At 65.8% G+C, this 55,670-nt stretch carries 54 protein-coding genes, 2 tRNA genes and 1 pseudogene (1 of these 57 only partly in view); 25 read left to right on the forward strand and 32 right to left on the reverse strand.

The window, feature by feature from the left end:
* From trpB to cmk, 7 genes are all read right to left on the reverse strand, one after another.
* Window positions 1-694 carry the 5' portion of a tryptophan synthase subunit beta gene (gene trpB, locus D4Q52_RS07685; protein WP_119855962.1) on the reverse strand. The gene continues 521 nt to the left of window position 1, outside the view, so only the first 694 of its 1,215 coding nucleotides appear in the window; the start codon lies at window positions 692-694; the stop codon falls past the left edge of the window.
* 1 nt (window position 695) lies between these two features.
* Window positions 696-1,352, reverse strand: coding sequence for a phosphoribosylanthranilate isomerase (locus D4Q52_RS07690; RefSeq protein ID WP_119855963.1), 657 nt, complete (start codon window positions 1,350-1,352; stop codon window positions 696-698).
* A gap of 54 nt (window positions 1,353-1,406) precedes the next feature.
* Entirely contained in the window at window positions 1,407-1,793 is a 387-nt protein-coding gene (locus tag D4Q52_RS07695; RefSeq protein ID WP_119856052.1) for a LapA family protein, read from the reverse strand.
* A gap of 52 nt (window positions 1,794-1,845) precedes the next feature.
* Complete coding sequence (locus tag D4Q52_RS07700) at window positions 1,846-2,181, reverse strand: integration host factor subunit beta (protein ID WP_119855964.1); 336 nt, start codon at window positions 2,179-2,181, stop codon at window positions 1,846-1,848.
* A gap of 160 nt (window positions 2,182-2,341) precedes the next feature.
* Window positions 2,342-3,310, reverse strand: a complete 969-nt coding sequence (sppA, locus tag D4Q52_RS07705; RefSeq protein WP_119855965.1) for a signal peptide peptidase SppA — start codon at window positions 3,308-3,310, stop codon at window positions 2,342-2,344.
* 360 nt (window positions 3,311-3,670) lie between these two features.
* Complete coding sequence (gene rpsA, locus D4Q52_RS07715; protein WP_119855967.1) at window positions 3,671-5,371, reverse strand: 30S ribosomal protein S1; 1,701 nt, start codon at window positions 5,369-5,371, stop codon at window positions 3,671-3,673.
* A gap of 318 nt (window positions 5,372-5,689) precedes the next feature.
* A complete protein-coding gene (gene cmk, locus D4Q52_RS07720; RefSeq protein ID WP_119856053.1) occupies window positions 5,690-6,328 on the reverse strand; it encodes a (d)CMP kinase in 639 nt (212 codons plus the stop codon).
* Window positions 6,329-6,504: 176 nt separating this feature from the next.
* Between cmk and D4Q52_RS07725 the strand changes: the two genes are divergently transcribed.
* Window positions 6,505-7,179 (forward strand): lysophospholipid acyltransferase family protein, encoded by a 675-nt coding sequence (locus D4Q52_RS07725; RefSeq protein ID WP_119855968.1) that lies wholly within the window; start codon window positions 6,505-6,507, stop codon window positions 7,177-7,179.
* Window positions 7,180-7,183: 4 nt separating this feature from the next.
* Here the strand turns inward: D4Q52_RS07725 and aroA are convergent, their stop codons facing one another.
* On the reverse strand, window positions 7,184-8,521 hold the full coding sequence (gene aroA, locus D4Q52_RS07730) for a 3-phosphoshikimate 1-carboxyvinyltransferase (protein WP_182915265.1): 1,338 nt from the start codon (window positions 8,519-8,521) through the stop codon (window positions 7,184-7,186).
* Between the two features lie 146 nt (window positions 8,522-8,667).
* Here aroA and D4Q52_RS07735 point away from each other — a divergent pair, with 146 nt between their 5' ends.
* From D4Q52_RS07735 to D4Q52_RS07780, 10 genes and pseudogenes are all read left to right on the forward strand, one after another.
* The gene (locus D4Q52_RS07735; RefSeq protein ID WP_119855970.1) at window positions 8,668-9,072 is read left to right on the forward strand and encodes a TIGR02300 family protein; all 405 of its coding nucleotides are present in this window, start codon (window positions 8,668-8,670) and stop codon (window positions 9,070-9,072) included.
* Window positions 9,073-9,139: 67 nt separating this feature from the next.
* Window positions 9,140-9,215 (forward strand) — tRNA-Ala (locus D4Q52_RS07740).
* A 350-nt stretch (window positions 9,216-9,565) separates the two neighbouring features.
* Window positions 9,566-9,801: pseudogene (locus D4Q52_RS07745) on the forward strand (GIY-YIG nuclease family protein).
* 46 nt (window positions 9,802-9,847) lie between these two features.
* Window positions 9,848-11,053, forward strand: coding sequence for a CaiB/BaiF CoA transferase family protein (locus tag D4Q52_RS07750; RefSeq protein ID WP_119855971.1), 1,206 nt, complete (start codon window positions 9,848-9,850; stop codon window positions 11,051-11,053).
* Window positions 11,054-11,291: 238 nt separating this feature from the next.
* Window positions 11,292-12,614: a sn-glycerol-3-phosphate ABC transporter substrate-binding protein UgpB gene (gene ugpB / locus D4Q52_RS07755; RefSeq protein WP_425328462.1), complete on the forward strand. Its 1,323-nt coding sequence runs from the start codon at window positions 11,292-11,294 to the stop codon at window positions 12,612-12,614.
* A 128-nt stretch (window positions 12,615-12,742) separates the two neighbouring features.
* Window positions 12,743-13,624: a sn-glycerol-3-phosphate ABC transporter permease UgpA gene (gene ugpA, locus D4Q52_RS07760; RefSeq protein ID WP_119855973.1), complete on the forward strand. Its 882-nt coding sequence runs from the start codon at window positions 12,743-12,745 to the stop codon at window positions 13,622-13,624.
* The gene (gene ugpE / locus D4Q52_RS07765; protein ID WP_119855974.1) at window positions 13,624-14,472 is read left to right on the forward strand and encodes a sn-glycerol-3-phosphate ABC transporter permease UgpE; all 849 of its coding nucleotides are present in this window, start codon (window positions 13,624-13,626) and stop codon (window positions 14,470-14,472) included. The genes ugpA and ugpE overlap by 1 nt, the downstream gene beginning before the upstream one ends.
* A 2-nt stretch (window positions 14,473-14,474) precedes the next feature.
* Window positions 14,475-15,563, forward strand: a complete 1,089-nt coding sequence (locus tag D4Q52_RS07770) for a sn-glycerol-3-phosphate import ATP-binding protein UgpC (RefSeq protein WP_119855975.1) — start codon at window positions 14,475-14,477, stop codon at window positions 15,561-15,563.
* A 144-nt stretch (window positions 15,564-15,707) separates the two neighbouring features.
* Window positions 15,708-16,133, forward strand: a complete 426-nt coding sequence (locus tag D4Q52_RS07775; RefSeq protein WP_119855976.1) for an Hsp20 family protein — start codon at window positions 15,708-15,710, stop codon at window positions 16,131-16,133.
* 50 nt (window positions 16,134-16,183) lie between these two features.
* Window positions 16,184-16,453, forward strand: a complete 270-nt coding sequence (locus tag D4Q52_RS07780; protein ID WP_119855977.1) for a DUF1150 family protein — start codon at window positions 16,184-16,186, stop codon at window positions 16,451-16,453.
* Between the two features lie 152 nt (window positions 16,454-16,605).
* Here the strand turns inward: D4Q52_RS07780 and ptsN are convergent, their stop codons facing one another.
* The 8 genes from ptsN to D4Q52_RS07820 form a co-directional block, all read right to left on the reverse strand.
* A complete protein-coding gene (gene ptsN / locus D4Q52_RS07785; RefSeq protein WP_054163323.1) occupies window positions 16,606-17,067 on the reverse strand; it encodes a PTS IIA-like nitrogen regulatory protein PtsN in 462 nt (153 codons plus the stop codon).
* 269 nt (window positions 17,068-17,336) lie between these two features.
* Complete coding sequence (hpf, locus tag D4Q52_RS07790; protein ID WP_119855978.1) at window positions 17,337-17,945, reverse strand: ribosome hibernation-promoting factor, HPF/YfiA family; 609 nt, start codon at window positions 17,943-17,945, stop codon at window positions 17,337-17,339.
* 53 nt (window positions 17,946-17,998) lie between these two features.
* Window positions 17,999-19,624, reverse strand: a complete 1,626-nt coding sequence (rpoN, locus tag D4Q52_RS07795) for an RNA polymerase factor sigma-54 (protein WP_119855979.1) — start codon at window positions 19,622-19,624, stop codon at window positions 17,999-18,001.
* Window positions 19,625-19,790: 166 nt separating this feature from the next.
* Entirely contained in the window at window positions 19,791-20,741 is a 951-nt protein-coding gene (lptB, locus tag D4Q52_RS07800; RefSeq protein WP_119855980.1) for an LPS export ABC transporter ATP-binding protein, read from the reverse strand.
* Between the two features lie 57 nt (window positions 20,742-20,798).
* Window positions 20,799-21,464, reverse strand: coding sequence for an LptA/OstA family protein (locus D4Q52_RS07805; RefSeq protein WP_119855981.1), 666 nt, complete (start codon window positions 21,462-21,464; stop codon window positions 20,799-20,801).
* Complete coding sequence (gene lptC / locus D4Q52_RS07810; protein ID WP_119855982.1) at window positions 21,461-22,219, reverse strand: LPS export ABC transporter periplasmic protein LptC; 759 nt, start codon at window positions 22,217-22,219, stop codon at window positions 21,461-21,463. The genes D4Q52_RS07805 and lptC overlap by 4 nt, the downstream gene beginning before the upstream one ends.
* A 237-nt stretch (window positions 22,220-22,456) precedes the next feature.
* Entirely contained in the window at window positions 22,457-23,071 is a 615-nt protein-coding gene (locus D4Q52_RS07815) for a ribonuclease D (protein WP_119855983.1), read from the reverse strand.
* A 139-nt stretch (window positions 23,072-23,210) separates the two neighbouring features.
* Window positions 23,211-23,295 (reverse strand) — tRNA-Leu (locus tag D4Q52_RS07820).
* 160 nt (window positions 23,296-23,455) lie between these two features.
* On the opposite strand from D4Q52_RS07820, the gene D4Q52_RS07825 reads away from it, so the two are divergent.
* The gene (locus D4Q52_RS07825) at window positions 23,456-24,421 is read left to right on the forward strand and encodes a complex I NDUFA9 subunit family protein (RefSeq protein WP_119855984.1); all 966 of its coding nucleotides are present in this window, start codon (window positions 23,456-23,458) and stop codon (window positions 24,419-24,421) included.
* A gap of 46 nt (window positions 24,422-24,467) precedes the next feature.
* Here the strand turns inward: D4Q52_RS07825 and D4Q52_RS07830 are convergent, their stop codons facing one another.
* Window positions 24,468-25,274 (reverse strand): undecaprenyl-diphosphate phosphatase, encoded by an 807-nt coding sequence (locus tag D4Q52_RS07830; RefSeq protein WP_119855985.1) that lies wholly within the window; start codon window positions 25,272-25,274, stop codon window positions 24,468-24,470.
* A gap of 224 nt (window positions 25,275-25,498) precedes the next feature.
* Between D4Q52_RS07830 and D4Q52_RS07835 the strand changes: the two genes are divergently transcribed.
* Together D4Q52_RS07835 and queG are read left to right on the forward strand one after the other, a co-directional pair.
* Window positions 25,499-26,191: a glutathione S-transferase family protein gene (locus D4Q52_RS07835; protein WP_119855986.1), complete on the forward strand. Its 693-nt coding sequence runs from the start codon at window positions 25,499-25,501 to the stop codon at window positions 26,189-26,191.
* Window positions 26,140-27,393 carry a tRNA epoxyqueuosine(34) reductase QueG gene (gene queG, locus D4Q52_RS07840; RefSeq protein WP_119855987.1) on the forward strand — a complete coding sequence of 418 codons (1,254 nt, stop codon included), beginning with the start codon at window positions 26,140-26,142 and terminating at the stop codon, window positions 27,391-27,393. The genes D4Q52_RS07835 and queG overlap by 52 nt, the downstream gene beginning before the upstream one ends.
* 90 nt (window positions 27,394-27,483) lie before the next feature.
* Here the strand turns inward: queG and D4Q52_RS07845 are convergent, their stop codons facing one another.
* Window positions 27,484-28,269, reverse strand: a complete 786-nt coding sequence (locus D4Q52_RS07845; RefSeq protein WP_119855988.1) for an alpha/beta hydrolase — start codon at window positions 28,267-28,269, stop codon at window positions 27,484-27,486.
* A 335-nt stretch (window positions 28,270-28,604) separates the two neighbouring features.
* Between D4Q52_RS07845 and infC the strand changes: the two genes are divergently transcribed.
* Complete coding sequence (gene infC, locus D4Q52_RS07850; RefSeq protein ID WP_119855989.1) at window positions 28,605-29,144, forward strand: translation initiation factor IF-3; 540 nt, start codon at window positions 28,605-28,607, stop codon at window positions 29,142-29,144.
* A gap of 260 nt (window positions 29,145-29,404) precedes the next feature.
* On the opposite strand, the gene D4Q52_RS07855 is transcribed toward infC, so the two are convergent.
* Window positions 29,405-29,815: a hypothetical protein gene (locus tag D4Q52_RS07855; RefSeq protein WP_119855990.1), complete on the reverse strand. Its 411-nt coding sequence runs from the start codon at window positions 29,813-29,815 to the stop codon at window positions 29,405-29,407.
* Between the two features lie 350 nt (window positions 29,816-30,165).
* Between D4Q52_RS07855 and rpmI the strand changes: the two genes are divergently transcribed.
* The 5 genes from rpmI to pheT all read left to right on the forward strand — a co-directional run bounded on the left by rpmI (window position 30,166) and on the right by pheT (window position 35,387).
* Window positions 30,166-30,366 carry a 50S ribosomal protein L35 gene (gene rpmI, locus D4Q52_RS07860; RefSeq protein ID WP_119855991.1) on the forward strand — a complete coding sequence of 67 codons (201 nt, stop codon included), beginning with the start codon at window positions 30,166-30,168 and terminating at the stop codon, window positions 30,364-30,366.
* 90 nt (window positions 30,367-30,456) lie between these two features.
* Window positions 30,457-30,816 (forward strand): 50S ribosomal protein L20, encoded by a 360-nt coding sequence (gene rplT / locus D4Q52_RS07865; RefSeq protein WP_011438946.1) that lies wholly within the window; start codon window positions 30,457-30,459, stop codon window positions 30,814-30,816.
* A 210-nt stretch (window positions 30,817-31,026) separates the two neighbouring features.
* Entirely contained in the window at window positions 31,027-32,109 is a 1,083-nt protein-coding gene (gene pheS, locus D4Q52_RS07870; RefSeq protein ID WP_119855992.1) for a phenylalanine--tRNA ligase subunit alpha, read from the forward strand.
* 353 nt (window positions 32,110-32,462) lie between these two features.
* Window positions 32,463-32,831 carry an endonuclease domain-containing protein gene (locus D4Q52_RS07875; protein WP_234831117.1) on the forward strand — a complete coding sequence of 123 codons (369 nt, stop codon included), beginning with the start codon at window positions 32,463-32,465 and terminating at the stop codon, window positions 32,829-32,831.
* Window positions 32,832-32,975: 144 nt separating this feature from the next.
* Window positions 32,976-35,387, forward strand: coding sequence for a phenylalanine--tRNA ligase subunit beta (gene pheT / locus D4Q52_RS07880; protein ID WP_119855994.1), 2,412 nt, complete (start codon window positions 32,976-32,978; stop codon window positions 35,385-35,387).
* Window positions 35,388-35,603: 216 nt separating this feature from the next.
* Here the strand turns inward: pheT and map are convergent, their stop codons facing one another.
* Together map and D4Q52_RS07890 are read right to left on the reverse strand one after the other, a co-directional pair.
* Entirely contained in the window at window positions 35,604-36,428 is an 825-nt protein-coding gene (gene map / locus D4Q52_RS07885; protein ID WP_119855995.1) for a type I methionyl aminopeptidase, read from the reverse strand.
* Between the two features lie 97 nt (window positions 36,429-36,525).
* Window positions 36,526-37,839 (reverse strand): mechanosensitive ion channel family protein, encoded by a 1,314-nt coding sequence (locus tag D4Q52_RS07890; protein WP_119855996.1) that lies wholly within the window; start codon window positions 37,837-37,839, stop codon window positions 36,526-36,528.
* A gap of 300 nt (window positions 37,840-38,139) precedes the next feature.
* On the opposite strand from D4Q52_RS07890, the gene D4Q52_RS07895 reads away from it, so the two are divergent.
* Window positions 38,140-39,933: a potassium/proton antiporter gene (locus tag D4Q52_RS07895; protein ID WP_119855997.1), complete on the forward strand. Its 1,794-nt coding sequence runs from the start codon at window positions 38,140-38,142 to the stop codon at window positions 39,931-39,933.
* Between the two features lies 1 nt (window position 39,934).
* Here D4Q52_RS07895 and mepA read toward each other — a convergent pair whose 3' ends face one another.
* Together mepA and D4Q52_RS26890 are read right to left on the reverse strand one after the other, a co-directional pair.
* Entirely contained in the window at window positions 39,935-40,888 is a 954-nt protein-coding gene (mepA, locus tag D4Q52_RS07900; protein ID WP_119855998.1) for a penicillin-insensitive murein endopeptidase, read from the reverse strand.
* A gap of 166 nt (window positions 40,889-41,054) precedes the next feature.
* Window positions 41,055-41,177 carry a hypothetical protein gene (locus D4Q52_RS26890; RefSeq protein WP_283805660.1) on the reverse strand — a complete coding sequence of 41 codons (123 nt, stop codon included), beginning with the start codon at window positions 41,175-41,177 and terminating at the stop codon, window positions 41,055-41,057.
* A 60-nt stretch (window positions 41,178-41,237) separates the two neighbouring features.
* On the opposite strand from D4Q52_RS26890, the gene D4Q52_RS07905 reads away from it, so the two are divergent.
* Window positions 41,238-43,460, forward strand: a complete 2,223-nt coding sequence (locus D4Q52_RS07905; RefSeq protein WP_119855999.1) for a putative bifunctional diguanylate cyclase/phosphodiesterase — start codon at window positions 41,238-41,240, stop codon at window positions 43,458-43,460.
* Between the two features lie 44 nt (window positions 43,461-43,504).
* Here D4Q52_RS07905 and D4Q52_RS07910 read toward each other — a convergent pair whose 3' ends face one another.
* A complete protein-coding gene (locus D4Q52_RS07910) occupies window positions 43,505-44,359 on the reverse strand; it encodes a YiiX/YebB-like N1pC/P60 family cysteine hydrolase (RefSeq protein WP_234831118.1) in 855 nt (284 codons plus the stop codon).
* A 96-nt stretch (window positions 44,360-44,455) separates the two neighbouring features.
* Window positions 44,456-44,635 (reverse strand): hypothetical protein, encoded by a 180-nt coding sequence (locus D4Q52_RS07915; RefSeq protein ID WP_119856000.1) that lies wholly within the window; start codon window positions 44,633-44,635, stop codon window positions 44,456-44,458.
* A gap of 3 nt (window positions 44,636-44,638) precedes the next feature.
* Between D4Q52_RS07915 and D4Q52_RS07920 the strand changes: the two genes are divergently transcribed.
* The gene (locus D4Q52_RS07920) at window positions 44,639-46,084 is read left to right on the forward strand and encodes a flavin monoamine oxidase family protein (RefSeq protein WP_119856001.1); all 1,446 of its coding nucleotides are present in this window, start codon (window positions 44,639-44,641) and stop codon (window positions 46,082-46,084) included.
* Window positions 46,085-46,316: 232 nt separating this feature from the next.
* Here D4Q52_RS07920 and D4Q52_RS07925 read toward each other — a convergent pair whose 3' ends face one another.
* Window positions 46,317-47,315: a Ku protein gene (locus tag D4Q52_RS07925; protein WP_119856002.1), complete on the reverse strand. Its 999-nt coding sequence runs from the start codon at window positions 47,313-47,315 to the stop codon at window positions 46,317-46,319.
* A 141-nt stretch (window positions 47,316-47,456) separates the two neighbouring features.
* Here D4Q52_RS07925 and D4Q52_RS07930 point away from each other — a divergent pair, with 141 nt between their 5' ends.
* On the forward strand, window positions 47,457-47,708 hold the full coding sequence (locus D4Q52_RS07930; RefSeq protein ID WP_119856003.1) for a hypothetical protein: 252 nt from the start codon (window positions 47,457-47,459) through the stop codon (window positions 47,706-47,708).
* Window positions 47,709-47,790: 82 nt separating this feature from the next.
* On the forward strand, window positions 47,791-48,510 hold the full coding sequence (gene radC / locus D4Q52_RS07935) for a RadC family protein (RefSeq protein WP_119856004.1): 720 nt from the start codon (window positions 47,791-47,793) through the stop codon (window positions 48,508-48,510).
* Between the two features lie 122 nt (window positions 48,511-48,632).
* Here radC and D4Q52_RS07940 read toward each other — a convergent pair whose 3' ends face one another.
* The 6 genes from D4Q52_RS07940 to D4Q52_RS07965 all read right to left on the reverse strand — a co-directional run bounded on the left by D4Q52_RS07940 (window position 48,633) and on the right by D4Q52_RS07965 (window position 55,604).
* Window positions 48,633-49,415: a crotonase/enoyl-CoA hydratase family protein gene (locus D4Q52_RS07940; protein WP_119856005.1), complete on the reverse strand. Its 783-nt coding sequence runs from the start codon at window positions 49,413-49,415 to the stop codon at window positions 48,633-48,635.
* 247 nt (window positions 49,416-49,662) lie between these two features.
* Entirely contained in the window at window positions 49,663-50,580 is a 918-nt protein-coding gene (locus tag D4Q52_RS07945; RefSeq protein ID WP_119856006.1) for a phosphoribosylaminoimidazolesuccinocarboxamide synthase, read from the reverse strand.
* A 63-nt stretch (window positions 50,581-50,643) separates the two neighbouring features.
* On the reverse strand, window positions 50,644-51,561 hold the full coding sequence (locus D4Q52_RS07950) for a pirin family protein (protein ID WP_119856007.1): 918 nt from the start codon (window positions 51,559-51,561) through the stop codon (window positions 50,644-50,646).
* A gap of 194 nt (window positions 51,562-51,755) precedes the next feature.
* Entirely contained in the window at window positions 51,756-53,174 is a 1,419-nt protein-coding gene (locus tag D4Q52_RS07955) for a malonyl-CoA decarboxylase (RefSeq protein WP_119856008.1), read from the reverse strand.
* A 156-nt stretch (window positions 53,175-53,330) separates the two neighbouring features.
* Window positions 53,331-54,893 (reverse strand): class I adenylate-forming enzyme family protein, encoded by a 1,563-nt coding sequence (locus D4Q52_RS07960; protein ID WP_119856009.1) that lies wholly within the window; start codon window positions 54,891-54,893, stop codon window positions 53,331-53,333.
* A gap of 105 nt (window positions 54,894-54,998) precedes the next feature.
* Complete coding sequence (locus D4Q52_RS07965) at window positions 54,999-55,604, reverse strand: PAS domain-containing protein (protein ID WP_119856010.1); 606 nt, start codon at window positions 55,602-55,604, stop codon at window positions 54,999-55,001.
* Between the last annotated feature and the right edge of the window lie 66 nt (window positions 55,605-55,670).

The following is a 55,670-nucleotide window of genomic DNA, read 5'->3' on the forward strand; positions in this document are numbered from 1 at the left end:
CTTCGATCTCCTGAATCTGTTCGCGCACTTCCTGGCCGATCACCGCCTGGAAGTCGCGCACCATCATCGGATAGGGATGCGGACCCGCGACGGTGCCGATGCAGTAGAACGTGTCGTGCACGTTGGTGACCCAGTCGCGCAGCGCCTCGTTCATGGCGTCCTTCAGCGTGTTGGCGCCGGAGGTGACGGGGCGCACTTCGGCGCCGAGCGCCTTCATCCGCAGCACGTTCGGCTCCTGCCGCGAGACGTCGACGGCGCCCATATAGACCACGCATTGCAGGCCGAATTTGGCGCACATCGTGGCGGTGGCGACGCCGTGCATGCCGGCACCGGTCTCGGCGATGATCCGCGGCTTGCCCATCCGCTTGGCCAGCATGATCTGGCCGAGCACGTTGTTCACCTTGTGGGCGCCGGTGTGGTTGAGGTCTTCACGCTTGAAGTAGATCTTGGCGCCGCCGAAATGCTCGGTCAGCCGCTCCGCGTAGTACAGCGGCGAGGGCCGGCCGACATAGTGCTTGAGATAACCGTCCATCTCGGCGCGGAATTGCGGATCGTCCTTAGCTTCGGCGTAGGCCTTCTCCAGATCGAGGATCAGCGGCATCAGCGTTTCGGCAACGAAGCGTCCGCCGAACAGGCCGAAGTGACCGCGCTCGTCGGGTCCGGATCGAAACGAGTTGGGCAGGATCGGATTCATATCAGGTCATCAACTCTTCGCTGGCGCGCGCGGCGCGGATGAAGCTGCGGATCATGTCGGGGTCCTTGGCGCCGGGAGCACGTTCGACGCCCGAAGAGACATCGACGCCGCCCGCGCGGGTGACGCGCAGCGCCTCGGCGACATTGGCGGCATGAATGCCGCCCGATACCATGAACGGCTGCGCGAGATCGAGGTTGCGCAGCAGCTCCCAATCGAACGGCGTGCCGAGACCGCCCGGGCGCGTCGCGTCCTTCGGCGGGCGGGCATCGAACAGGATGCGGTCGGCCACCGCCGCGTAGCCCGGTAGCACCGCGAGATCGGTGGCGGTCGCGACCGGGATCGCCTTCATCACCGGCAGGCCGAACGTCTGCTTCAGCGCGCGGACCCGCTCGGGGCTTTCGTGTCCATGCAGCTGCAAAATATCGGGCTGCAGGATCTCGACGATGTCGCGGATCAGCGCGTCGCCGGCGTCGACCGTCAGCGCCACCTTGGCGGCGCGGCCGGCGACCTGCTTGCCGAGATCGGCCGCGACATCAAGGCCGACGTGCCGCGGCGATGCCGGGAAGAACACGAAGCCGACCATGTCGGCGCCCGCCGCGACCGCCGCTTCGAGCGTGTCGCAGGTCGACAGGCCGCAGATTTTAACGACGACGGGCATCAGGGTGCGATCAGGTTTGGCTGGCGCTCCGGGCGCCGGCAAGACGCCGGTGTTCTACACCGCCGCGTCGGCCTTGTCGCGCCTGCCGGTTGCGGAACTCTGGCCCAGCAGCAGGCGGCGCGGTTCGCTCGAGGCCGGCGTCATGACGCTGGCGCGCATGTTGGCGAGCTCGGCTTTCGCCTCGATTGCCTCGGCCTGGTGCCGGCGTGCGGCGCGTCGCCACTTCGATTGGCGGAACCAGGTGGCGATGCCGCCGGCAATGACGCCAAGGATGGCGACGCCGATGATCAGCACGAACAGCGGCAATTGCACGGTACCCATCGGGTCGTTCGGCTCCAGAGGATCGAACGAGACGGTAACAAGATGGCGGTTAGCAACCGCGAAAACGATGAAAATCAGTCCGAGCGGGATCAGCACCACCGCCGTCAGAAACTTCTGCATGTCGTTCTCGCTCGTCTTGCCCAGCACACTCGCCCAGCAAACGGGCGTTACATCATGTGTCGGAGTCTGAATGGTCGGAGTCAGAATCGTCGGAGTCGTTATCCTCAGAGCCGCGGTTCAACCGCTCGCGCATTTCCTTGCCGGTCTTGAAGAACGGCACGCTCTTCTGGTCGACCGGAACATGTTCGCCGGTCCGCGGATTGCGGCCGGCGCGGGCGGGCCGGTGCTTCACCGAGAACGCGCCGAAGCCGCGCAACTCCACCCGATCGCCCCGCGCGAGCGCTTCGACGATCTCGTCAAGGATCGCATTGACGATATTCTCGACGTCCCGCTGGTAAAGGTGCGGGTTGTGCTCGGCGATGCGCTGAACGAGTTCGGATTTAATCATCGAGGATGTGGTCCGTGCGTGCGGACCGCCATTTCCTTGAAAATAGCGTGAACTGTCAAGACGCTAAATCAAATGAGGCAGGCTGGAGAACGGCGCGTGGCAGCACGCCGACGTGGCACAACGAGCTCTCGATCATCGCGCTACGGGCGATACGCGTCGCTCAGCGCGTAGTTCCCGGTGCCCACAGCGCCAGCATGCCGTCGAGACCGAGTCGTTCGACACCCGACTGCTCGATCTGTCGCGCGACGCTGCCGAGGCCGACCGCATCGAGCGTCAGGCTCGCCGCCGCGCGCAGGAAGGTGAGATCGCCGAATTGCGGTGCGAGCTTGAAGTCGCGTACTGGAAGACCGCTCTTCACCTTCTTTTCGGTTTCGAGCCACGCCACGGCGTTCTTCTCGTCGCCCAGCTCGTCGATCAGTTTGAGGCCCACCGCCTGACGGCCGGTGAAGACGCGGCCGTCGGCGACGACGTTGAGCTGTCCTTCGTCCATCGTTCGGCGGCTCTTCACCAGATCGCGAAACCACGCATAGGAATCCCGCACCAGCGATTCCAGCGCAGCGCGCGCCTCGGGGCTGGTCGGCTCGAAGCCGTTCGGCGCGGCCTTCAGCGGCGACGACTTCACTTCCTCGACCTTCACGCCGACGGTCTTCATCAGTTCGGAGACGTTGGGATATTGAAACAGCACGCCGATCGACCCGACCAGCGAGCTCTGCTGCGCGATGATATGATCGGAGGCGAGCGCCGCGATGTAGCCGCCCGACGCGGCCAGGCCCTCGACTACCACCACCATAGGCTTCTTGGCCTTCAGCCGCATCAGCGCGCTGTAGAGCTCTTCCGAGCCGGCGGTGGTGCCGCCCGGCGAATTGATGTGCACGATCACTGCGGCGTGCGACGATTTCTCCAGCCGCTCCAGCGCTTCGATCCGTTCGGAGTTGCTACGGATCAGTCCGTCGATCTTGATCCGCGCGATCGAGCTGGAGCTGGACAATGTGCCGCGCCCGGCCGGCGACAGCGCCATCCCGACCGCCACCACCGCGACGATCGCCACCAGCACCGCTGCGACGCGCCAGAACGTCAGCTTGCGGCGAATGCGACGGCGATCGACGATCACATCGGAATCAAGCGACATGGACATTCTCCGGCTAATCAGCTGCTCACGGTTGTCGAAGCGGATCGTTGAACTTCCGTGAGCGGATTACATCAATTGCAATCCAATATGAAGAAAACAAGGTTGGTGCCTCCATCCGCGGCGTCATTGCGAGGAGCGTAGCGACGAAGCAATCCAGGGCTCCGTGCACTGAGCTGGATTGCTTCGCTTCGCTCGCAATGACGGCGTTGAGCGCCACACGCCTTCCCGGCACACCCTCTCCGTCGTCATGGCCGGGCTTGTCCCGGCCTTCCACGCCTTTGAGGCAATTCCAAATAGCGGCAAACAAAAAGGGCCCCGGCAATGCCGGAGCCCTGATGTTGGTCAGCAGTAAGCCGAGGCTTACTTGTCGCGCTGCTTGAGCGCGGTGCCGAGGATGTCGCCCAGCGTCGCGCCCGAATCGGACGAGCCGTACTGCGCGATGGCTTCCTTCTCTTCGGCCACTTCCAGCGCCTTGATCGACACCTGGACCTTGCGGGCCTTCTTGTCGAACTGGATGACGCGGGCGTCGACCTTTTCACCGACCGCGAAGCGGTCGCTGCGCTGATCGTTGCGGTCGCGCGCCAGCTCGGAGCGCTTGATGAAGGTGGCGAAGTCGGTGCCGACGATCTGCACGTCGATGCCGGAGTCCTTCACGTCGAGCACTTCGCAGGTCACGATCGCGCCCTTCTTGACGTCGCCCGGCTCGGCGAAGGGGTCGCCTTCGAGCTGCTTGACGCCGAGCGAGATACGCTCCTTCTCGACATCGACGTCGAGGACGATGGCCTTGACCATGTCGCCCTTCTTGAAGTTGTCGATCACCTGCTCGCCCGGCTGCTTCCAGTCGAGGTCCGACAGATGCACCATGCCGTCGACGTCGCCGTCGAGACCCAGGAACAGACCGAACTCGGTCTTGTTCTTGACCTCGCCTTCGACGGTCGAACCGACCGGATACTTCTCGACGAACACTTCCCACGGGTTGCGCATCGTCTGCTTGAGGCCGAGCGAGATACGGCGCTTGACCGAATCCACCTCGAGCACCTGCACTTCGACTTCCTGCGAGGTCGACACGATCTTGCCGGGGTGCATGTTCTTCTTGGTCCACGACATCTCGGAGACGTGGATCAGGCCTTCGATGCCCGGCTCGAGCTCGACGAACGCACCGTAGTCGGTGATGTTGGTGACGCGTCCGGTGAACCGCGCATTGAGCGGGTACTTCGCCTCGATGCCCTGCCACGGATCGTCCAGCAGCTGCTTCATGCCGAGCGAGATGCGGTGGGTCTCGTGGTTGATCTTGATAATCTTGACCTTGACGGTCTGGCCGATCGTCAGCACCTCGGTCGGGTGGTTGACGCGGCGCCAGGCGATGTCGGTCACGTGCAGCAGGCCGTCGATGCCGCCGAGGTCGACGAACGCACCGTAATCGGTGATGTTCTTGACGACGCCGTCGATCACCTGACCTTCTTCGAGGTTCTGCACCAGCTCCTGGCGCTGCTCGGCGCGGGTCTCTTCGAGAACCGTGCGGCGCGACACCACGATGTTGCCGCGGCGGCGGTCCATCTTGAGGATCTGGAACGGCTGCGAGTTGTTCATCAGCGGCGCGACGTCGCGGATCGGACGGATGTCGACCTGAGAGCGCGGCAGGAACGCCACGGCGCCGTCGAGGTCGACCGTGAAGCCGCCCTTGACCTGATTGAAGATAACGCCGAACACCTTCTCGTTGTTGTTGAAGGCCTTCTCGAGCTTGCCCCAGCTCTCTTCGCGGCGCGCCTTGTCGCGCGACAGCACGGCTTCGCCGAGCGCATTCTCGATGCGGTCGAGGAACACCTCGACGGTATCACCAACCTTGAGTTCGCTGTCGCGGCCCGGGCCGGCGAATTCGCGCAGGGCAACGCGGCCTTCGGTCTTCAGGCCGACGTCGATGACGGCCATGTCCTTCTCGATCGCGACGACCTTGCCCTTGATGACGGAGCTTTCCTGAAGGTTTCCGCCGGCGAAGGACTCGTCGAGCATCGCGGCGAAATCGTCGCGGGTCGGGTTATACGAAGTAGCAGTCGAAGCCATTTGTTCTCCAGATGCGGATGTCGCCGGCAGTTCGGTTAAGGGACGTCTCGCGCGCGCAGTGTCAGGGGTCCGCGAACCTGACGACCATTCCGCATTGGAGTGCGGAGCGGGCCGGCAGCATGCCTGCACGATCGAGCCGTTGATCCGACATCGTCGGATCGCAGCAATCAGTCATTCCAAGAAGGTGCATTCCAAGAAACGGTCCGGCAGCGAACGAAACAGCAGGCGAAAAGCCAAATCTGCTTGAGCCTCGAAGCGTTCGACCATCGCTGAAAACCGTGGAGCGGGCGTTCCTCCAATGACGGCGTCGGTTGGTGCTTAAACCCGACGCCGGCCCGCTCGAACGGCCTCGACAATCTCGATGGCGGCCCGGACGCCGCCTTCTATATCCAAATAGGAATTGTCGAGCAAGACTGCATCCTCGGCCTGCTTCAGTGGCGCGGCGCTGCGGTTCTTGTCGCGGTCGTCGCGTTTGAGGATGTCGGCGAGGATCGCGGCCTCGTCGGCGGGCTCGCCGCGGCTCTGCGCTTCCAGGGCGCGGCGGCGGGCGCGGACCTCGGGGGCGGCGACCACGAAGATCTTCACGTCGGCGTCCGGGCAGATCACGGTCCCGATGTCGCGGCCGTCGAGCACGGCGCCCGGCGGACCCGCGGCGAAACAGCGCTGGAACTCGACCAGGGCGGCGCGCACCGAAGGATGCGCCGATACCACCGAGGCGGCTTCGCCGACCGCCTGGCTCTTCAGAGCTGGGTCGCCGAACGTCCCGACATCGAGCCGGCGGGCGATCTCGGTGGCGCGGGCTTCGTCGGCGAGATCGGCGGCAGCGTCGAGCATCGCCTTGGCGACGGCGCGGTAGATCAGTCCGGTATCAAGGTGCCGATAGCCGTAATGCGCGGCCAGTCGCTTGCCAAGCGTGCCTTTGCCGGAGGCGGCGGGTCCGTCGATGGCGATGATCATGCTTTCGTCAGCTTCCAAATGAATCGGGTGCCCGGGGGCGCGGCTGCGATCAACACCGCGACTGGAGGTATTTCAAGTCGTCTTGTTTGCAGCTTGTCGGCGCCCGGTATAAACCCGCGAGCCGCCAACACCAGCCCGGCGTGCCGCCACATATCACTGCCCGGACACTGCTCGGTATGGCCACTCCTGCTTTCGTCAAACGCATCCTGCGGACCGACGCGTTCCAATGGACCGCGGCGATTCCGGCCGCCGTCTACTTCCAGTTCGTGATGTGGACCGGACGGTTCGACCGTGCCACGGTGCCGATCCCGGAGCCCTATATCCTGGCGATGTGGCACGGCCGGCTGATCATGCTGCCGATGCTGCGCGGCGCGGGCAAGCCGCTGATCGCGCTGATCAGCGGCCACCGCGACGGCCAGATCATCAGCAAGGTGGGCGCCGTGTTCGGCATCCAGACGGCGGTCGGTTCCAGCTCGAAGGGCGGCATGCGGGCGGCTCGCGAGATGATGCGGCTGGCGCGCGACGGCCACAGCCTGTTCGTGACGCCGGATGGCCCGCGCGGGCCGCGCATGCGCATCAACAATGACGGCATTCTCGATCTGGCGCGGCTCACCGGCCTACCGATCCTGCCGGTCGCCGTCAGCCTCGGCCGCGGCAAGCTGCTCAAGAGCTGGGATCGGCTGATGCTGCCCGGACTGTTCGCCAAGGTCGCGATTCGCTACGGCGAGCCGCTGATCGTCGATGGCCAATCCGACCGCGCCGAAATCACCGCGCAACTGACAGCGTCGCTGACGGCGGCGCAGCAGGAGGCCGACCGGCTGGTCGGCCGCGAGCCGGTCGAGCCGGCGTAGCGCCTCAGGCGAGATCGCCGCCGAGCCGGCGCATCATCGGGACAAAGTCCGGGAAGCTGGTGGCGATGAAGGCGGTGTCGTCGACCGTGACCGGTTTGTCGGACGCCAGCCCCATCACCAGCGCCGACATCGCAATGCGGTGATCCATATGGGTGGCGACCAGGCCGCCGCCCGGCACGTGCCCCTTGCCGACCACGATCAGGTCGTCGCCGGCGATCTCCACCTCGACGCCATTGACCCGCAGCATCGCCGCGGTGGCCTCGAGCCGGTCGCTCTCCTTGACCCGCAGCTCACGCAGGCCGCGCATCACGGTGGTGCCCTCGGCGAACGCGGCCGCGACCGCCAGCACCAGATACTCGTCGATCATCGACGGCGCCCGCTCGGCCGGCACCTCGACGCCGCGCAGCTGCGAGCCGCGAATCCGGAACTGTGCCATCGGTTCGCCGGCATCGCCGCGGGTTTCACTTTCCTCAATCAGCCCGCCCATCTCGCGCAGCGTCGTGATCAGCCCGGTGCGCAGCGGATTGGTCATGACGTCGGTTAGCACGATGTCCGAGCCCGGCACCACCAGCGCCGCCACCATCGGGAACGCGGCCGAGGAGGGGTCCGCCGGCACCACCACCGGCGCGCCGCGCAATTCGGGCTGGCCGGTTAATGAAATCTTACGGCCGAGCCTGCCTTCCGGCTCGGTCACCAACGTGGCGCCGAAATGCTGCAGCATCAGCTCGGTGTGGTCGCGGCTGGCTTCGGCCTCGATCACCGTGGTGACGCCCGGCGCCGACAGACCGGCGAGCAGCACCGCGGATTTGATCTGCGCCGACGGCACCGGGGTGCGGTAGGTGATCGGCAGCGGATCGCGCGCGCCCGCCAACGTCAGCGGCAGCCGGCCGCCCTCGGCGCTCGACACAACTTTGGCGCCCATCTGCGCCAGCGGATCGACGATGCGCCGCATCGGCCGGCTGCGCAGCGAGGCGTCGCCGTCGAAGATCGCGGTGATCGGCGAACCTGCGACCGCGCCCATCGCCAGCCGGCAGCCGGTGCCGGAGTTGCCGAAATCGAGCGGCGCCTCCGGTTGTGCGAAGCCACCGACGCCGACGCCGTGCACGCGCCAGGCACAGTCGCCGGTGCGCTCGACCCGTGCGTCCAAGGCGCGCATCGCCGCAGCGGTGTTCAGCACATCCTCGCTCTCCAGCAGCCCGGTGATCCTGGTCTCGCCCACCGCCAGCGCCCCGAGGATCAGGGCGCGGTGCGAGATCGACTTGTCGCCGGGCACCCGGGCGGTGCCGGCAAGCGCGCCGCTCTTGCGCGCGGTGAGCGGCGAGGTCTGGTCTGAATGGCTCAAGATGGTGTCCCCTGCGGCGTCGCGCGCCCGATCGAAGCGGGGCCGCGCGCTGCGTGGCCGCCGATACGGCATAAACCGCTATTGACAGCGGCGTGGCAACTAGCCAAGTGAAGCACCGTTTTTCAAGAAATCCCAAGGTTGCACAAGTGGCGAAATCCGATCTCGGAACCAAACGTATTTGCCCCACGACGGGCAAAAAGTTCTACGATCTGAATAAATCTCCGGTGATCTCGCCCTACACCGGCGAGGTGGTGCCGATTGCGCCGGTGTCGGCGCCGCGTGGCCGCGCCGATCAGCGTTCTGCCGCAACTGCCGACACGTCCGAAGCGCCCGAGGCGATGGAGTCCGAAGAGTTGGTGTCGCTCGAGGAGGCCGATGCCGAGGAGAAGACCGGCAAGGTCAAGGCGGTCGTTCCGGAGTCGGAAGACGACATCGAAATCGACGAATCGATCGAGGACGACGACGATTCGACCTTCATCGCCGACGAAGAAGAAGGGGATGAAGACGTCACTGACATCATTGGTGACGTTTCTGGTGATGAGGAGACTTGAGGTCTTCGTCAAACTGTGATCAACGAATGCCGCGCGCGGTTGATTTGACCGCCCGCACCCAGGGTACGGGGCCATAGCTCAGCTGGGAGAGCGCTTGCATGGCATGCAAGAGGTCGGCGGTTCGATCCCGCCTGGCTCCACCAGCCTTCGCTTGTTTCGCAAGCTACGGCTCGGCAAGCCCGGAAACCTATCGTAGCGAAGCAAGCGAAGGCTGCCGCGGCGAAGCCCGCAGGGCGAAGCCGGGCTACTGAGTCCACTTCTGTTTATTCCTCAACTTGACGATCGATCGTCGAAGCGTCGCGCAAGCTACGGCTCGGCAAGCCCGGAAACCTATCGTAGCGAAGCAAGCGAAGGCTGCCGCGGCGTAGCCCGAAGGGCGAAGCCGGGCCCGACAGCTCAGCCATCTGACTTCAACATGCCTTTTCGCCTATCGATTCGTCGCGTTCTCTATCTTCGCGTTTGAGCCGTCGTGCTTTAAATCGGTCCCATCCCGATGAAATACGTTTACTCCTTGAGAGTCTCGATTCCGAGCACTTCTACGTCGGCATCACGGACGATCTCCGGGCGCGGCTCAAGAAACACAATGCCGGCGAGGCCCCGCACACGTCGAAGTATTGCCCTTGGCGGTTGAAGACTTATGTGGCCTTCAGCGACGAACATCAGGCGTATGCCTTCGAGAAATATTTGAAGTCGGCGTCCGGCCGCGCATTTGCCAAGAAGCGCCTCTGACGGATAAGTTCGTCCTCCCCATCAAAGCTTCCATAAGAAAGCCCTCATGACTTCTCCTCTGATGGCCGGCGCGATTGCTGGTTTGCGCGTGATCGATCTGTCGCGCGTGCTCGGTGGTCCGTACTGCACCCAGATTCTCGCCGACCATGGCGCCGACGTGATCAAGGTCGAACCGCCGGCCGGCGACGAGACCCGTGACTGGGGCCCGCCCTTTCACGACGACGACGCGGCGTATTTCATCGGCGCCAACCGCAACAAGCGCTCGATCGGCCTCGACCTCGCCTCCGAGGGCGGCCGCGCCGTGCTGATGAAGATGCTCGAAGACGCCGACGTCATGATCGAGAACTTCAAGCCCGGCACGCTCGACAAATGGGGCATCGGCAACGACGTGCTGCGCGCCAGATTTCCGCAGCTGGTGCATTGCCGGATCTCGGGCTTCGGCGGCGACGGCCCGCATGGCGGCCATCCCGGCTATGACGCCATCATCCAGTCGATGGTCGGCCTGATGGAAGCGACCGGCACGCCGGACTCTGGCCCGACCCGGATCGGCGTCGCGCTGGTCGACATGGCGACCGGGCTGTACGCCTGCGTCGGCATCCTGATGGCGCTGCTCGAGCGGCAAAAATCGGGACTCGGCCAGTTCGTCGAGGCGACGCTGTTCGAGACCGGGCTCGCCATCATGCATCCGCACACCGCGAACTTCTTCATGCACGGCAAGCCGCCGGCGCGCACCGGCAATGAGCATCCGAATCTGTATCCATATTCGGTGTTCGCGGCGCGCGACGGCAACATCTTCATGGGTGTGGGCAACGACGGCACCTTCCGCAAGCTATGCCGCGAGCTCGGCAAGCCGGAGCTCGGCACCGATCCGCGCTTCGCCCGCAACCGCGACCGCGTCGTCAATCGCGCGGAGCTGCGCGCCGAGCTTGAGGCGATCCTCGCCAATCACGACGCCGAGCCGCTGTGCCGCAGGCTGCTCGCCGCCGGCCTGCCGGCCGGTCCGGTGCAGGCGATCGACAAGGCGCTGGCCTCCGAGCACGTCAAGGCCCGCGGCGATATCATCGAGAAGGACTGGTACAGGGGCATCGCCTCGCCGGTCCGGTTCGATCGCACCAAAGCCAGTCTGCGCCACATCCCGCCGACTTTCAGCCAGCACGCCGACGAAGTGCTGGGTGAGTTCGGCTACACGAGCGATGACATCGTCCGGCTGAAGGCCGACGGAATCGTCAGCGGCCCCGAGCGTAAGCGGTAAGCGACAGGATGGCGGCGCCGCGATTGCACCGCCATCCCGCCTCCCCGACCCGAACATCATCACTCCATCCGACCAGGTTCCTGCTGCGCTGCCACAAGCCGGCGTTGGTCTTTTTCCGCGCTAGGCGGCCGGATCGCTTCCTCCTAACGATGTCGTCGCCTATACGGTCATGTAACTGTCACCCGGCGCTGCTAACGCGCGCGCAGATGATGACTGTTCGTTCGGGAGGTACTTGATGATGTTTCGTTCCCTCAGCCTGACGGCGCTCGCCGCGTCCGTCGCTGCCAGTTTGGCGCTGGCCCTGCCGGCGCAGGCCGCCACCGAAATTCAGTGGTGGCACGCCATGACGGGCGGCAACAACGACGTCGTCGTCAAGCTGGCGAACGACTTCAATGCCTCGCAAAGCGACTACAAGGTGGTTCCGACCTACAAGGGCGGCTATGCCGACACCATGAACGCCGGCATCGCGGCGTTCCGCGCCGGCAATGCGCCGCACATCATGCAGGTGTTCGAGGTCGGCACCGCCACCATGATGGCCGCCACCGGTGCGGTGAAGCCGGTGTACAAGCTGATGCAGGAGACGGGCGAGCCGTTCGATGCAAACGCTTATCTGCCGGCGATCACCGGCTACTACTCGACCTCCAAGGGCGAGATGCTGTCGTTCCCGTTCAATTCGTCGTCGATGGTGATGTGGGTCAATCTCGACGCGCTGAAGAAGGCCGAGATCGCCGAAATCCCCAAGACCTGGCCGGAGGTGTTCGACGCCGCCAAGAAGCTCAAGGCGGCCGGTTACGCCACCTGCGGGTTCTCGACCGCCTGGGTGACCTGGGCCAATCTCGAGCAGTTGTCGGCCTGGCACAACGTGCCGCTGGCCAGCAAGGCCAACGGTCTCGACGGCTTCGACACCAAGCTCGAATTCAACGGCCCGGTGCAGCTCAAGCATCTCGAAAAATTGGTCGAGCTGCAGAAGGACAAGACCTTCGATTACTCCGGCCGCACCAACACCGGCGAGGGCCGCTTCACGTCGGGCGAGTGTCCGCTGTTCCTGACCTCGTCGGGCTTCTTCGGCAACGTCAAGTCGCAGGCCAAGTTCAACTGGACCAACGCAGCGATGCCGTACTACCCGGACGTCGCGGGCGCGCCGCAGAACTCGATCATCGGCGGCGCCTCGCTGTGGGTGATGGGCGGCAAGACGCCGGCCGAATACAAGGGCGTCGCCAAGTTCCTCGCCTTCCTGTCCGACACCGACCGCCAGGTCGCCGTGCACAAGGCCTCGGGCTATCTGCCGATCACCAAGGCGGCCTACGAGAAGGCCAAGGCCGACGGCTTCTACAAGGATCAGCCTTATCTCGAAACGCCGATCAAGGAACTGACCAACAAGCCGCCGACCGAGAACTCCCGCGGCCTGCGTCTCGGCAACATGGTTCAGCTGCGCGACGTCTGGGCCGAGGAATTCGAGCAGGCGCTGGCCGGCAAGAAAACCGCCAAGGAAGCCCTCGATGCGGCCGTGACGCGCGGCAACACGATGCTGCGGCAGTTCGAGAAGACGGCGGTGAGGTGACGAATCCTCAGCCCACTCTAGCCGTCATTGCCGGGCTTGACCCGGCAATCCATCGTTCGCAAGAGGGATGGATGCGCGGGTCAAGCCCGCGCATGACGGCTGCAGGTGGGGAGGGGAGTTAGCAACACATGCTCAAGCAGGCCGTCTTTCAATCCAAGTTCCTGCCTTATCTGCTGGTGCTGCCGCAGCTCGCGGTGGTGCTGGTGTTTTTCTATTGGCCGGCCGGGCAGGCGGTGGTGCAGTCGTTCCTGATGCAGGACGCGTTCGGGCTGTCGACCGTGTTCGTATGGTTCGACAACTACAAGGAGCTGCTCGCCGACCCCGATTACTTCGCGGCGATCCTGCGCACCTTCGGATTTTCCTTCGCGATCGCGCTGGCGTCGCTGTCGCTGGCGCTGCTGCTCGCCGTGATGGCGGACCGGCCGCTGCGCGGCTCGATGTTCTATCGAACGCTGCTGATCTGGCCCTATGCGGTGGCGCCGCCGGTTGTCGGCGTATTGTGGGTGTTCATGCTCAACCCGTCGCTCGGGGTGATCGCGCATGGCCTGCGCCATCTCGGCGTCGACTGGAATCCGCTGCTCGACGGCAACCAAGCGGCGACGCTGATCATCCTGGCCGCGGCCTGGAAGCAGATCTCCTACAACTTCCTGTTTTTCCTGGCCGGGCTGCAGGCGATCCCGTCCAGCGTGATTGAAGCCGCGGCGATCGACGGCGCGCGGCCGATGCGGCGGTTCTGGACCATCATCTTCCCGCTGCTGTCGCCGACCATCTTCTTCCTGATCGTCGTCAACATCGTCTACGCGTTCTTCGACACCTTCGGCATCATCGACACCATCACCCGCGGCGGCCCTGCGAAGGCGACCGAGACATTGGTCTACAAGGTCTATAGCGATGGCCTGCTCGGCGGCAATCTCGGCAGCTCGGCGGCGCAGTCGGTGATCCTGATGGGCATCGTCATCGCGCTGACCGCGTTTCAGTTCCGTTTCGTCGAGCGCAAGGTGAATTACTGATGGTCGAGCACCGCCGATTCGGGAATCTGCTGCCGCATCTGGTGCTGTGGACCGGCGTGCTGATCGTCGCGTTCCCGGTGTATCTCGCTTTCGTCGCCTCGACCCAGGACAACGCCACCATCGCCAACGGCCAGATGTCGCTGCTGCCCGGCGGTCACTTCCTCGATACCTATTATCAGACGCTGTTCGTCGGCACCTCGGGCACCACCCGCGAGCCGGTCGGCACCATGCTGTTCAATTCCTTCGTGATGGCGATGCTGATCGCGGTCGGCAAGATCGCGATCTCGCTGATCTCCGCCTATGCGATCGTGTATTTCCGCTTCCCGTTCCGGATGACGATCTTCTGGATCATCTTCATCACTCTGATGCTGCCGGTCGAGGTTCGCATCTACCCGACCTACAAGATCGTCGCCGACCTCAATCTGCTCGACAGCTACGCCGGCCTGACGCTGCCGCTGATCGCCTCCGCGACCGCGACGCTGCTGTTCCGGCAATTCTTCATGACGGTGCCGGACGAACTCCTGGAAGCGTCGCGGATCGACGGCGCCGGGCCGTTCCGGTTCTTCTGGGATACGCTGCTGCCGCTGTCGCGCACCAATATGGCGGCGCTGTTCGTGATCCTGTTCATTCTCGGCTGGAACCAATATCTCTGGCCGCTGCTGATCACCACGCGCGACGACATGCAGACCATCCAGATCGGCATCCGCAAGATGATCGTGACCTCCGACGCGCTGACCGAATGGCCGATCGTGATGGCGACCGCGGTGCTGGCGATGCTGCCGCCGGTTGCCGTGGTGGTGCTGATGCAGAAGCTGTTCGTGCGCGGACTGGTCGAGACGGAGAAGTAATCGTGGCCGATGTCGTTCTCCGCAATGTCCGCAAGACCTATCCGGGCGGCTTCGAAGCCATCAAGGGCGTCGATTTCTCGGTCGGCGACGGCCAGTTCTGCGTGCTGGTCGGCCCCTCGGGCTGCGGCAAGTCCACGCTGCTGCGGATGGTCGCGGGGCTGGAGACGATCACGGCGGGCGAGATCGAGATCGGCGGCCGCGTCGTCAACCAGGTCGAGCCGGCCGACCGCGATATCGCCATGGTGTTCCAGAACTACGCGCTCTACCCGCATATGAGCGTCTACAACAACATGGCCTACGGCTTGCGCAACCGCGGCATGGCCAAGCCCGAGATCGACACCCGCGTCCAGGAAGCCGCCCGGATCCTCGAACTCGGCGCGATGCTGGAGCGCAAGCCGCGGCAGCTCTCCGGCGGCCAGCGCCAGCGTGTGGCGATGGGCCGCGCCATCGTGCGCCAGCCCAAGGTGTTCCTGTTCGACGAGCCGCTGTCCAATCTCGACGCCAAGCTGCGCGTGGCGATGCGGGTCGAGATCCGCAAGCTGCAGCGCCGGCTGGCGACCACCGCGATCTACGTCACCCATGATCAGCTCGAAGCGATGACGCTGGCCGATATTCTGGTGGTGATGAACGGCGGCGTGGTCGAACAGATCGGCTCGCCGCTCGACGTCTATGCCAAACCGGCCACCACCTTCGTGGCATCGTTCATCGGCGCGCCGCCGATGAATCTGATCCCGCTCGACGGCGTCCGCGCCCAGGTCGGCGGTGCGGCCGAGGCCAGCATCCTCGGCGTCCGTCCGGAAGACCTGACGATCGCGTCCGAGCCGGCGGCTCCCGGCGGACTGACGCTCGATCTGACCGTCGAGGCGATCGAGCGGGTCGGGCCCGAGACCTTTGTGTACGGCAGCCGCGAACGCCGCGGCGACCTTACGGCGATCAGCACCAAGCCGGGCGAATTGCCGCCCGATGAGATTATCGTGCGGATTCCCGGCCAGGAGTCGCCGCCGATCGGCGCCCAGATCGCCGCCACGGCCTTGCCCCATCAGCTCCACCGGTTCGGTGCGGACGGCCGGCGAATTGCCGCAGGGCGTTGAGCCGGCTCGGCAATTTCGCTAATTCGGACGGCTTGAACCGGTCTGTTGCACTGCCCATATTGGTTTCGAACGGCCGGCGTGTTGCCGGGCGGTCATCGGGGTGCCGCAAGGGCCCCAATCAAAGTCGCTTCGAGAGGACTTTGGATGTCTCGTGTTCCTACGTTATCCAGCCCTTTCCTGCTGGGATTCGACGAGATCGAGCGTGCGCTCGACCGCGTCGTCAAGGGTGCCGACGGCTACCCGCCCTACAACATCGAGCGCTGCGAACGCGGCAACGGCGATCCTGAAAAGCTCAGGATCACGCTCGCGGTCGCGGGTTTCACCCGTGATCAACTCGATGTGACGATTGAGGAAAATCAACTCGTCATCAGGGGTCGCCAGCAGGATGACAAGGCCCGGCAATACATCCACCGCGGCATCGCCGCGCGCCACTTCCAGCGCACATTCGTGCTGGCGGAGGGGATGCAAGTGCTGGGTGCGGATCTGAAAAACGGGTTGTTGTCGATCGATCTGGTCCGGCCTGAGCCTGAGCGGGTGATTAAGACAATTGCCATCACCGAACACGAATAATGGAACGAGTAGCGGACTCGACCGCTTAGTCTCTAACAGGAGTCGAGACCATGACTGACTTGGGTACAACAACGCACGACAATGTCCGCGTCACGCCGGAAGCGTTGGCGCATCTGGGCGAGGGTCACATCGCCTATGTGAAGCAGATCCGCTCCGAGGACGTGCCCGGCCTCTTCCCGCAGGCGCCGCAGATTGCGCCCGGCCTGAAGCTGTTCGCGCTGCATTCCGCCGACGGCACGCCGATCATGCTGACCGACAGCCGTGAAGCCGCGGTTGCCAATGCCTGGAGCCAGGAGCTCCAAGCGGTGAGCGTGCACTGATCGCCAGAACGATCCAGAGCTACCATGCAGGCGCGGTGTCCGGAGACGGACTCCGCGTATCTGCGTTGCGCGCAATTCCCGCGTGACGCCCTGTGAGCTGTCGCTCGCGATTTTGAATCATCACCGACGAAAATGAAGCTCGCGGCTCCGAGCTACGCTGCGGTTGCCGGCGGCAATGCCAGCACCGAGTAGATCGCCTGCGCATCGCGCGAGGCGCGTAGTTTCTTGGCGACGTCCTGGTCGCGTAGCAAGCGAGCGATTCGTGCGAGAGCTTTCAGGTGATCGGCGCCGGCGCCTTCCGGCGCGAGCAGCAGGAAAATCAGGTCGACCGGCTGACCGTCCATCGCCTCGAAATCGATCGGACGTTCCAACCGTGCAAACAAGCCGAACAGCTTGTCCAGCTTCGGCAGCTTGCCGTGAGGTATCGCCACGCCATAGCCGACCGCAGTGGTGCCGAGCTTCTCGCGTTGCAACAGAACCTCGAAGATCGACCGCTCATTCTGCCCGGACAGTTCCGCAGCGCGTGCCGCGAGCTCCTGCAGCGCTTGCTTCTTGCTGATAACCTTCAACGCCGGGATAACGGCCTCGGGCGCGACCAGATCGGTAATCGTCATGCGGCGTTCCGAGGATATGCTGTGCGGTGCTGGTTAAACAGGGCAGAGGCAGTCTGCGTCGAGCCTGATCGAGAAGATCCGCCTAGCTCCATGAGCTCGAAAATCTTCATCAATTCATCGGCCTAGCTAATCTATCATGTCCGCCAGCGGCGGCAAAGTCCGGCGCTTCCGGCACCGGCACGGAAGGCGGCGGACCATAGGCAGAGCCGCCGCCGGGCGTCAATGGCCGTCTCGCTTGCCCGAACAAGACGGCATGACTGCAGCCCTCGTCAGGCGGCCGTGTTCACCGTCGGCGGATCGATCCAGCCGATATTGCCGTCGGCGCGGCGATAGATGATGTTCACACGGCCCGAACCGCCGTGCAGGAACACCAGCACCGGCGCGCCGGTCAGGTCGAGTTCAACCACCGCCTCGCTCACCGACAGCCGCTTCATCGCAGTGGTGGCTTCGGCGATGATCACCGGGTTGTAGGCGTCTTCGGCGTGTTCCTCGTCGCCGGGCGCCTCGATGACGTAGCTCGTCGCGTCGACCGCTGCGGTGCCGAGCTCGGCGATGGCCGCAGCCTCGGCATGCGCCTTGCGGGCGGAGCGATCCTTCAGCCGGCTCTTGTAGCGGCGCAGCCGCTTCTCGATCTGCAGCAGGGCCTGGTCGGCGCTCGCATAGGCGTCTGCCGCGTTCGATTCGGCTTCCAGCGTGATGCCGGAATCAAGGTGCAGCGCACAGTCGGTGCGGAATCCGAAGCCGTCTTTGCTCAGCGTGATATGGCCCGAGTAATTGCCGTCGAAATATTTGCGCAGCACCTCTTCGGTGCGTTCGCTGACACGGCCGCGCAGGGCTTCGCCGACGCTGATGCTTTTGCCGGAGACCCGGATGGTCATGGGATGCCTCGTTTGTCTTTGGGGTACTGACAGTAGTCCGAGCAGCGGCGTAATCAAGCCGGGGCGGTGTCGCGGGAGCGATCCGCCGCCGACAGGGCCGAGCCGAGGACGCTCTGCTTGTCGCGGCGCCGTTGCACGGAGGAGGGAATGCGCATCGCCTCGCGATATTTCGCCACCGTGCGGCGGGCGATATCGATGCCGGCTTCGCGCAGCTTTTCGACGATGGTGTCGTCGGAAAGAATCGCCGACGGCTCTTCGCCATCGATCAATTGCCGAATGTGATGACGCACCGCCTCGGCCGAATGCGCCTCGCCGCCGTCGGCGGATGCAATCGATGCGGTAAAGAAGTACTTAAGCTCAAAAGTACCGCGGTTGGTCGCCATGTACTTGTTGGCGGTGACGCGTGACACGGTTGATTCGTGCATCTGGATCGCGTCGGCGACGGCCTTGAGATTCAGCGGTCGCAGATGTGCGACGCCGTGGGTGAAGAAGCCGTCCTGCTGGCGCACGATCTCGGTCGCGACCTTGAGGATGGTCCGGGCGCGCTGATCCAGCGCGCGGACCAGCCAGGTGGCGTTCTGCAGGCAGTCGGAGAAATATGATTTGTCGCCGTCCTTGCGGATCGTCTTCGACAGCTCCGAGTAGTACGACTGATTGACCAGCACCTTCGGCAGCGTGTCGCTGTTGAGTTCGACCAGCCAGCCGCCATCGGGGCCGGGACGGACGAAGACGTCGGGCACGACAGTCTGCACCCGCGAGGTGCCGAACTTCAGGCCGGGCTTGGGGTCGAGATGCCGGATCTCGCCGATCATGTCGGCGAGGTCCTCGTCGTCGACGCCGCAGATCTTGCGCAGGCCGGCGATGTCACGCCTGGCGAGCAGATCGAGATGCTCGATCAGCGCCTGCATGGCCGGATCGTAGCGGTCGAGTTCGCGCAGCTGGATCGCCAGGCACTCGGCCAGCGAGCGCGCGCAGATGCCGGGCGGATCGAAGGTCTGCAGCACGGCGACCACGGCTTCCACCTCGGCCGGCGTGGTGCCGAGCCGCTCGGCGGCGTCGCCGAGATCAGCCGGCAGATAGCCGGCGTCGTCGACCAGATCGATCAAATATTGGCCGATCATGCGCTGCGACGGACCCGTCAACGCCACCGCGAGTTGCTCGGCCAGATGATCGGCCAGCGAACTCTCGGCCGCCACGAAGGCTTCGAGATTGTAGCCCTCGTCGCTGGAAGCGCCGCCGCCCCATTCGGTGTAGGACGCCGGCGCGACGTCCTGCGCGGCGCGTGCCGCAGCTTCGGCAGGCTCCTCGGGAAAGACGTTCTCCATGCCGGTGTCGAGCGTCTGCTCGATGTCGCTGCGGCTGCCGAGGTCGCGCTGCATCCATTCTTCGGCGCCGGGCTCGAACGAGTCGCTGGCGGCGTAGTCGCTGCCCTCGCTGCCGCTCTCACCTCCACCGAATTCGTCACCGCTGCCATCGCCGCGCTCCATCGCCTCGCCCGCGACCGGAGCCTCCGGCGTGTCGGTCGCGCGATCGAGCAGCGGGTTCTTTTCGAGCTCGTCTTCGACGAACGTCGCGAGATCAAGATTGGACAGCTGCAGCAGCTTGATCGCCTGCATCAGCTGCGGCGTCATCACCAGCGACTGCGACTGTCGGAACTCGAGGCGTTGAGTGAGTGCCATGGCGGCAAGAACGATCCAAGTTGGTCCGTTTCTTGCTTACGCCTTTCCTGGGCTGATGTACACGCCTTGACGAATTGGAAATTTGGAGTAGGCGGCTCATCCGATTAGTTGGACGGCGGGAGCAAGGCAATCGAGCATGCCGCGCCCGCGTCCAGACTGCAACCGATTACAGGCGGAATTCTTCGCCAAGGTAAAGGCGGCGGACGTCCGGGTTATTGACGATCTCTTCCGGCGTGCCCTCGGTCAGGATTTCACCCGCATAAACGATGTAGGCGCGGTCGGTGAGACCAAGTGTCTCACGGACGTTGTGGTCGGTAATTAGTACGCCAATACCGCGATTGGTGAGGTGACGCACCAGATCCTGGATGTCGCCGACCGCGATCGGATCGATGCCGGCGAACGGTTCGTCGAGCAGCATGTAGTTCGGCCGGCTCGCCAGCGCGCGCGCGATTTCGACGCGGCGGCGTTCGCCGCCCGACAGCGCGATCGACGGCGACTTGCGCAGCCGTTCAATATTGAACTCCTGCAGCAGATTGTCGAGTTCGGCCTCGCGCTTGCGCTTGTCCGGCTCGACCGCCTCGAGCACCGCCATGATGTTCTGCTCGACATTCAGGCCGCGAAAGATCGACGCCTCCTGCGGCAGATAGCCGATGCCGAGCCGGGCGCGCTGATACATCGGCAGCCTTGTGACGTCGTGGCCGTCGAGCTCGATCGCGCCGCGGTCGGCCTTGATCAGGCCGGTGATCATGTAGAACACGGTGGTCTTGCCGGCGCCGTTCGGGCCGAGCAGGCCGACGGCCTCGCCGCGCCGTACATAGATGCTGACGCCGCGGACGATCTTGCGGGTGCCAAAGCTCTTCTCGATGCTGTGGACCGCCAGATAGCCGGCATGAGCCACGCGCTCCTGCGTCGGGGCCGGTCGGCGCGACCGCTGCGGGGCCGGTGTCGGGGCGAGCGGCGCCTCCCGGCCGGCGGTGCGAGCGACCGGCGCATCGCGCACCGACGCCGCCAGCATCTCTCCAACCTCGTTCTCCAATGCGGTGATGTCCGGGCGCGATTGTGCGAAGCCCGCCCGTTTTGGGTCCTTCCGCCGGAATTTGCCGAGAAGATCCACCATTCCGTTACCGATCAGTTTTCGCACTGCGCTGTTCCAGAGGCCGGCGCCATTGCGCCATCATTTTTTCTGGCCGCTGGCCGGCGTTCCGATGCCGAGCGGGTTGCCGTTTCCGCCATTGCCGGAGGATTGAAACAGGCCTTGGACCCGGCCGGTGTTGGACTCCACCCGTGATACGCCGGTGGTCATGTCGACCAGCAGCCGGTCGCCGCGGACCACGTTCTTGGCCTGGGTCAGCACCACGTTGCCGAGCATGGTCACCAGATTGGTCCTGGTATCGAACACCGCGCTGTCGCCAGTGACGACCTGGTCCTTCTGGGTGACCACCACGTTGCCCTTAGCCTCGAGCTTGCGAATCGACGAGGTGCCGCCGGGGCCGGGTGTGGCAGCCGGCATCGACTTGCGCTTGGTCTGCTTGGCGCCGCCAGCGTCCTGGTCCTGATCGTAGAACACCACGAGGGTCTTCGACGTCATGGTGGTGTCGCCCTGCACCACCTTGACGCTGCCGGCGAAGGTCGCCTCTTTTTTCTTGTCGCGCACTTCGAGCGTATCGGATTCGATCTGGATCGGCTGGTCGCGATTCTGCGAAAAGCCCTGCATGGCGTTGGGTACGCCCTGCACGGCGCTCTGCGCCGAGGCGACACTGCTGGTTGCGGCGGCCAGCAACGCGGCGCCGATGATCGCGCGCAGCATGCGGCGGGCGGGACAGAAACGGGCTGCGGTCATGGACGGGTCACTTCACGTTGGCGGGGAGCGGACTTGGCTTTCGCCGGCTGCTCGGCACGCGGTGCGGGGGCGGGCGCCGGCTCGGCTTCCGCCTGCTCCGGAGCGGCCGGTGCTGCTGCGTTGTCCAGGTTCATCACAACCCCACCCTCGAACCGGATCACGTCGCCCTTGTCGGTCAGCCGCAGGCGTTGGCCGCGCAATTTGCCGCCGAGCCATTTGACGTCGACCGGCTCGTCCGACGACACGTTGCCCTTGCCCATATCAACGTCGGCCTGGGTCATCCAGGCTTCGCTGCCGGTCGAGGTGCGCAGATAGACGTCCTTCTGCAGGTTCAGCATCTGCGCCTTGGTGTTGAACTTGCCGTCGCGAGCTTCGATCGTCACCGTCGATTCATCGTCGTTGACCACCTTGGCGCGCAGCGTGTGCAGGTCGACATGGTCGGCGCTGGTGAGATCCTGGGTCGCCGAGCGCGCCCACATCTCGTAGGGCCGGCCGTCATTGGTGAAGCCGGCGAGATGCGGCGACTCCATCGTGATCTTGGTGCCGGAGACCACCAGGTCGCCGACGTCGAGCGGCAATTTCGCCAGCATGCGGAACGGGTTGAACACCGAGATGGCGACGATCGCGGCGAGCGACAGCGCCACCACCAGCGGCACCGCGACGCGCAGCGTCCGCACCAGCCGGCTATGCCGCGCCGCCGCTGCGAAACGCGCCTCCATCCCGGTCCGATAGGTCGCCGCCTGAACCGAAGCCACCGCCGCTCCCGCGTGAGGCCGGGACCAGCTTCAGCAGCCGGTCGCGCACCTTGCCGTTTCCAATCTCCTGCTCCGGATCGGGGACCGGCCGGCAGCAATCCGGCACGGAGGAGCAACCCCAGATAGTCGCAATCATCGCGACAGGCGAGGGGACCCGGGAGCCGAGCCGTTCACAAGCCCATCAGGACGACGAGTATGACCGAAACGGGGCGATTCCGCCCCCAAAATCATGTGAATCTAGGAATGCGCGAAGATGTCTTCTTCGCTCCAGCCTTCGAGATCGAGCCGGGCGCGGTGCGGCAGGAAGTCGAAGCAGGCCGTCGCCAGCCCGGTACGGTTCTCGCGCGCCAGCATCAGATCGAGCTTGTCGCGCAGTGCATGCAGATGCAGCACGTCGGACGCCGCATAGGCCAGCTGGGCGTCGCTCAGCGTCTCGGCGCCCCAGTCGCTGGATTGCTGCTGCTTTGACAGATCGACGCCGAGCAGCTCGCGGACCAGATCCTTCAGCCCGTGGCGGTCGGTGTAGGTGCGCGACAGCCGCGAGGCGATCTTTGTGCAATACACCGGCTGCGGCATCACGCCGAGCCCGTTGTACAGCGCGGCGAGATCAAATCGCGCGAAATGGAAGATCTTGACGATGCCGGGGTCGGCCAGCAGCCGCTTCAGATTCGGCGCGTCGCTGTGGCCGCGGGGGATCTGCACCACATCGGCGCTGCCGTCGCCACTCGACAGCTGCACCACGCACAGCCGATCGCGATGCGGATGTAGCCCCATCGTCTCGGTGTCGATCGCCACCGAACTCGTATAGCGCGAAAGATCCGGCAGATCGCCGCGATGCAGGCGGATGGTCATGGTGGCAAACCGTTCATTGGAAGGCGAGGCGTCGGCCCCGAATCGCCGCTCAACCTAGCGCTCGAGCCAGCAAGTGGCGAGCCGCGAAGCAAAGATGAAAACACCAATGATGAAGGGGCGCAGCGTGCGGGCAGGGCAATGGTGCCCAGGAGAGGACTCGAACCTCCACGGTGTTACCCACTGGTACCTGAAACCAGCGCGTCTACCAATTCCGCCACCTGGGCCCGGGCGGGTTGATAGGGATACGATACGCAAATGTCAAATTGCTTTGCGCTGCCAATTCCGCTGTACAGCGAAAGGTTGATGGCTTAACGCGAAACCGCCAGAATATCGGCGATTGCCGGAGCTTTCCGGTCCGTCTTTCCGCACCAGGATCAAACCCGCATGCACTCCAATATCGACACCCTCGTCACGGTTTTCGGCGGTTCGGGCTTCCTCGGCCGCCATGTGGTCAGCGCGCTGGCCCGGCGGGACTACCGAATCAGGGTGGCGGTGCGGCGTCCGGAGCTTGCGGGGCATCTGCAGCCGCTCGGCCGGGTCGGGCAGATCCACGCCGTGCAGGCCAATCTGCGTTACCCCGAGTCGGTGGCGGCGGCGATGCGCGGCGCCCACGTCGCGATCAATCTGGTCGGCATTCTCGCCGAGGGCGGCGCGCAGACGTTCGACGCGGTGCAGGCGGGCGGCGCCGCGGCGGTCGCCGATGCGGCCGCGGCGGTCGACGCCCGGATGGTGCACGTCTCGGCGATCGGCGCCGACGCCAATTCGTCGTCGCGCTATGCGCGCTCGAAGGCGGCCGGCGAGCAGGCGGTGCTGGCAGCCGTTCCGCAGGCCACGATCCTGCGCCCCTCGGTCGTGTTCGGTCCCGAGGATTCTTTCACGAACCGCTTCGCAGCGCTGGCGCGGATCTCCCCGGTGCTGCCTCTGGTCGGCGCCGACACCAAGCTGCAGCCGGTCTATGTCGGCGATGTCGCGAGCGCCGTGGCCGAAGCGGTTGACGGGCACACCAAGCCGGGCGCAGTTTACGAGCTCGGCGGCCCCGAGCAGATGACGATGCGGGAGATCGTCCAGCTGATTCTCGACACCGTCGATCGCAGGCGGTGGCTGCTGCCGTTGCCGTTCGGGCTCGCCAGCCTGCAGGCGGCGTTGCTGCAGTTTGCGCCGGGCGACTTCAAGCTGACGCCCGATCAGGTCGCGCTGCTGAAGGTCGACAATATCGTGTCGGAAGCCGCGAGCAGCGCTGGCATGACACTGCAGGGCCTCGGCATCACGCCGGACTCGATGCAGGCGATCGTGCCGTCCTATCTGTGGCGCTTCCGGGCGACCGGACAGTTCGCGCGCAAGAACGCCTGAGCAGCGCGCGCCATCGCGGCGTGGCGCGGCGATGGCATTGCGTTGATCAGCGGCCCATCGCCAGCGCGATCAGTCCCAGCGTGCCGACCACGACGCGCCACCAGGCGAACAGTTCGAAGCCGTGCCGGGTGACATAACCCAGGAACGTCTTCACCACGATGATCGCGGTGATGAACGACACCACGAAGCCGATCGCCACGATGGTGAGGTGATCGGTCGTCAGGTCGCCGCGGTTCTTGTAGAAGTCGTACACGAACGCGCCCACCATGGTGGGGATCGCCAGGAAGAATGAGAACTCCGCGGCCGATCGCTTGTCGGCGCCGAACAGCATCGCCGCCACGATGCTGGCGCCCGACCGCGACACGCCGGGGATCATCGCCACGCACTGCGCGCAGCCGATGTAGAAATACATCTTCAGCGGAAACGCTGTGGCGTCGTGGTGCTGCGGCTCAAGGTCGAGCTGATCGACCCACAGCAGGATGGCGCCGCCGACGATCAGCGAGAAACACACCACCCACGGGTTGAACAGATAGGCCTTGATGTAGGAGCCCGCGGCGGCGCCGATCACGGCGGCCGGCAGAAACGCCACCAGCACGCCGATGACGAAGCGTTGCGCCGCCGGATCGGAAAACATCCCGAGCGCGATCCGCCACAATTTGGCGAAATAGATCGCCAGGATCGCCAGGATGGCGCCGAGCTGGATCAGAACGTCGAAAGTCTTCCAGAAGTTGCCTTCGCCGAGGTTGAAGAAACGCCCGACGAGCAGCAGATGGCCGGTCGAGGACACCGGCAGGAACTCGGTCACACCCTCGACGATGCCGAGAATGACGGCCCTGATGATATCGGAAAGCATGGGGTAGTCCGCTGGGAGGGGGATCAGTCTCGGAGAGGCGGAACCTTGTCGCGCATTCGTTAGCGGGCCGCAATGTCAAAAATGTGCCGGAGCTGCCTTGCCAAAAGGCGCCTTGCCAGCGCGCTGCACTTCAGTAGTTTGGCGCCTCCCGCGGGCCGCGCCGGGATCACGACTGCCGATTGTCGGCCACAATTTGTTAAGCCCGCGTAACTATCAAGGTCGCCATGTACACCCTGTTTCACCACCCGTTCTGCCCGCAATCCCGATTCGTGCGGCTTGCGCTCGGTGAACACGGTCTCGATCTGCGGCTGGTTGAAGAGCGGCCGTGGGAGCGGCGCACGGCGTTCCTGGCGCTGAATCCGGCCGGCACCACCCCGGTGCTGATCGCCGAGGGGCAGCCGCCGGTTCCGGGCGCCGGGGTGATCGCCGAGTTTCTCGATGAGACGCATGGCGCCGGCTTCGGCGATCGCCGGTTGCTACCGCAATCGATTGCCGAGCGGATCGAAGTGCGCCGACTGATGGACTGGTTCAACGACAAGTTCTTTGAAGAAGCCAGCGGACCGCTGGTAACCGAACGGATCTACAAGCGCTTCATGAGCGAAGAGGACGGCGGCGGCCCGCCGGCGATGGACGTGATCCGCGCCGCCACCGCCAATGTGCGCTATCATCTGGCCTATATCGGCTGGCTGGCGCGGACGCGGAACTTTCTGGCCGGCGATCGGATGACTTATGCCGACCTCGCCGCCGCGGCGCATCTGTCGGCGATCGATTATCTGGGCGACGTGCCATGGATCGAGGACGAAGCCGCCAAAGCCTGGTATGCGCGGATCAAGTCGCGGCCGTCGTTCCGTCCGCTGCTGAGCGAGTGGCTCGCGGGCGTGCCGGCGTCGCGGACCTACGTGGATCTCGACTTCTGAGCGCCGCCGACCCGGCGCCGGACCCGGCCGAAACTTCTTACGGCAAACTGAAGACGGAACTGGCCGCGCAGGCGCGCGCGCTCGGCTTCGGCGCTATCGGTGTGTGCGCGCCGGACGCGATCCCGGAGGCGCTCGGACGTCTGCGCGAGTACCTCGCTTCTGATTACCATGGGCAGATGGCATGGCTGGCCGACCGGCCGGAGCGCCGCGCCGATCCGCGGGTGATGTGGAGCGAGGTGCGCTCGGTGATCATGCTCAGCGTCAATTACGGACCGTCGACCGATCCGCTGGCGCTGACGGCCGCCACCGACCGCGGCGCGATCTCGGTCTATGCGCAGGGCGACGATTATCACGACGTGATCAAGGCGCGGCTGAAGCAGCTCGCCCGCTGGCTGATTGCAGCCGCCGGCGGCGAGGTCAAAGTGTTCGTCGACACTGCCGCGGTGATGGAGAAGCCGCTGGCGCACGCCGCTGGGATCGGCTGGCAGGGCAAGCACAGCAATCTGGTGTCGCGCGAATTCGGCTCCTGGCTGTTTCTCGGCGCGATCTTCACCACGCTCGAGCTGCCGCGCGACGACGCGGAGCGCGATCACTGCGGCTCGTGCCGCAACTGTCTCGATGCCTGCCCGACCGCGGCGTTTCCGGCGCCGTACCGGCTCGATGCGCGGCGCTGCATCTCGTATCTCACCATCGAGCACAAAGGCCCGATCCCGCACGAATTCCGTCAACGCCTGGGTAACCGTATTTACGGTTGCGACGACTGCCTCGCGGTGTGTCCCTGGAACAAGTTCGCGCAGGCCGGCCGCGAGGCCAAGCTGGCGTCGCGCGAGGCGCAGCGGGCGCCGGCGCTGGCCGAATTAGTTCGTCTCGACGACGCGGCGTTTCGGGCGCTGTTCAGCAAGTCCCCGGTCAAGCGTATCGGCCGCGACCGCTTCGTCCGCAACGTGCTGATCGCAATCGGCAATTCGGGCGATGCAAGGCTGGCGGCGGAGGCCGAGCGTCTGCTCGGCGATGCCGACCCGGCGGTGCGCGGCGCGGCGGTGTGGGCGCTCGGGCGGTTGGTTGCGGGTGATCAGTTCGCGGCGCTGCGTGACGGGCATCTCGGCGGTGAAGTGGATGAGAGTGTGCGGGAGGAGTGGGCGGGCGCTCTTCCTTCTCCCCTCGTGGGAGAAGGTGGCGCGGACGCAGTCCGTGCCGGATGAGGGGGGGAGCGGCGGGTGCTGTGCTCGGGTCGACCCCTCACCCGGTTCGCTGCGCTCGCCACCCTCTCCCACAAGGGGAGAGGGTTTGGTTCACCCGAACTCCTCCACTGCCGCCAGCATCCTAGCGATGTCCTGCGGGCGCGACAGGCGGTGGTCGCCGTCCTGGATTAGGGTCAGCACGACGTCTTCGCAGGGCAGGTGCTCGGTGAGCGCGAAGGCGTGGGTCCAGGGCACGTCGGGGTCCTGCTTGCCCTGCAGGATGCGGACCGGGCAGCCGGTCGAGATCGCGCCGCCGAGCAGCAAATGGTTGCGGCCGTCCTCGATCAGCGCCCGCGTGATCGGATAAGGGGCGCCGTAGTCCGACGGCCGCATCCACACCCCTTCGGTCTCGATCTGCCGCCGGATCTCGGCCGAAAAGCCCTTCCACATCAGCGCTTCGGTGAAGTCCGGCGCCGGTGCGATCAGCACCATTCCGGTGAGCGAGGCCGGGCCGGCGTCGCGGCGGATCAGTTCGCGCGCCAGCAGCAGAGCCATCCAGCCGCCCATCGACGAGCCGATCACCACCTGCGGCCCCTCGGCGAAGCGATCGAACACCGCCAGCGCATCTTCGAGCCAGCGGCCGATGGTGCCGTCGGCGAAGGCGCCCGAGGATTCGCCATGGCCGGAATAATCGAACCGGACGCAGGCGCGGCCGCGTTCGGCGGCACATTGGTCCAGCGCCACCGCCTTGGTGCCGGTCATGTCGGAGTTGAAGCCGCCAAGCCAGAACAACGCCGGCGACGTGCCCGGCCTGGCGCGGACGGCGACCCGGCGCTGGTCCGGGCCTTCGCCGACGGTGAGGAAACAAGGATCGGCGGCGGTCTGGTGATTTGTCATGGATCAAGTGCCTCGCTGCGGAATTGCTTTGCAGTACGTGCAGCCGCGCCGTCAATCGAGGGCGGTGCGGTCGCGGCGTGACGGAAAAGACGCGCAGCGGCACCTGTTTCGCCCGGTTAGGCGGAAGTTGGCTTGCCGGCCGGGGCTTCTTCCGTCACACTGCACCGCGATTGGAAAAGGGCATGGCTGCGGTGTTGAGCCCGCGGTCAATTTTGCGTCCGGCTGCGCTGTAACCTATATGGAGCGTGATCGGATCGGCGCAGTTGGTATATGCCGCTGTGTGAGGCCCCGATCGATCGTCCGCCACCAACGTTCACAATATTGGAGAAGCCACCATTCGCCGTCCCAACAGAGCCCCGCCCCCCGTTGCCAAGGATGGGCCGCGCACCAACGATGAAATTCGCAACCACGAGATTCAGCTGATCGACCAGGACGGTGCGAACCGTGGCAAGGTCGAGACCATCGTCGCGATCAAGATGGCGATGGAAGCCGGCATGGATCTGGTCGAGATTTCGCCGAACGTCAGTCCGCCGGTCTGCAAGATCATGGACTACGGCAAGTTCAAGTACTCGGCCCAGAAGAAGGCCGCCGAGGCGCGCAAGAAGCAGAAGATCGTCGAGATCAAGGAGATCAAGCTCCGCCCGATGATCGACGACCACGACTACGACGTGAAGATGAAGGCGATGCAGCGCTTCTTCGAGGAAGGCGACAAGGTGAAGATCACTTTGCGCTATCGCGGACGCGAGATGGCCCACCAGGACATCGGCACCAAGCTGCTGGACAAGGTGAAGGCCGACGTCGCCGAGATCGCCAAGGTCGAGCAGGACGCCCGCTTCGAAGGCCGCCAGGTGGTCATGGTGCTGGCACCGCGCTGAGCCGCAGCTGTTTCCGATTTGAGCACGCGTGTGGCCCGTCAGTGTGAGCTGACGGGCCATTTTCTTTGTTTGCGTGGGGGCCAATCAGTGCCTGGGGCGCCCTCACCCCAACCCTCCCCCGCAAGCGGGGGAGGGGGCGCGCCGTGCGGGGGGAGACGCACTCCCTCTCCCCGACCGCTGCAGGCTCCCTCTCCCGCTTGCGGGAGAGGGCTGGGGTGAGGGCGACGCAGGCGATGTGCTCGCGCCGGAAACGAAACGACCTACCCCCGCGTCGCCTGCCAGACGCCGTGACAGCGGTCGCCCTGGATCAGGCCGCTCCAGGTGCCGGAGCCGGTGGTGCCGGCAAGACGGCCGCGGCCGGTGGCGACCGAGGCGCCGACCGAGATCCGCACCGCGACATTGCCGCCGCCGGTGATGCCGCCCGTCACCTTGCCGCCGCCGGCCGAGGCGACACGGCGGCCCTGGACGGCGAACGGGGCGCTGTAGGTCGGGCTGCAATTGCCGCCGCGGGTGGCGAACACCACGTTCCAGGTGCCGTCGAAATTGGCCGCGCGGCGCCGGGCGGCTTCGGCGTCCGAGGCCGTCAGCGCCAGCAGGCCGGCCGCTGCCAGCAGGCTGAAGCGAGCGAAGCCGGAACGGGAGCGCGAAGGTTGCGGACGGTGCGGGGCCATGTCGGTCTCCAGATCTGGTCGTGGGGCGCCGTTCGGCTGCGGCGACCGCGTGCACGATGTCACGACGATGCGACGGGGATAGAAGCGGTCAGGGTCGACCGCGACTGAAAATTCATCCGGCGAGCGGTGCCGGGTCAGCTCCGGACCGGATGCCGTTTGGCGTTGCCAATTCGGCTGCGCTCTGTCATAAGCCCAGCCTTCATCGCCCGGCTGATCAAGGGCTGCCGTGGCGGTGAGCCCTGCGGGACTGTCTCGAACGAGAAAAGTCGCGCATTTTCAACGCTCTAACGAGCATGTTCGCCGCCGCAGCGCCTTCGGGCGCTATTTGCGCGTGGCCTGAGGAGAGCCAAATGCCCAAGCTGAAGACCAAATCGGGCGCCAAAAAGCGCTTCAAAGTTACTGCCACCGGCAAGGTGATGGCCGCCCAGAGCGGCAAGCGCCACGGCATGATCAAGCGCACCAAGAAGCAGATCCGTCAGCTTCGCGGCACCCGCGTGATCTTCAAGACCGACGGCGACAACATCAAGAAGTACTTCTTGCCGAACGCCTGACCGTTCTGGCCGCGCATGCGCGCGGCAACCTCATCATCGGGCCGCGTCCGCGCGGCTATCAAAACCCAATTCAGATGAAGGAGATCAGTCATGGCTCGCGTCAAACGCGGTGTGACGGCTCACGCCAAGCATAAGAAAGTCTACAAGGCCGCCAAGGGTTTCCGTGGTCGCCGCAAGAATACGATCCGCGCCGCCAAGGCCGCGGTCGACAAGGCCGGCCAGTATGCGTTCCGCGATCGCAAGCGCAAGAAGCGGACGTTCCGCGCGCTGTGGATCCAGCGCATCAACGCCGCGGTGCGTCCGTTCGGCATGACCTACAGCGTGTTCATCAACGGCCTGTCGAAGTCCGGCATCGTCGTCGACCGCAAGGTGCTGTCCGACCTCGCGATCACCGAACCGGCGGCGTTCCAGGCGATCGCCGAGAAGGCCAAGGCCGCGCTGGCGGCCTGAGGCAGCAAAGGCCGCGTTCGCGGCCTGAAGCGCTTCTCACAGCAGGCGTCCCCGGTCGCGCCATCTGTGTACGTGTTGAATTCGTCATGACCGGGCTTGTCCCGGCCATCCACGTCTTCTCTGTTGGCCATGCCGCACGGCGTGGATGCCCGGGACAAGCCCGGGCATGACGGACGAGGGGCCGGGTCAGCATCCTCTTAAAGGATCGCCATGTCCGACCTTTCGACTCTGCAATCCCAGATCCTCGCCGACATCGCCGCCGCCTCCGACGAAGCTGCACTCGAAGCCGTGCGTGTCGCGGCGCTCGGCAAGAAGGGCTCCGTCTCGGCGCTGCTTGCGACGCTCGGCAAGATGGATCCCGAGCAGCGCAAGACCGAAGGCGCGGCCATCAATCTCGCCAAGGACGCGATCAATGCGGCGCTGACCGCGCGCCGCGACGTGCTCAAGGCCGCCGCGCTCGATGCGCGGCTCGCGGCCGAGACCATCGACGTCACGCTGCCGCTGCGCGAGCCGCTGGCCGAGGCCGGCCGCATTCATCCGCTCAGCCAGGTGTGGGACGAAGTCACCACGATCTTCGCCGACATGGGTTTTGCGGTGGCTGAGGGTCCGGATATCGAGACCGACGACTACAACTTCACCAAGCTGAATTTCCCCGAGGGCCATCCGGCCCGCGAGATGCACGACACCTTCTACTTCAATCCGAAGGAAGACGGCTCGCGCCTGCTGCTGCGGACTCACACCTCGCCGGTGCAGGTCCGCACCATGCTGAGCCAGAAGCCGCCGATCCGCGTGATCTGTCCGGGCCGCACCTATCGCAGCGACTCGGACCAGACCCACACGCCGATGTTTCATCAGGTTGAGGGGCTCGTCATCGACAAGGGCAGCCATCTCGGCCACCTGAAGTGGATCCTGCACGAGTTCTGCAAGGCGTTCTTCGAGGTCGACAACGTCAATATGCGGTTTAGGCCGTCGTTCTTCCCGTTCACCGAGCCGTCGCTGGAAGTCGACATCCAGTGCCGCCGCGGCAAGGACGAGATCCGCTTTGGCGAGGGCGAGGACTGGCTGGAGATTCTCGGCTGCGGCATGGTGCATGCCAACGTGCTCACCGCCTGCGGGCTCGATCCCGACGTGTACCAAGGCTTCGCCTGGGGCATGGGCATCGACCGCATCGCCATGCTGAAATACGGCATGAGCGACCTGCGCCAGCTGTTCGAAGCCGACGCAAGGTGGCTGAGCCACTACGGCTTCAAGCCGCTGGACGTCCCGACGCTGGCAGGTGGATTAAGTTCGTGAGCGTTGCCCGCGCCGCCGTGTGGGGCGGGCTGGACGCGGATGCTGCGACAAGCGTCGCCCTCACCCCAGCCCTCTCCCGCAAGCGGGAGAGGGAGCCCGGCCGCGCTTGCGGGACCTCATTGCCTGAACGCGGGCGTCAGTGATTGATATGATTAGTCGTCGAGATGATTGAAGACCTCACACCGCCGCACAGCGCGCTCCCTCTCCCGCTTGCGGGAGAGGGTCGGGGTGAGGGCGAGGCGGACACGGAGCTTGCGATGGACGATCCGAAGCGGCCAGGCTGGAACATCTCTCCGGGCCAGCGCCGCCATGCGCGCGAACTACGCAAGACATCGACCGACGCCGAGCGGCTGATGTGGTCGGCGCTGCGCGACAAGCAGCTTGATGGGTTTTCGTTCAAGCGCCAGGTGCCGATCGGGCCGTTCATCGCCGACTTCGCCTGTCACGCGAAAAAGCTGGTGGTCGAGATCGACGGCGGGCAGCATTTTTCGGATGACGCCGAACGCGCGGATGCGGCGCGGACGGCGGCGATCGAAGCTCGCGGGTTTCGGCTGATCCGCTTCAGCAACGCCGAGGTGATGAGCAATCGCGACGGCGTGTTGCAGAGCATTGCGACCGAGCTTGCCGCAAGGGCCCTCACCCCAACCCTCTCCCGCAAGCGGGAGAGGGAGCGCGCCGCGCGCGCGGCCAAGCCGCGGCCTACACCGGACAATTCGGACTAACCGTATGACCCGCAGCCCCTCCATTCGGCACGGCCGACTCCCTCTCCCGCTTGCGGGAGAGGGGTGGGGTGAGGGCGACGCGGGCACGGCTTCGACTATTCAGCACGGCGCGCTCACCGCGCGGCCAGACGGAAGTAACAGCACATGAAACTCACCCTCTCCTGGCTGAAAGATCATCTCGACACCGACGAGCCGCTGGAGGCGCTGGCCGACAAGCTCACCATGATCGGGCTCGAGGTCGAGGGCATCGAGGACAAAGCCAAGGCGCTGGCGCCGTTCGTGATCGCCAAGGTGCTGAGCGCCGAGAAGCATCCCAATGCCGACAAGCTGCAGGTCTGCAGCGTCGATGTCGGCGACGGCAATGCGCCGGTGCAGGTGGTGTGCGGGGCGCCGAATGCGCGCGCCGGCCTCGTCACCGTGTTCGCGCCGCCCGGCACCCACATCCCGGGCAAGAACATTACGCTCGGCATCGGCAATATCCGCGGCGTCGAGAGCCGCGGCATGCTGTGCTCGGCCGCCGAGCTGGAAATCTCCGACGATCACGACGGCATCATCGAGCTGCCGGCCGATGCGCCGGTCGGCAAGCCGTATGCGGAGTGGGCCGGGCTCGGCGATCCGGTGCTCGACATTAATCTCACGCCGAACCGGCAGGACTGCGCCGGCGTCTCCGGCATCGCGCGCGATCTCGCCGCGGCCGGCATGGGCAAGTTCAAGGACCCCTCGGTCAAGCCGATCCAGGGCGACTTCCCGTGCCCGGTCAGCGTCACGGTCGAAGACAGTAAGCTCTGCCCCGGCTTCGCGCTGCGTCTCGTCCGCGGCGTCAAGAACGGGCCGTCGCCGCAATGGCTGCAAAAGCGGCTCGCTGCGATCGGGCTGCGCCCGATCAACGCGCTGGTCGACATCACCAACTACCTGACCTTTGACCGTTCGCGTCCGCTGCACGTGTTCGACGCCGCCAAGGTGAAGGGCAATCTGGTGGTGCGCCGTGCCAAGGACGGCGAGACGCTGCTGGCGCTCGACGGCCGCACCTACACGCTCGACGAAGGCGTCTGCGTCATTGCTGACGAGCACGGCGTCGAATCGCTCGCCGGCATTATGGGCGGTGAAGCCTCCGGCTGCTCGGCCGAGACCACCGACGTGCTGATCGAATCCGCGCTGTGGAACGAGATCAACATCGCGCAGACCGGTCGTAAGCTCGGTATCAACACCGATGCGCGCTATCGCTTCGAGCGCGGCGTCGATCCGGCCTTCATGGTGCCGGGGCTCGATTTGGCGACCAAACTGGTGATGGAGTTCTGCGGAGGCACGCCGTCGGAGAAGGTGGTGGTCGGCAATGCGTTCGGCGACGACCGCATCATCGATTTCCCGCTCAGCGAGGTGAAGCGCCTGGCCGGCATCGAAGTTCAGTTCCCCGAGGCGCGCCGCATCCTGACGCAGCTCGGCTTCATGGTGGCCGGGCAGGGCGCGGTGGTGAAGGTGGCGGTGCCGTCGTGGCGCAGCGACGTCCACGGCAAGGCCGACATCGTCGAGGAAATCGTCCGCATCTACGGTGTCGACAAGGTGCCGATGACGCCGTTCGAGCGCGGCGAGAGCCCACGCAAGCCGGTGCTGACCCAGATCCAGAGTCGTACCCGCCGCGCCAAGCGCGCGCTGGCGGCGCGCGGCCTGACCGAGGCGGTGACCTGGTCGTTCATTGCCAAGCCCGCGGCGGTGCTGTTCGGCGGCGGCCAGCCGGAGCTGGCGCTGGCCAATCCGATCGCGTCGGACCTCTCGGATATGCGGCCGAGCCTGCTGCCGGGGCTAATTGCGTCAGCGCAGGCTAATGCGGATCGTGGTTATCCGGATCTGGCGCTGTTCGAGGTCGGGCAGATTTTCAAGGGCGACCGGCCGCAGGATCAGTTCATCGCGGCGAGCGGCGTGCGCCGCGGCGTCGCGTCGTCGGCCGGGCTCGGCCGGCATTGGTCGGGCTCGGCGCAGGCGACCGCGCTCGACGCCAAGGCCGATGCGTTCGCCGTGCTGGCTGCCGCCGGCGCGCCGATGGCCGGGCTGCAGATCGCTACCAACAAGCTGCCGGCGTGGCTGCATCCGGGCCGCTCCGGTGCGATCCAGATCGGGCCGCAGAATGTGCTCGGTTACTTCGGCGAGCTGCATCCGCGTGTGCTCGAGCAGCTCGGCGCCGATGGTCCGGTGGTGGCGTTCGAGGTGATCCTCGACAAGATCCCCGACGCCAAGCAGCGTCCGACCCGCGCCAAGCCGGCGCTGGAGCTGTCGGCGTTCCATCCGGTGTCGCGCGACTTCGCCTTCATCGTGGAGCGCAAGGTGGCGGCCGCCGACCTCGTTCGCGCCGCGCAGGGTGTCGACAAGAAGCTGATTACCTCGGTCGGCGTGTTCGACGTCTATGAGGGCAAGGGCATCGATCCCGACAAGAAGTCGGTGGCGATCGCCGTAACGCTGCAGCCGCGCGACAAGACCATGACCGATGCGGAGATCGACGCCGTCGGCGCGAAGATCGTGGCAGAGGTGACGAAGAAGACCGGCGGCGTGCTGCGCGGCTAGTCTAGTTGCGTCTGACTAACGACCTCCCTGCTCGCGTCGCCCTCACCCCAACCCTCTCCCGCAAGCGGGAGAGGGGGCGCGCTGTGCGCGGGGAGAGTTTGATATTACGCTTTTGGCGTTTACTGTAGTGCACCGCATCGCCTCGGCGGCAGCCGGCTCCCTCTCCCGCTTGCGGGAGAGGGTTGGGGTGAGGGGGCTCCAGGCAGTGACTTAAAGTCAGCTCACGAACGGCGGCTTGTCCAAGCCCTTCGGCGACAGCGTGAAAATCTCGCAGCCTGCTTCCGTCACGCCGATCGAATGTTCGAACTGCGCTGACAGCGAGCGATCGCGGGTCACGGCGGTCCAGCCGTCGGACAGGATCTTCACATAGGGTTTGCCGAGATTGATCATCGGCTCGATGGTGAAGAACATGCCGGGCTTCAGCACCGCGCCCTGGCCGGGGCTGCCGACGTGGATGATGTTCGGCTCGTCGTGAAACAGCCGGCCGAGGCCATGGCCGCAGAAGTCGCGCACCACGGTCATCTGCTGCGGTTCGACGAAGCTCTGGATCGCATGCCCGATGTCGCCGGTGGTAGCGCCGGGCTTCACCGCGGCGATGCCGCGCAGCAGCGACTCGTAGGTAACGTCGATCAGCCGCTCCGCCTTGCGGGCGATCGGACCGACCGGATACATCCGGCTTGAATCGCCGTACCAGCCGTCGACGATCATGGTGACGTCGACATTGACGATGTCGCCTTCTTTCAGCGGCCGGTCGCCCGGCATGCCGTGGCAGACCACGTGATTGATCGAGGTACAGGTCGAATAGCGGTAGCCGCGATACATCAGCGTCGCCGGGAAGGCGCCGTGGCTGAAGGCGAAGTCGCGCACGAACTCGTCGATCCGCGAGGTAGGCACGCCCGGCTTGACGATGTCGACCAGCTCGTCGAGGCACTGCGCCACGACCTGGCCGGCCTTGCGCATACCGGCAAAGCCGGCGGCGCCGTGCAATTTGATCTGCCCTGTCTTGCGCAGGGCGGCGTCGGAGGCGTCCACGTAGCTCATCGGGCCGGTCTGGTTCGGGAAAACGAAGGATTCATGTCAATCTAGTCATCGGGGCGGCGCACGCAAGCCGAACCCGCGGCGACATGGCTGGCGCGCCCTATTGCGGCACTTCAACGACGGTTTCGACCGGCAGCGCGCCGCCGCGGACGCGCAATTCGCGCACCGGGTAGGGAACGCGGATGCCTTCGCGCTTGAACGCGTCCCACAGCCCGAGCATCGCCTCGCTCTTGACGCCGTCCATGCCGTCCGGCTCGGCGATCCAGAACGTCAGTGCGAACTTCATGCCGGTGTCGGTGAACTCGGTGAGAATGCAGCCCGGCGGCTTGGCCTTGGAGGCGCGCTCGACGCCGGTCGCGACCTCGACGGCCAGCCTGCACACCAGCCGCGGGTCGGCGTCGTAATTGGTGGCGAACGCCACCTTCACCAGCGTGTTCTTGTCGGTGTAGGTCCAGTTCGTGACCTTCTGGGTGATCAGGTCCTCGTTGGGGATCAGGAATTCGCGGCCGTCGCCAGCGGCGACCGAGATGTAGCGGGTGTTCATCGCGCTGATCCGGCCGGAATTCTCGCCGATGGTGACGAGGTCGCCGGGCTTGACCGATTTGTCGGCCAGCAGGATCACGCCCGAGATGAAATTGCCGAAAATCTTCTGCAGTCCGAAGCCGATGCCGACGCCGACCGCGCCGGAGAACACCGCCAGTGCCTGCAGGTTGATGCCGACCGCGCTCATCACCAGCGCGATCGCCGCCACCATCAGGCCGATCCGCATCAGCTTGATCAGCAGCACCTGAACCGACGGCGTCAGATCGGCGGTCTGCTTGATGCGCCCTTCGAACAGATTGCTGCCGATATTGGCGAGCCACAGCGCAACCGCCAGCAGCACGGTGAGCTTCAGCACCAGCAGCGGCGACAGCCGCAGATCACCGACCACGATAGCAACGGAATCCAGCGCATCGAGCACGGGAAACAGCTGGCCGATAATGCTGAGCGCCGCCACGCACCAGGCCGACACCGACACCACACGAATCAGGAAGGCGTTGCGCAGGATGCTGGTGACCAGCCGGATCACCAGCCAGGCCAGCGCCAGCTTGGCCGAGACGCCGATCAGATAGCTGCGGCTCGGCCAGGTCGCCTCCAGCATGATGAGCCGGATCGCGGTCACCACCGCCGCGAAGATCGCCGTCCAGGCGCTGTCGACCACCACGCGCAGAAACATCCGCAGCGGTGCCGGCCAGCCCATCGTCAGCCGGGTCATGTCGACCCGCGCCTTGATCAGCGCGCCGCCGCCGAGCCCGACGCCGAGTGCCGCGAGGATGATGCCGAGCTGGGTGTAGAACCACGGCGAGGTAACTTCCGCGCCGATCGAACTCGCTGCCGCCAGCAGCGCCTCGTAGGCCTGAGTGAGATCAATCATCGTCGGCGCCGGGCTCCCGCTGGATGGCGGGTTTGTTCTTAGCGGGCGGTTGTGCTTTGGGCCAGATGCGGAGCTGACTCACTGCCTGGGGCGCCCTCACCCCAGCCCTCTCCCGCAAGCGGGAGAGGGGGCGCGCTGCGGCGCGGGGCTTCTGATGAGTTTTAAACAAACGCCTTCTCCCCCAGCACGGCGAGCTCCCTCCCCCGCTTGCGGGGGAGGGTTGGGGTGAGGGCGACGCGGGCGCGGCGCTCGTGCCACGATAGGGACGACAGCGCCGGGGCGGTCCGCTACACAGAGTTGATGGAATCCCTCGACACCGTCAGCATCGCGATCCTACTCGGCGCCATTCTGGTGATGGCCGGGATCCTGTCGAGCCTGCTGGCGCTGCGGTTCGGGGCGCCGTTGCTGCTGGTGTTCCTGCTGCTCGGCATGCTGGCCGGAGAGTCCGGGCCGGGCGGGCTGAAGTTCGACGATCTCAGCACCACCTATCTGGTCGGCTCGGTGGCGCTGGCGCTGATCCTGTTCGACGGCGGCTTGCGGACGCGGTTCTCCAGCATCAAGGCGGTGCTGGCGCCCTCGATGGGGCTCGCCACCGTGGGCGTGCTGGTGACGGCGGTGATCACCGCGCCGGTGGCGCGCTACGCGCTCGACCTCAACTGGACCGAGGCGCTGCTCGCCGGTGCCGTTGTGGCGTCGACCGACGCCGCTGCGGTGTTTCTATTGGTGCACTCGCAGGGGCTGCGGCTGCGGCCGCGCGTCGGCGCGACGCTGGAGGTGGAATCCGGCACCAACGATCCGTTCGCGGTGTTTCTCACCCTGATGCTGGTCGAACTGATCAGTCGCGGCCAGAGTTCGACCTGGCATGTGATCATCGAATTCATCCGCGAGGCCGCGCTCGGCACGGTGATCGGCGTGGTCGGCGGCCGCGCCGTCGTGATGGCGCTCAACCGCGTGGCACTGCCGCAGGGATTGCACGCGCCGTTCGTCACCACCGCGGCGCTGGTGGTGTTCGGCGCCTCGCAGATCACCCACGCCTCCGGCTTTCTGGCGGTGTATCTGGCCGGCATGATCATCGGCAATCAGCCGACCCGCGCGCACAATTCGGTGGTGGCGTTTCTCGACGCCGCAACCTGGCTGGCGCAGATCGTGATGTTCGTGCTGCTCGGCCTGTTGGTCTCGCCGCAGCGGCTGATGATCAGCGTCGGCCCGGCGATCCTGGTGGCGCTGGCACTGATGCTGGTGGCGCGGCCGGCGGCGGTGTTCCTGTGCCTTGCGCCGTTCCGCTTCAACTGGCGGGAGCGGCTGTTCATCGCCTGGGTCGGCTTGCGCGGCGCGGTGGCGATCTTCCTGGCCTCGATCCCGATGCTGGTCGCCCTGCCAAAGGCGTATCTGTATTTCGACGTCGCATTCGTGGTGGTGATCATCTCGCTGCTGCTGCAGGGCTGGACGCTGGGGCCGGCGGCCCGCCTGCTGCACGTCGCGCTGCCGCGCACCGATCGCGGCCCGCGCCGTATCGAGCTGGACCTGCCCGGCCAGCTGGAGCAGCAGTTGGTCGGCTATCCGGTGCGCGCCAAAAGTCTCTACCTCAAGCGCGGCCTGATCCCGTCCTGGTCGAAGCCGACGCTGGTGATCCGCGACGAGCGCATCCTGACGCCCGAAGAGGCCGAGCCGGTCGCGGCCGGCGACTATCTGTATCTGCTGGCGCCGCCGGAAAAAGCCGAATCGCTTGATCGCTTTTTTGTCGACATGCCGCCCTCGGCCGCGCCGGATCCGCATCTGCTCGGCGACTTCGTGGTGCCGGGCGAAACCGCGCTGGGCGATCTCGCTGGCGCCTATGGGATCAGCGTCAAGCAAGGCGAAGAAGCGCTGACGCTGGCCGATTACTTCGACATCAACCTCGACCGCGCACCGACGGTGGGCGCCGAGCTGCCGGTGGACTCGATCGTGCTGGTCGCGCGCAGCCTCGGCGGCGGCCGCGTCAACGTCGTCGGCCTGCGGCTGCCGGAAGACGAAGACGACACCCCGCCGCCGACGCGCAGGCAGAAGCTGAAGCGCGAACTGGCGAAGGTCTGGACCACGCTGTCGGGGGTGTAGTTCAGTCCGGTCTCTGATCCGGCGCCGCCAGCACGGCGCGGCATTCGGTCGGAAGATCCGCCAGCGTCAGCGGCTTCTTCGGCTTCGGCGGCTCTTTCGGCGGCTTCGGATGCAGCACCGCGTCGGAGAACCAATAGGCGAGGTCGGCCGGCGCGCAGCCTTCGCCGGCCGGCGGCTCCGGCTGCGACTCGCAGCCGGTGCTGCCGGGCGGGCACTTGATACGGATGTGGAAGTGGTAATCGTGGCCGTACATCGGCCGTACCTTGCCGAGCCAGCTGCGATCACCTTTGGCGTCACGGCACAGCGCCTTCTTGATCGCCGCATTGACGAAGATGCGTTCGACCGCCGGCTCCTGTGCGGCGGCGCGGATCACGCGCCAGTGCGTCGGCGTCCAGACTTTGGGATCGATGTCGAGCCGGTCCGGCCGCACCATCATCACCGCCGACATCTCTTCGCGCTCGCCCCGCGACAGCTGCCGGTTCGGCATCGGAGTCAACCAGATGTCGGCGTCGAGCCCGACCTGGTGGCTGGCATGGCCGGTCAGCATCGGCCCGCCGCGCGGCTGTGACATGTCGCCGACCAGGATGCCCGGCCAGCCGGCGTCGCTGTGCGCCTTGGCCGACAGCCGTGCCACCAGGTCGACCATCGCCGGATAGGCATAGTAGCGATTGCGCGACAGCCGCATCACCTGCCAGGTCCTGCCGGTGATCGGCAGCGCCTCGCCGCCGGCGAGGCAGCCATGGGCGTAAAACCCGATCGGCCGCGGCGGCAGTGCAGCGGGCAGATATCTGCGGGCGAACAGCTCGCGCGCGGCAAGCTCCGGGTCGCCCGGATTGGCGAGCGGCGGCAGCGGCTTCGGATTGACCGTGCCTTTGTCCTGGGCGCAGGCGAGGGCGGCCGAGCCGACGAGCAGCACGGTAGCCAGCACCAATTCGGGAATCGAACGACGACGCATTGCGGCGATGATAGCCGACTCGGCCGGTAAAATCAGCCAAGGAGAGCTGCGGTACGGCCAAGATCATGACCACATGGCAGTGCCATTAAGCCGCCACTAACCATCACGGTCATTGGCGCGGATTTGAGCCGACCACGAGCGTGCGCTCAAAGACCGCCCAAAACCCTCACCAAGACACCTGTTTGGCGATATGCCGGCGACCGCTCGTGATGTCCTTGGTAATTTCCCGCCGCAGCAACGAGCAGTTGAGCAGCGCCGCCGCCGTGCGCCGGGCCGGGTCGTGCTGCATTACACAAATTTTTCAGACACATCTTGCACAATGGGGTCGCAGATTGCGTGGGGCGTGGGAATGCCGCAGATCCGGCTGAGGACGAACATGACATCCAAGCGATGTGCGGACAGCCGTCGGTCGAAGCGCTCCGTCGCCAAAGGCATTGCAAAGGCCGGCGGCAAGTCGCCGGTCCGTTCGAAGCAGCCGTCCCGCCCCATCGCCGCCGGGCGCGGGCGCGCGGTCGAAGCCGCGCTGGCGCAGGCGCGCAAGTCGCACGAGCGGCTGCGCGAGGCGATCGATATCCTGCCGCAGGGCATCGTCTTCCTTGATTCCGAGGGCCGCTACATCCTTTGGAACAAGCGCTATGCCGAGATCTACAAGGCCAGCGCCGACCTGTTCAAACCCGGCGCGCGGATGCAGGACACAATCCGCGTCGGCGTGGCGCGCGGCGACTATCCGGAGGCGATCGGCCGCGAGGACGAATGGATCGCCGAGCGGATGCGCCGGCTGTTTCATCCCGGGCACAGCCACGAGCAGGTGCTGGCCGACGGCCGCTGCATCCAGATCGAGGAACGCACCACCTCGGACGGCGGCGTGATCGGCCTGCGGGTCGACATCACCGAACTGAAACAGCGCGAAGCCTCGTTCCGGCTGATGTTCGAGAGCAATCCGGTGCCGATGATCGTCTGCGCGCTGCAGACCGAGCGAATCCTCGCCGTCAACGACGCCGCCGTCGAGCACTACGGCTATTCGCCGGCCGAGTTCGCCGAGCTCAGCATCCGCCGGCTGCAGGCGTTCGACACTGAACTTCCGTGGGGCGGCGAGGCGAGTCGCGAGGAGCGCGCGGCGCGGACCTGGAAACACGTCAAGGCCGACGGCTCGCTGATCGATCTGGCGATCTACGCGCGTCAGCTCACCTATAACGGCGAGCCGGCGGTGCTGCTGGCGCTGATGGATATCACCGAACGCAAGCGCGCCGAGATGCGGCTGGCGTTCATGGCCCATCACGACGGCCTCACCGGCCTGCCCAACCGCAATCTGCTGCGCAAGCGGCTGGATGAGTTGCTGGCACAGACCCGGCGCACCGGCGAGAAGATCGCGGTGCTGTTCATCGGCGTCGATCACTTCAAGGCCGTCAACGATACTCTCGGCCACGCCGTCGGCGACAAGCTGCTGCGCGGCATCGCGCGGCGGCTGCGCTCGACGCTGCGCGAGGAGGATCCGCTGGCGCGGCTCAACTCCGACGAATTCGCCGTGATCCAGACCGGCATCAAACGCCCCGAGGACATCACTCTGCTGGCCAAGCGGCTCTTGAACGCGATCGCCGAACCGTATTTGCTGGAGGGGCATTCGGTCGTGGCCAGCGCCAGCATCGGCATCGCGGTGGCGCCGCTCGACGGCGACGATTCCGAGAAGCTGTTGATGAACGCCGACATGGCGCTGTCGCGCGCCAAGAAGGATTCGCGCGGCAGCTTCAGCTTCTTCGAGGTGGGCATGGACGCGCGCGCCCAGGCGCGGCGCAAGATCGAGACCGAGCTGCGCGCCGCGCTGCGCCACGACGTGCTGCGGCCTTACTACCAGCCACTGATCGGGCTGGAGACCGGCCGCATCACCGGCAGCGAGGCGCTGGTGCGCTGGCCGCATCCGGAACGCGGCATGATTTCGCCGGCCGAGTTCATCCCGGTCGCCGAAGACACCGGCCTGATCAACGTGATCGGCGCCCAGGTGCTGCGTCAGGCCTGTCTCGACGCCGCGCGCTGGCCGGGCGGCGTCCGCGTCGCCGTCAATCTCTCGCCGCTGCAGTTCCGCGTCGGTAATCTGATGGCGACCGTGATGGACGCGCTGAAGCAATCGGGTCTGCCGCCGCGCCGGCTCGAGCTCGAAATCACCGAGACGCTGCTGCTCGAGAAGAGCAGCCAGGTGATCGCGACGCTGCACGCGCTACGCGCGCTCGGCGTGCGCATTTCGATGGACGATTTCGGCACCGGCTATTCGTCACTGAGCTATCTGCGCAGCTTCCCGTTCGACAAGATCAAGATCGATCAGTCATTCGTGCGCGGGCTGTGCGACAACCGCGATTCGCAGGCGATCGTCCGCGCCATCATCAGCCTGGGCATCGGCCTCGGCGTCACCATCACGGCCGAAGGCGTCGAAACCGAAGCCGAACTGAGCTGGCTACGCGCCGAAGGTTGCCACGAAGCTCAGGGCTTTCTGTTCAGTCCGGCGCGGCCGAACGAAGAGATCAGGGGCCTGCTCGATCTGCAGGGGAGCGCCGGTCCGCCCGAACCCGCGGTGGCGTGAGGCGACGGCAGCGCAGCCCCTTGCCGCAGCGGATCCGCTGACGCCTAGTCGCGGGATGACGCGAAAGTCACGTGGCTCGCTTCGGTCTCGTACGACAATGCCGGCTCGTCCGGATGTCGAGGTGCCGCAAACGGTGACGCTTGCACGTGCGGCTTCTGCTTGTCGGCCCAGTGCAGCGTTGTGTAATCGAAGCCGCCCACGATGGATGGCTTGACCACTTCGAAATACGGCGAGATGTCGAAATCGCGCGGCATGTACAGCGAGGAATCGCGAATGTGCAGGATCTCGCGGCGCGCCGCGCGGCTGCCGGCTTTGGTGACCTTCGGCAGGATCGGATAGCGCACCGCGTCGAACGCCTGCGCGATCAGCGCCGAACAAATGATCTTGGTGGGATCGCCGGAGCCGAGCGCAATCATGCGCCGACGCCAGCGTTGCGGCACCGGCAGCGGTATCAGATAGCGCATCAGATCGATGATGTTCTTGGTGTCGTAGCCGAAGCCGATGCGGTTGATAGCGTAGCGGCAGACGGTGTGGCGGTCCTCGAACGACAGCCCGACCGGCCGGCAGATTCTGGTGTGATACGCCAGATGCCGCGACAGCGGCGACGATTCGACGCCCACGCCGATATTGGCCTCGATCAGCACGTGGGGTTCGCCGTCCGGTTCGGCGGCGCCGTCAATCGGGCCGACAAAGAGCGCAGCATGCGACCAGGTCGACTGCGTCAGATATTTGATGATGCCCGAGATCCGCGCGTTGCCCTCGACCAGCAGCACGTCGCCGGGCTGCATGATGTCGCGTAGCTGCTCGGGATCGCTCGGCGTGAACGGCTCGTAGCCTGGTTCTTCCTTCTGCAGGTAGCCGGCAATCATTTTGCCGAGCGCATCGAGCACCAAACCCATCTGTCGGCTCCGGCCGGGCTATGCGTATCCTCAACAATGATTGGGCACAGCCGTTGCGATTTAGTTCATCGGTCCCAGGCCGCGCTGACGGCTGATTCACCATGCGCGGTTGCCGCGCTGCAGCGACTCCGGCAAGTTGTTGCCCGCGAGCGATATGGCTCTTGGGTTGGCGCGCAAGGAGATCATGGTTTTGGCGGGGTCGGCGGCCAGAGTGAACAAGGCGGCGGCGCGGTTATCGCGGAATTGCCCGCTACCGCACAAGCTTTCGGAAACCATGCAATGACAATGTCCCGCCGCAGGTTCCTGACGGCCTCCGCCGGCCTCACGCTGCTGCCCGCCTTCGCGACGCGGGCAAGCGCGGCGCTGCCGCGGGAGGTCGATGTTGTGGTGGTCGGCGCCGGCGCCGCGGGTATCGCGGCGGCCCGGCGGATCGTCGCAGCCGGCCGCAAGGTGCTGGTGGTCGAGGCCGCGGCGCGGCCCGGCGGCCGCTGCGTCACCGATACGGACAGTTTCGCCGCGCCGTTCGATCGCGGCGCGCGCTTTCTGTACAATCCTGACACCAACCCGGTCGCCAGGCAGGCGCGCAGCGTCGGCATCGACATCGTGCCGGCGCCGCCCGGACAGCGGATCAGGATCGGCCGCCGCAATGCGCGGGCGCGCGAGACCGAGGACTATCTGGCGACGCTGGTGCGCGCCAGCCGGGCCATCGACGAGGCAGGGCGTGGCAAGGTCGATGTCGCCTGCGCGGCGGCATTGCCGAAGGATCTCGGCGAGTGGGGTCCGACGATCGATTTCGTGCTCGGCCCCTACGCCAGCGGCACCGACCTCAAGGACCTTTCGGCGCTGGACGAGAGCCGAGCGCCGGATCGCAACGTGCTGGCCGGCGCTCGCCAGGGGCTCGGCACGCTGCTGGCGCGGTTGGCCGCGCCGCTGCCGCTGCTGACGTCGACGCCGGTCAGCCGCATCGTCTGGAATGGCCGCGACACCGGCGTCGAGACCGCAGCGGGACGGGTCGCCGCAAAAGCCGTGATCCTCACCGTGTCGACCAATGTGCTCGGATCGGGCGCCATCAAGTTCTCGCCCGAACTGCCGAAGCGTCAGCTCGACGCCGCCGGCAAGCTCGGGCTTGGCAGCACTGACCGCATCGCGCTGCAGTTCAAGGGCAATCCGCTCGGCCTGTCCCGCGACGAATTGCTGATCGAGCAGAGCAGCGGCCCGCGCACGGCCGCGCTCTACGCCAACATCGCCGGCTCGTCGCTATGCACCGTGGACGTAGCCGGCGGCTTCGGCCGCGAGCTGTCGGCGCAAGGCGACGCCGCCATGCAGGCGTTCGCGCTGGAATGGCTCGGCAAGCTGTTCGGCAGCGAGATCACCAAGGCGGTCGAGCGCCAAGCCGTGACGCGCTGGAACGCCAATCCTTATGTGCTGGGGGCGATGTCGGCCGCCGCTCCAGGCGCTCAGCCGATGCGCAAAGTGCTGGGCGAGCCGCTCGGTAATCTGCTGATCGCCGGCGAGGCCACCAGCGAAGATTTCTGGGGCACCGTGCAGGGCGCCTGGGACTCCGGCGAACGCGCCGCCGACATTGCGCTGAAGCGGCTTGGGCCGGTGAAAGAGCCCGAAGCCGAGAAGCCGGCGCGCAAGCAGCCAAAGCAGCGCCGCGAGCGAAAACGCCAACCCGAACGCCCGCCCGCCACGGCCAGCGGCACGCCATCGTGGTGGCGCTGAGGTTTCCCTCACACGATCAGCTCACTGCTTGGGGCGCCCTCACCCCAGCCCTCTCCCGCAAGCGGGAGAGGGAGCCCGGCCGCCGCTGCGGCGGCATTGCGGATGAGCGTGAAGTATCGTTAAGTTCAGTGATGGTTGAGGTAAGGCGACTGCAGCAGCAACATCGGCAGCGCGCCCCCTCTCCCGCTTGCGGGAGAGGGTTGGGGTGAGGGCGACGCGGGCGCTGAGCTAACTAACCGGCTTTTCGCGCCTTGTTACTCGCGGTGCTGCGCACCGGCTTCTTGCCCTTGGCCGGCTCTTCCTTGGCCTTGCCGGCGCCGCTGCCCGAAATCGGCAGCAGCATCTCCTTCTGGCCAGGCGCGGTCTTGCGCTTTTTCGTCCGAGCCGGCTTCGCGGCAGGCGCCTTCTCGGCAGTCTCGGACGCGGTCGATTTCTTTGCAGCCGCCGCCGGCTTGTCGCCCTGGCCGAGGCTCTTGCGCAGCGCTTCCATCAGGTCGACGACGTTGTCGCCGCGTGGGCGGGCCTTGGCGGCGATCGGCTGGCCGGCAACCTTCTTGTTGATCAGTTCGGTCAGCGCGGTCTCGTAGTGATCCTCGAATTTGTCCGGCTCGAAATGCCCGGACTTCTGCTCGACGATGTGCTTGGCGAGGTCGAGCATGTCCTTGGTGATCTTGACGTCTTGGATATCGTCAAAGTAATCGGCGGCGTCGCGCACCTCATACGGGTAGCGCAGCAGCATGCCCATCAGGCCGTTGTCGCGGGCTTCCAGCGCGATGACGTGCTCGCGATTGGTGAGCACCACGCGCGCCAGCGCGACGCGGTCCATCGACCGGATGGTTTCGCGGATCACCGCATAAGCGTCATGGCCGACCTTGCCGTCGGGCACGATGTAATACGGCCGCACCAGATACAGCTCGTCGATCTCGGACTTCGGCACGAACTGATCGATTTCGATGGTGCGGGTGGATTCCAGCGCGATCGCGTCGAGTTCGTCGCGGGTGATCTCGATATAGGTGTCGGAGTCGACCTTGTAGCCCTTCATGATGTCGTCGGACGACACCTCCTCGCCGGTCTCGGCGTCGACCTTGAGGTATTTGATCCGGTGGCCGGTGGATCGATTGATCTGGTTGAAGCTGATCTTTTCGGCGTCCGAGGTGGCGGGAAACAGCGCCACCGGGCAGGTCACGAGCGACAGCCGCAAAAAGCCTTTCCAATTGGCGCGAGGGGCCATTGACGCAAACTCCACGAACGCAACACACTGAGCCGGGCCGGCCCTGGAACCGGGACTCAAGCGCAGGGCCTCAGATTCGTTCCCGGCGCGCCTATATGACCGTTGTGTTTGATTACCATTCGTCTTGTTCGGAGTACCAGGATGGTCGATCGCCCCCGGAACGCCGCCACAGACCAGCCGCGCGACCTGGCCGACCGCATGGCGCGGCGCAGCAAAGCGGACGGTTTCGTGCGCCAGACTTTCGTGCTGCCGCGGCTCGACGCCCGCGCCAAGGCGCGTGAATTTTTCGAGGCCTGGCCCAAGGCCGCCTATATGTCGGGCGTCGAGAGCTGGCGCGAACTGCCGGGAGATACCATCGAGTTCACGATGCGGCGGCTGCCGACGGCGGACTGAGCGCGTGGGATAGCGGGAGATTCCCGGTTGCAAAACCGGCTGCGCCCGGCATGGTTGAGCCAGTCAGGAAAACGCATCGGCCATGTCAGCACACAGCGGTGAGCGTTTGCATCAGCCCGGCTTTGCCGAGGCGCCGCATTATCACGGTCATCGCGAACGGCTGCGCGAACGGTTTCGCGAGTCCGGCGCCGACGCGCTATCGGACTACGAGCTGCTCGAACTGGTGCTGTTCCGCGCGCTGCCGCGGCGCGACGTCAAGCCGCTCGCCAAGGCGCTGATCGCGCGGTTCGGGTCGTTCGCCGAGGCGGTGCATGCGCCCGACGCGCGGCTGCGCGAAGTCGGCGGGCTCGGCGAAGCAGCGATTACCGAGATCAAGCTGATCGCCGCGGCAGCGGCGCGGGTCACCAAAGGGCAGCTGAAGAGCAGGCCGATCCTATCATCCTGGTCGGTGGTGATCGATTACTGCCGCACCATCATGGCGTTCGCCGACAAGGAGCAGTTCCGCATCCTGTTTCTCGACAAGCGCAATCAGTTGATCGCCGACGAATTGCAGCAGGTCGGCACCGTCGATCACACGCCGGTCTATCCGCGCGAGATCGTCAAACGCGCGCTCGAACTCTCCGCCACCGCAGTCATCCTGGTGCACAACCATCCGTCCGGCGATCCCACCCCGTCGCAGGCCGACATTCAGATGACCAAGCAGATCGTCGCCATCGCCGGTCCGCTCGGCGTCGTGGTCCACGACCACATCATCGTCGGCAAGAACGGACATGCGAGTCTCAAGGGGATGAAGTTGTTTTAAGGGCGCCACCTCCGTCATTGCGAGCGAAGCGAAGCAATCCAGCGCCGTGCACTGCGCTGGATTGCTTCGTCGCTTCGCTCCTCGCAATGACGGGGAAAGGCCGTACTAACTACCCGTTCGCCTCAAAACGCCCCGTGTCGGCCTTCGCCTGCGCTGAAGCGTTCGGCGCCTTCCAATGTTTCGCCGCTGTCGATCACTTGCAGGCCGCCGCGCATTTCGTGCATCAGCGCGTCTTCTTCGGACATGTCCCATTGCTCCAGCGCCGACAGCCGGTCGGCGCGCAGGCAGGTCTGCGGGAACGCGGCGATTTCCTTGGCGAGCGTGATGGCGCACAGCGCCGCCTCGCCGCGGTGGACCAGGCGGTTGGCGAGGCCGATGCGGTGCGCCTCGATGCCCGACACGGCGCGGCCGGTGAGGATCAGGTCCATGGCGTGGGAATGGCCGATCAGCCGCGGCAGCCGCACGGTGCCGAGATCGATCAGCGGCACGCCGAAGCGGCGGCAGAACACCCCGAAGGTGGCGTCGTCGGCCGCGACCCGCATGTCGGCCCACAGCGCCAGCTCGAGCCCGCCCGCGACCGCAAAGCCCTCGATCGCGGCGATCACCGGCTTACTCAGCCGCAGCCGGCTCGGGCCCATCGGCGCGATGCTGCCATGGCCGGCGATGTCGCGGCGGCGCTCGGCGTCACCCGCCGCCACCGCCTTGAGGTCGGCGCCGGCGCAGAACGTGCCGCCGGTGCCGGTCAGCACCGCGACGGAAGAAGTCTCGTCGGCATCGAACGCCAGGAAGGCGTCGTACAGCTTCCTGGCGGTGGCGCCATCGACCGCGTTGCGGCGCTCCGGCCGGTTGATCGAGACGATCGTCACCGGTCCGTCACGATTGATCAGCACCGTGTCCTTGGTCATGAAAAGCTCCGTCGTCTTGCGGGGTCAGGCGGATGTTGCGGACGTGATATCAGCTGCGGCTTGGCGGCCGACGTTGATTATTATCAAATGTCGGCCCCACGGTCGTCATTCCGGGGCGCGCGAAGCGCGAACCCGGAATCCCGACATGTTCTGCGACTCCTCGGTTTCCACAACTGCGGGATTCCGGGTTCGTGCGCGTTCCGCGCGCGCCCCGGAATGACCGGGAGGGGGCGCGGGTTGGGCGGAGTTACTTCACAACCAGCTCAGTCCCGGTCAGCCGCCGATAGGCTTCGAGGTAGCGCTTCGACGTGGCTTCGACGACTTCGCCCGGCAGCTTCGGCGGCGGGGCTTCGCCGTTCCAGCGGCCGGCGCGGCGCTCGGCGTCGAGGTGATCGCGCAGCGGCTGCTTGTCGAAGGAGGGCTGCGGCCGGCCCGGCTGATAAGCATCGGCGGCCCAGAACCGCGACGAATCCGGCGTCATCACCTCGTCGATCAAAATGATGCGGCCGTCGCTGTCGCGGCCGAATTCGAACTTGGTATCGGCGATGATGATGCCGCGGTCGCGGGCGATTTCTTCGCCCAGCGTGTAGATCGCGCGGGTCATGTGTTCGAGCGTGTAGGCATCCTCCTCGCCGACGATCTCGCGCATCCGGGCCACGGTGATGTTTTCGTCGTGGCCGGTCTCCGCCTTGGTGGCGGGCGAGAAAATCGGCGGCGTCAGCTTGTCGCTTTCCAAAAGACCCTCGGCCAACTGCTCGCCGGCCAGCGTGCCGCTTGCGGCGTATTCCTTCCAGGCCGAGCCGGTGATGTAGCCGCGGATCACGCACTCGATCGGAAACACCGTGGTGCGCTTGCACAGCATGGTCCGGCCGGCGATCTCGGCGCGGTGCGGCGCCAGCGCCGGCACGGCCTCGATGATGGCGTCGGTGTCGGCGCTGATCATGTGATGCGGCACCACGCCGCCGAGTTGGCTGAACCAGAACGCGCTGACCTGGGTGAGCACCGCGCCCTTCATCGGGATGGTCTCGCCCATCACCACGTCGAACGCGCTGATCCGGTCGGTGGTGACGAGCAGCAGCCGGTCGTCGTCGACGGCGTAGATGTCGCGGACCTTGCCGCGGCCGATCTTGGTCAGCGGCAGGTCGCTCGAGAGCATGGTGGTCATGGCGGTCTCACGCAGCAGGCGACCGCCGGACGGCGGTGCGCAACAATCGGGAGCGCCAGTTTATCACTCCGGCAGCGGAATGAACTCGCTCTCGTTCGGAACGGCGTCGAAACGGCCGGTTTTCCAGTCCTGTTTGGCCTGTTCAATGCGCTCTTTGCTGGACGAGACGAAATTCCACCAGATGTGGCGCGGCCCTTCCAGCGCGTCACCGCCCAGAAACATCATGCGGGTGTCCGTCTTGACCCGGACGGTGATGCGGTCGCCGGGGCGGAAGATCAAAAGCTGCGGCCCGACATGGCGGTCGCCGGCGATCTCGATCTCGCCGTCGACCAGATAGATCGCGCGCTCCTCGTGGTCGGGATCGAGCGGCACCGACGTGCCGGCGCGGGCGGTGACCTCGGCGTAGAACCAGGGTGACACCATCGTCACCGGCGACGACTTGCCGAACGCATTGCCCGCGATCACCCGGGCGGTGAAGGCGCTGGTCTCGATGGTCGGCAGCGTCGCAGCGGCGAAATGCTGGAAGGAGGGTGCGATCTCCTCGCTGCCTTTGGGCAGCGCGATCCAGCTCTGCAGGCCGAGCATCGCCTGGCCGTCGCGGCGTTCGACATCGGGCGTGCGCTCGGAATGCGCGATGCCGCGGCCGGCGGTCATCAGGTTCATGGCGCCGGGCGCGATCTCCTGGATGTTGCCCTCGCTGTCGCGGTGCATGATCTTGCCGTCGAACAGATAGGTGACGGTGGCGAGCCCGATATGCGGGTGCGGCCGCACGTCCATGCCTTTGCCGGCGATGAACTGCACCGGGCCGAAGTGATCGAAGAAAATGAACGGCCCGACCATCTGCCGCTTGCCGTGCGGCAGCGCGCGGCGCACCGCGAAGCCGTCGCCGAGGTCCCGCGTGCGCGGCACGATGACGAGATCGAGCGCGTCGCAGGTCTGCGGATCGCCGAGCTCGGGATCGATCGATGGCATCCAGCTCATGGTCGGACCTCTTTCTTCCTACAGCCGGCGATACGCGCGGCTCGGTCAACTTGTTACTCCGTCATGGCCGGGATTGTCCCGGCCATCCACGCCTTCAGCGTCTCTCCCGCATCAAGGCGTGGATGCCCGGCACAAGGCCGGGCATGACGGCGTTTGTGACGACGTGCGCCCGCATCACAAAGTCCGCGTACGTGTCACGCCGGCGGGGCGATCGCCAGCGGGGCGGAGGCTTTGCCGTTGGTCTTGCGCGGCTCGCTGGTCAGCGGCTTCGACGGCAGCTGTTTGCGCACCGCGGAGGCGGCGGCGATCTGGGCGCGTTCGGCAAAGGCCTCGTGGTTGGCCTCGATCTCGCCGAGCGCATACAGATAGTTCACCATCAGTCCGTGCGACTGCCGCATACCATTGGGCGAGCGGTCGCCGAGGAAGTTCAGAGCCTCGAGCCGCGCGCCGTTGCCGAGATGGAAGCGCGCCACCGGGTCGAGCGGCAGGCCGCGCGGGTTCTTGGCCTGCAGGAAGTAAGCGGCCGCGAGCGGCAGCAGCAGCGGCTTGATGTGATCGGCCATGTCCTGATCCTCGAACCAGTTCGGCCGGTCGAGCACCTCCAGCGCGGCGCGCGCCGAAGCGTCGAGCAGCACCGAATCGGGGTTGGCGCGTTCGCGCGCCAGCCATTTGGCGAAGCCCGGCACCGGCGACAGCGTGACAAAGCTCTGCACGTTGGGCAGCTCGCGCTTGATCTCCTCGACCACCTGCTTGATCAGGAAGTTGCCGAACGAGATGCCGGCGAGGCCCTTCTGGGTGTTGGAGATCGAGTAGAACACCGCCGTGGTTGCGTCCTTCGGCGCGATCGGCTCGCGGTCGAGGTCGAGCAGCGGCGCGATTGCGCCCGGTCGCTCCGAGGTCAGCGCGACTTCGACGAAGATCAGCGGCTCGTCGACCAGCTGCGGATGGAAGAAGCCGTAGCAGCGCCGATCCGCCGGCGCGAGGCGTGCGCGCAGATCGTCCCAATTGTGAATGGCGTGAACCTGCTCGTAGCGAATGATCTTTTCCAGGATGTTCGCCGGCGTATTCCAGTCGATCCGTTGCAGCACCAGGAAGCCCCGATTGAACCACGAGGTGAACAGATGCACGAAGTCGTCGTCGACATGCTTGAGCTGCGGATGATCGCCGAGATGCCGCAGCACGCCCTCGCGCATCCGCACCAGCGACGCGGTGCCGCCCGGCGCGAGATTGAGCCGGCGGATCAGTTCCTGGCGGCGCGGTTCGGCAGCTTCGAGCAGACGCCCGGCGGCGTCCGGTGATGCACCGCTGATGTGGAACGCTTCGACCGCGGCGGTGAGCTGCGCGAGATCAGGGCCGAACTGTTCGGCGAGCGCATCGAGAAAGCCGATCTGGTCGGGCTCCTCGGCGTTGTCGTAACCGGACAACAGCGTGCTCGCCAGCGCGACGCCGGTGGCCTCGCCGCGGCGGGACAGCAACGTTTCGCCGAGCGCGATCAGTTCCTCTTTGCTCTTCGGCTGATGGGTGTGCGATTTGAACAGGCTGCGTCCGCGCTCGGTGAGGCTGGTGAACAGCCCGCCAAGGAATTCCGACGCGCGATCGACGGTCGCTGCCATATGACGTGTCCCCGCAGTTTCGATAGATGAGAGTGCGTCGCGAAATCATAATCAGTCCGCGTTACGTCTTCCAGACGCTTCACGCCGCACTCGGTTCGGGCACGGCTTCGTGATCGGCGTGGCGAGCGCCGGCGCACCATTCGGTCGATCAACGGGTCAGGGCGCGCGCAAGGCGCGGCGGAAAAGTTTGCCGGTCGGGCCGGTCGGCAGCTCCGGCACGGCGTGAAAATGCTTCGGCACCTTGAAGCCGGCGAAATGGTGATGCCGCCGCAAGTAATCGCCGAGCTCGGCGGCGGGCGGCAAATCGCCGCGCGGGACGATGAACGCCTCGATGCGCTGCCCGATCGCCGCATCGGGCTGGCCGACCACGGCGCATTGCGCCACCGCCGGATGCGTCAGCAGCGCATGCTCGATCTCCTCGCCGGAGACTTTGATGCCGCCGCTGTTGATGACGTTGTCGATCCGCCCCGTCACCCAGAGAAACCCGTCGGCATCGAGCCGGCCGAGATCGCCAGAGCGCCACCAGCCATCTCGGAACTTCTCGCGCGTCAGCTCCGGGTCTTTCCAATAGCCGATCGCCAGCGAAGGGCCGGACACCGCGATCTCGCCGCTGTCGCCCTCCGCTGCTACGTCGTCGAACGAGCCGTTGAGGATGCAGACGTCGGCGCCGACCACCGGCCGGCCGCTGGAGCCGATCTTGCCCCGCTGCATCAAGTCGGTTGTGCCGGCGATCACGGCCGATGCGGTGAAGGCTTCGCCGGACAGATAGATGCAGGCGATGTTGCGGCAGAACTTGTCGTACAGCGTGCGCACGTCGGTCGGCGCCGGCGCTTCGCCAGATATCGTCACCAGCGTCAGCGAAGACAAATCGTAAGCCTCAGGCTTCGCATCGAACACCATTCGCCACATAGTCGGCACCAGCGGCGCCATCGAGATTCGCTCGCGCTGTACCGATTCGAGGAATGCCTGCGGGGTGAACACCTGGCCAAAGCAGACCTTGGCTTTGGCGGCAACGAACGGCAGCACGATGATGGCCCAGGCCGCGAACGACGGCTGCATGTACAACAGCGTCGCGCCCTCCGGCGGGATCGGGCCCATCGTCACCTGGCCGCCTTTGGCGGCTTCCAGCAGCGTCTTCTGGCTGTGCATGATGCCCTTAGGCCGGCCGGTGGTGCCCGACGACAGCACGATCGCGGCGATGTCCGAGGGCTGCGGCGGCGCCGCGAGCACGTCGTAGCGCGCAGCCTCCGCCACCGCCGCCGCGTAGTCGTCGGCAACGCCGTCACCGGCGCCGAGACTGATCCGCGCGATCGGCCGGCCCGCGCGCGCGATCGCCTCGCCGGCCAGCGCCGCCAGATCCGCATCATGCACCAGCACGGCGGCGCCGAGCCAGGCCAGCACCTCGCCGAGCCGCTCCGGCGTCTCGCGAACATGCAGGCTCGACGCGATCCGCCCGCTCAGCGGCGCCGCAAACCAGGCCACCGCATGCCGCGCCGAACTGCGGCACAAAAACGCCACGACGCTGCCCGGCGCAGCACCGGCGCTCACATAGGCCTGCGCCAGCGCGCGGGCCTGATCGAACGCATCGCTGCCGGTGATGCGGTCGGCGTCATCGACAAACAATTCATCACGCCCGCGCCACTGCGCCGAGCGGATGAACAGGTCGCTGAGGGTTTCGATGAACGGGGTGCGGATCTTGATGTTGCGAGCGCTCTGCATGATCGCCGACGCTACCCGTCGAATACCGGATACGTCCAGCAAACGTGTTGCTGCAGTGCGATCGTGAGCAGCGACAATACGTGCCGCTTACTAACGCTGCGCGAATTAGTTCGCCAGCACTTCGGCCGTGACGTCTTCGACGTGGTGCAGCAGGCAGATCAGGCGGCCGTCGGCGTCGTGGACCGGGGTGTTGATCGGCTGCCAATAGCGCTCGACGAAGTTGCCGGTAGTGTCGCGGACGTCGTAGCGCTGCACCTGCATGGCGTGCGGCTGGCCGGTCTCGACCACCGAACTCAGCGATGCGTAAAGGTTGCTGACGCCGTCGGCGGTGTCGATCGCCGGATTGTCCGGGAAGACATCGAACAGCGGCAGCCCGATGATGTCATTGCGGTTGGCAAAGGTGGCGCGCGCATAGGCGTTGTTGATATCGATGATCTTCAGCCCCGGGCCGGGGTCGATCAGCATGTAGGGATGCGGCGAGGTTTCGAAGTTCGGACGGAGCTGACCGATCACCGATGCCAGATCGCCGTTCGGCCGCTTCGGCGGCACCGGCGACAGATTGGCGCCGGACATCTGCGAGTTCAGCAGCGCCAGTTCACGCTTCGCCGACGACAACAGCATCAGCAAGGTCCGCCGCAGCGTCGAATCGGAGGCCTCGCCGAGCAGGCGGCCGAAATGCGCAATATTCTGTTCGCAAACGAACCGCTGCATGGCCCGCCCCACGCAATTGTACGAGCCGAATTAGCTACTCAGGATTGAAAGTAAGTCAATACCTGG

It is taken from the genome of Rhodopseudomonas palustris, assembly GCF_003591005.1.
Classification (GTDB): domain Bacteria; phylum Pseudomonadota; class Alphaproteobacteria; order Rhizobiales; family Xanthobacteraceae; genus Rhodopseudomonas; species Rhodopseudomonas palustris_K.

Bases quoted from the DNA above. Each gene is read 5' to 3' on its own strand.
- D4Q52_RS07690 (WP_119855963.1), bottom strand. From the start codon at position 1,352: ATGCCCGTCGTCGTTAAAATCTGCGGCCTGTCGACCTGCGACACGCTC.
- D4Q52_RS07695 (WP_119856052.1), bottom strand. From the start codon at position 1,793: ATGCAGAAGTTTCTGACGGCGGTGGTGCTGATCCCGCTCGGACTGATT.
- D4Q52_RS07700 (WP_119855964.1), bottom strand. From the start codon at position 2,181: ATGATTAAATCCGAACTCGTTCAGCGCATCGCCGAGCACAACCCGCAC.
- sppA (WP_119855965.1), bottom strand. From the start codon at position 3,310: ATGTCGCTTGATTCCGATGTGATCGTCGATCGCCGTCGCATTCGCCGC.
- rpsA (WP_119855967.1), bottom strand. From the start codon at position 5,371: ATGGCTTCGACTGCTACTTCGTATAACCCGACCCGCGACGATTTCGCC.
- cmk (WP_119856053.1), bottom strand. From the start codon at position 6,328: ATGATCATCGCCATCGACGGACCCGCCGCCTCCGGCAAAGGCACGCTT.
- D4Q52_RS07725 (WP_119855968.1), top strand. From the start codon at position 6,505: ATGGCCACTCCTGCTTTCGTCAAACGCATCCTGCGGACCGACGCGTTC.
- D4Q52_RS07750 (WP_119855971.1), top strand. From the start codon at position 9,848: ATGACTTCTCCTCTGATGGCCGGCGCGATTGCTGGTTTGCGCGTGATC.
- ugpB (WP_425328462.1), top strand. From the start codon at position 11,292: ATGTTTCGTTCCCTCAGCCTGACGGCGCTCGCCGCGTCCGTCGCTGCC.
- ugpA (WP_119855973.1), top strand. From the start codon at position 12,743: ATGCTCAAGCAGGCCGTCTTTCAATCCAAGTTCCTGCCTTATCTGCTG.
- ugpE (WP_119855974.1), top strand. From the start codon at position 13,624: ATGGTCGAGCACCGCCGATTCGGGAATCTGCTGCCGCATCTGGTGCTG.
- D4Q52_RS07775 (WP_119855976.1), top strand. From the start codon at position 15,708: ATGTCTCGTGTTCCTACGTTATCCAGCCCTTTCCTGCTGGGATTCGAC.
- D4Q52_RS07780 (WP_119855977.1), top strand. From the start codon at position 16,184: ATGACTGACTTGGGTACAACAACGCACGACAATGTCCGCGTCACGCCG.
- ptsN (WP_054163323.1), bottom strand. From the start codon at position 17,067: ATGACGATTACCGATCTGGTCGCGCCCGAGGCCGTTATCCCGGCGTTG.
- hpf (WP_119855978.1), bottom strand. From the start codon at position 17,945: ATGACCATCCGGGTCTCCGGCAAAAGCATCAGCGTCGGCGAAGCCCTG.
- rpoN (WP_119855979.1), bottom strand. From the start codon at position 19,624: ATGGCACTCACTCAACGCCTCGAGTTCCGACAGTCGCAGTCGCTGGTG.
- lptB (WP_119855980.1), bottom strand. From the start codon at position 20,741: ATGGTGGATCTTCTCGGCAAATTCCGGCGGAAGGACCCAAAACGGGCG.
- D4Q52_RS07805 (WP_119855981.1), bottom strand. From the start codon at position 21,464: ATGACCGCAGCCCGTTTCTGTCCCGCCCGCCGCATGCTGCGCGCGATC.
- D4Q52_RS07815 (WP_119855983.1), bottom strand. From the start codon at position 23,071: ATGACCATCCGCCTGCATCGCGGCGATCTGCCGGATCTTTCGCGCTAT.
- D4Q52_RS07825 (WP_119855984.1), top strand. From the start codon at position 23,456: ATGCACTCCAATATCGACACCCTCGTCACGGTTTTCGGCGGTTCGGGC.
- D4Q52_RS07830 (WP_119855985.1), bottom strand. From the start codon at position 25,274: ATGCTTTCCGATATCATCAGGGCCGTCATTCTCGGCATCGTCGAGGGT.
- D4Q52_RS07835 (WP_119855986.1), top strand. From the start codon at position 25,499: ATGTACACCCTGTTTCACCACCCGTTCTGCCCGCAATCCCGATTCGTG.
- D4Q52_RS07845 (WP_119855988.1), bottom strand. From the start codon at position 28,269: ATGACAAATCACCAGACCGCCGCCGATCCTTGTTTCCTCACCGTCGGC.
- D4Q52_RS07855 (WP_119855990.1), bottom strand. From the start codon at position 29,815: ATGGCCCCGCACCGTCCGCAACCTTCGCGCTCCCGTTCCGGCTTCGCT.
- rpmI (WP_119855991.1), top strand. From the start codon at position 30,166: ATGCCCAAGCTGAAGACCAAATCGGGCGCCAAAAAGCGCTTCAAAGTT.
- rplT (WP_011438946.1), top strand. From the start codon at position 30,457: ATGGCTCGCGTCAAACGCGGTGTGACGGCTCACGCCAAGCATAAGAAA.
- pheS (WP_119855992.1), top strand. From the start codon at position 31,027: ATGTCCGACCTTTCGACTCTGCAATCCCAGATCCTCGCCGACATCGCC.
- D4Q52_RS07875 (WP_234831117.1), top strand. From the start codon at position 32,463: ATGTGGTCGGCGCTGCGCGACAAGCAGCTTGATGGGTTTTCGTTCAAG.
- pheT (WP_119855994.1), top strand. From the start codon at position 32,976: ATGAAACTCACCCTCTCCTGGCTGAAAGATCATCTCGACACCGACGAG.
- map (WP_119855995.1), bottom strand. From the start codon at position 36,428: ATGAGCTACGTGGACGCCTCCGACGCCGCCCTGCGCAAGACAGGGCAG.
- D4Q52_RS07890 (WP_119855996.1), bottom strand. From the start codon at position 37,839: ATGATTGATCTCACTCAGGCCTACGAGGCGCTGCTGGCGGCAGCGAGT.
- D4Q52_RS07895 (WP_119855997.1), top strand. From the start codon at position 38,140: ATGGAATCCCTCGACACCGTCAGCATCGCGATCCTACTCGGCGCCATT.
- mepA (WP_119855998.1), bottom strand. From the start codon at position 40,888: ATGCGTCGTCGTTCGATTCCCGAATTGGTGCTGGCTACCGTGCTGCTC.
- D4Q52_RS26890 (WP_283805660.1), bottom strand. From the start codon at position 41,177: ATGCAGCACGACCCGGCCCGGCGCACGGCGGCGGCGCTGCTCAACTGC.
- D4Q52_RS07905 (WP_119855999.1), top strand. From the start codon at position 41,238: ATGCCGCAGATCCGGCTGAGGACGAACATGACATCCAAGCGATGTGCG.
- D4Q52_RS07910 (WP_234831118.1), bottom strand. From the start codon at position 44,359: ATGGGTTTGGTGCTCGATGCGCTCGGCAAAATGATTGCCGGCTACCTG.
- D4Q52_RS07915 (WP_119856000.1), bottom strand. From the start codon at position 44,635: ATGGTTTCCGAAAGCTTGTGCGGTAGCGGGCAATTCCGCGATAACCGC.
- D4Q52_RS07920 (WP_119856001.1), top strand. From the start codon at position 44,639: ATGACAATGTCCCGCCGCAGGTTCCTGACGGCCTCCGCCGGCCTCACG.
- D4Q52_RS07925 (WP_119856002.1), bottom strand. From the start codon at position 47,315: ATGGCCCCTCGCGCCAATTGGAAAGGCTTTTTGCGGCTGTCGCTCGTG.
- D4Q52_RS07930 (WP_119856003.1), top strand. From the start codon at position 47,457: ATGGTCGATCGCCCCCGGAACGCCGCCACAGACCAGCCGCGCGACCTG.
- radC (WP_119856004.1), top strand. From the start codon at position 47,791: ATGTCAGCACACAGCGGTGAGCGTTTGCATCAGCCCGGCTTTGCCGAG.
- D4Q52_RS07940 (WP_119856005.1), bottom strand. From the start codon at position 49,415: ATGACCAAGGACACGGTGCTGATCAATCGTGACGGACCGGTGACGATC.
- D4Q52_RS07945 (WP_119856006.1), bottom strand. From the start codon at position 50,580: ATGACCACCATGCTCTCGAGCGACCTGCCGCTGACCAAGATCGGCCGC.
- D4Q52_RS07950 (WP_119856007.1), bottom strand. From the start codon at position 51,561: ATGAGCTGGATGCCATCGATCGATCCCGAGCTCGGCGATCCGCAGACC.
- D4Q52_RS07955 (WP_119856008.1), bottom strand. From the start codon at position 53,174: ATGGCAGCGACCGTCGATCGCGCGTCGGAATTCCTTGGCGGGCTGTTC.
- D4Q52_RS07960 (WP_119856009.1), bottom strand. From the start codon at position 54,893: ATGCAGAGCGCTCGCAACATCAAGATCCGCACCCCGTTCATCGAAACC.
- D4Q52_RS07965 (WP_119856010.1), bottom strand. From the start codon at position 55,604: ATGCAGCGGTTCGTTTGCGAACAGAATATTGCGCATTTCGGCCGCCTG.